Here is a 43,688-nt window from a genome sequence, read left to right as displayed (position 1 = left end):
AACCGCACCGCGCTTGAACTCGGTGCTGAACTTCCTTCGCTTCGACATGAACACTCCTCATGGCCTTGATCGGCCTTCTCGTAAGTGTCCGTGAAAACGGGGGTGAACCCCCAATCTGGGAGGTGCCCTGGAATGTGCCCGCGACGAGCATACTCCTTGCGGTGCAACGGATCCAGCCATTTTCGCCGCCCTTGGAAGTGCCAATCTCGATCCCCTCCAACCCGGCGCGATCAGGGCAGATGACCCGTTCGGCCTCACTCTCCGCCGAAAAGGAAGCAACTCGATGGACCGCTCCCTCACGTGCGTCTCAGAACAATTGGGGCCATGGGACAGGAGGCTGCAGCAAACGGTTCTGCTCGGAGCCCTTTCAGCGCCAACCTTGCCCCATAGCTCCATGGCCGGCTTACCGTCGCCCAAGACGCACTGCAAAGCACGGACTCGCACGCCCAGTCCGGCGCCAGCTCTGAATCGACACTCCAGGCCCACCGAGGTGCTCTCGGTAGGTCAGACACTGACTCCGCCTTAGCAATCACTGTTTGCATTGATCGGCGGGGGGCAGATCCGCCACGAATGGCTACCAGGCACTCGCTGCGCATCTCGACGTGGGGCATGTCCTGGAATCTCTTCCAAGCGCCACCCCACCTCAAACCCGCCTGCTGGGCCAGCTCACCGAAGCGCTGGTAGCCCTGCCGCACCTGCTCGTCCCTCAGGTCCCAAGAAGGGCGCCCGCGCTTGTAGATGACCATATCCGCCGCCCAGCCGTGGTTATGGCAGCTGCTGCCAGGCCCCACTTGGGTCACGCCCTTCTGGCTGGCGAGCAACGCAGCCTGGCGCTGTTCAGAGCGGTAACCCTCCATCAGGCGCAGGTCGTAGCCCTCGCCCTTCATTTGCAAAGCGATCCGTTCCAGCGTTGAGCGAAGCTCGGGCTGGACACCGTCCCACTGCGGGGCGTCTTTGTGGCGGTGGAACAGGCGTTTGAAAAACCCAGGCTTCTTGCCGTGAACCTCGGCGGAATCGGTGGCTGGCGCGTGGGCGTAAACCATGACGGGAGCGCTGGCCAGTGCGAGCGCAAGCACAAAGCGTTGGATCATGAGTAGGCCTCCTTACTCACATGAGCGATACATCCATGCAAGCGGAGAATCGAAAACGCGCAAGGGGGCTTGCGGAATCTTTTCCCTGACGTAGAAGAACAGGGGTGGGGAAAAGTCGGCCCCACCGCTTCCTGGCGCAACGGCCCCTCCTGCCGTTGCGCCGGGAAGTTTCGTTGGGGGGGGGGGGGGCTTGCGCATTCCAGGATCTGATCTATTCGTGAGTGCACACGCTCACTCATTTCAGACCCAGGAGGCCCCCGTGAAACGCTCCCTCATCCACTGCGCTTTGCTGGCAGGCCTTGTTGCTGGCACGGCGCAAGCCCAGGTTCAAGTGGGCAACGGTGCAGATGCGACTGAGTTAGGTGCCACGGCAGTGGGCGATCTGGCCGGTGCAAAAGGAGGCGGCAACGCCGCGTTTGGTTACTCCGCTCAGGCGGATGGGGGGACCACCCCTACTGGCCACTGCATTGGCGCGACCGCAGCGGGCGCTTACGCCTCTGCACAAGGGTGCAATACCTCTACTTTTGGGGCTTTCAGTCGTGCGACGGTGGGGGACTCCACGGCCGCGGGAGCGTATGCCGAAGCAACCGCGAGCGACGCTGCGGCTTTTGGTCAGTATGCGAAAGCAACGGCGCTCAGCACCTTGGCGGTTGGTGGACACGCCCTTGCTGCTGAAATTGGAGGCACCGCCGTAGGCCCGGGCAGTCAAGCCAACGCAGAAAATGCCGCAGCCTTTGGGCTCAGCGCGAAAGCCAACGCCAAAGGCTGCGTCGCCTTGGGCACGGGCACGACCTGCGACCAAGAGAACACGGTTGCCGTAGGTAACCGACGCTTGACGCAAGTTGCCCTGGGCCAGGCGAACAACGACGCCGTGGTCGTCAGCCAACTGCGGACCGCCGTGGAAACCTTGGGCGCTGGCGCTACCGTAGTAAACGGTGTGATCGTGGCTCCGAATTACCAGCTGATCAGCGGGAACCATTACAGCACCGTTGCCGGCGCCATCTACGATCTCGATGGGCGCGTTCACCAACTGGAGCAGAACCCTGGCAGCGGTGGTGGCGCCACCGGTCCACAGGGACCCGCCGGTCCGCAAGGCCCAGCAGGCCAGGACGGTAAGGACGGAGGAAGCAGCACCACGGTGGCCGGGGCCAACATCGAGGTCACGGACAACGGGAACGGCAAGCAAACCGTTGGACTGAAAGACACCGTTGAGCTGTCCGAGCAGGGCTCGATCCAGGTCGCCAGAACCATCCACAACAGCGACGGCTTCACTGTCCAGGGCGGTCCATCGGTCACCCGATCCGGGATCAACGCCGGCAACCAGCGGGCAACCGGGGTGGCAGCAGGAGCGATCGCTCCAGGGTCCACGGACGCGATCAACGGTGGCCAATTGTGGGATTACCAGCGGGAGCAAGACGACCGCTGGAACCTGACGGACCGCCGTTTCCGCCAGCTCGACAAGCGGGTGAGCGGTGTGTGCGCCATGGCCCAAGCAAACGCCCAAATGGCCACCTCGACGTCGGCGATCCACGGTGAGAACCGCAACCGCTTGGCCGTAGGTGTCGGTGGCTGCAGCGGTCAAGCCGCCATTTCCATCGGCTACACCCGTGACGTGACCACCCCACGCGGATCCCCATCGGCTTTCTCTATCGGGGTTTCCCGCAGCGGGCAGGACACGGCCGTGGGCGCAGCCTGGGCCATCGGTTGGTAACGAATTAAAGAATGTCAGCGGCGAAAGGAGGTGATCGTATCTCGGCAAGGGCCCTTCGGGGCCCTTGTTCGCCGCCAGGAATTCAAGTGTATTTCTATAATTTACAGCCACTTACGCTTGCAATTTGGCCCTAAGCCCTGTAGGATTCGCTTCACAACGAATTCGAGGAGCTGGGGTTCGATTCCCTTCTGAATTCGATGGTCGTAACAATGCCGATAACCGCCGTCGCCTTGGCACTTGCCAAGGGATGGTTCCTCAACAGAAACAGGAATGGTGCTCCACACAACAACAGCGAGGTAAACATGGATACAAGCAACATTACTAACAAGAACGGCAACAACAGCAGTAGCAACAACCTGACACTGAAGACCGCTATCGGCACGGTTCTGAAAGTGGCGTATGACACGACCATCGGGCTTGGCGTCGGCAAGCTCCTTGCTGCACCCCAGGTCAACGCGCGGTGAGCCATGCTCCCCATTGACCGATATGAAAAGCCCGGGTCCAGCCCGGGCTTTTTCTTTGGAACGCTGCTGCTATCCGCGGCGCCTCCGATCCGGCAGAGCCGAAACCGCCCAAACCTAGCCCCGTCTTTTCTCCGTTGCCACGAACGCACCATCGGAATGAAGGACCGCGAACGTGTTCCCCTGGACGTGCTCTGGCCAAACCTGTCCTGGCAGGCCCACGAACTCCAGCGGGAGGCTCGCCTCTTGGCCTGGTTCGAACCCAGCGAACGGGTCAAAGCTCTGCGGCTGCCAGTCCTCGAACTGAAAGTCCCTGTTCCAGACCATTGCAAAGGCCAGCGGATAGGCCTTCAGGACATAGATCGCCGAACTGCCTTTCCCGCCCAAGATGCCCAGCCCGAAGTCGCGAAGAACTGTTCTCCCGCTGTAGGGATACACCCAGTAGTGAAGCCGAACCTGGCGTAGAAGATCTGACCGGTCATCGAACAGGTGCTGGCTGTGGCGTTCGTCGTAGCGATTCAAGCCCACCGATGACATGTGGCCCAGAACTCCCCTTGCCACAAGCTGCGGCCGGATACGGATGCTCTGGTAGTAGGTGACCTTGCTTCGATCACGCAAGATCTCCGTCACCTGCCGGCTCATCGATACAAGCGCCTTGTCGTAACGAGAAAGCACCGAGCCGTTGCAGGTCCTGCAGATGCTCCTGAAGCAAACACCATTGGGCATCTTGTGGGACCGCGGCTTCTTCTCTCCACTGATTGCATCGGCGACGCTGGACACCCTCAGAGCGATGCCTTGAGCCCACGCCTTAGGCGGCACGTGATTTTCGGTCAGGTCGGTTTCCTGCCCGCATATGTTGCAACGCCCTTTGGAAGGTCCAACCGGGAACTTAAAGGTCACTCGCCAGCCCCATGCTCGCCATGAACTGCGAAGAGATTACACGCAAGTGACGTGTGGCCTCTCACGTCCTTCGCAGCAGGCTTGCCAACTCCAGATTCTGATCTATTCGTGAGTGGGTCGTTTTACTCACGGAGAGACCATGACCCATCGCCACAACCTGGGACGCAGCGAGAAGTATCACGCCCTGCCCCGCACCCTTTACGCCCTATTGTTCGACGACGGGGGATGCTACGTTGGCCAAAGCTCGAACCCGCAGCAGCGCGAGAAGCAGCACCGCTCCCCCAAAGGCGGCTGGCACCGTCCCTTCCGGTTCCATGCGCTGGAAGTGGTGACCGCCACCCGGGCGGAAGCCGAAGCGTATGAGCAGGCATGGCGGGTGAAGGCCTCCCGGGAGGGGTGGCGCATCAACGCCAAGCCGCCGGGGATTGTGGTCAACCCCCACCGTCGGGCCACGGCCCACGTGCACGGGTTGGCCCACCAACGGCGGTGGCAACTGGGAACACCGGTGAAAGCCCCCTCCGAACGCGTGGGGTGGTGGCCATGGGCAGCGGTGGTGATCAGCGTGTTGGCGCTGGCCCGATGCGTCACCGGGTAAGCCTCATCTCGCGCAATTCCGCGTTTGTGATTGGCACCCGGGGTTGCGGTTTCAATCCTGCCAGCAGCTCTTCCACGTCCTGGACCAGGTTGCGCACCGGAGCAGCCTGGGTCTCGGACAAGCCGACGCTCAGCGCCATTTCTTTGTGTCGCTCGGTGCCCAAGCGTTCGGCCATGCGCTCCATCACGTCGTCCGTCGTATACATGCGGTAGCTGCCCTTGGTGAGGCGGGTGAACGCCACCAAGGCCGACTGCTGGTCGAGCATGCCCATGTTCGTGGCCAAGTGGTAAACCTCGGATTTCCCTTGTCCTTGCGCCTTGTGGACGGTCATGGCATACCGGTGGGCCAAGGCGTTGTGCTCGCTCGTGTTGAATTGCACGATGCGCCCATTCTCCTTCGGATTCGAGCCCTGGATGCGCACCACCACGTCGTAGCCGCCGGACTTGTCCTTCCGAATGCTCTCCACCGTGCCCTCGGTGCCGTTGATGACACCCAAGTCGTTGTTGGTCGCCGTGAACATCACACGGTCGCGGCGTGAGAGCGTCAGATCCTCCCACTGCCCTTTCACGATCGAGCGGAAGGTGAATTCCTCTCTGTCCAGCACGCCTTGCTCCTGGAGCCCCTTTCGGATGCCCGTGGTGAGGGCTTTGACTTCAGAGCGCGTGTGGGCCAAGACCAGCTTCTCGTCCATCGGCGTTTCGTCTTTCAGGTAATCGTCCACCAACGCCTTGATGGCCTGTCTTTCCGTTCCGAAGTCGTCGATGCAGTTGCGCTGCTTGAGGTTGTTCAGGATTTCTGTGCCCATATCAAAGGTGCCTCGGCGGCTGCGGTGCCCGCGGCGCATGTCCTTGACCTTCCCCTGCTGGTCCCGCTCGTAGAAGCTGTTGGCAGTGATCAGGTCACCGGCGTTCTTCTGCCGGCGGATCTCGGTCAGCTTCGTGTCGCCCAGGGCCATCTTCGCCAGTTCAAAGCCGTTGCCCGCGGCGATGGGCTGAAGCTGGTCACTGTCCCCTTGCAAGATCAGCTTGGCGCCCACCCCTTGGCAGTAGGTCATCAACTTCAAGGTATCGCCGGTGGCAATCATCCCGGCTTCATCGAGCACCACCACAACGTTCTTCGTCAGAGCAACCTTGCCCTGCCGGAGCTGGGAAAAGAACTTTGCAACCGACATGCAGGGCATGCCGGACTCTTGTTCCAGCTTAGCCGCGGCTTTACCCGACACGGCCAAGCCCATCAACTGCTTTCCTTCGGCTTCGAAGCACTGCTTGTAAACCTCGGCCACGGTGGTCTTGCCGGTGCCGGCCAACCCCGACATGACCCCCACGCCGGCCGTGCCGTGGGTGAGGTGACCGATGGCGGCGTTCTGCTCCTCTGTGAGGGTGAACCCCTTTCGCTTCTCATACGCGGCGATCACCCGGTCTACTGTGGAGCGGAACAGCTTGAGATCCGTCTCGTTCTCCCGCTCCTTCGAGCGGCGGATGATCTCGGCCTCCCATTCGACCATCCAGGTGGCGCAGAAGCGATCCTCCCGGTGCTTGCGCGCCAACCGAGTGCCACGGTCGTCTTTGTGGAGGTGTTCGGCTTTCACGCGCACCAGGTCGTCCTGTTCGGTGAACTCCTTCACCATTTTGAGGATCTCCTCCGCGTTCTTTTGCCCGGCGAACTCCATCCCCAACTCCCGGACCAGGTCATGCTCGCAGAACATCGCCTCGTTCTCGTGCATGCGCTGCAAGACCTCGTCAAATGTATGCGGGTCCAGGTGCTGGCCTTTGGTCTGCTTGAGCGACTGGGTGGTGGGAACCAGGCCTGGCCTTTCTCGGGCAATGTTGGCAAAGGTTTGCTGCCAGTCCTTGACCACCTGCTCGAAGGGCGGTTCTTCCTTCTTTTTGCGGGTGGCCTTGCAGGCCTCGTCGTGGCTGGCGTTGGGGTGTTCCTTGACGTAGTCCAGGATTTCCTGGCGGCGGGTCTTCGTCTGAAGCACCAGCTCCCGGTCGATGCCGGCAATCGTCGTGAGAATCTGGCCGGTCTCGCGCCCCATCACGTCCACCTCGCGCTCCCGCTGAATCCCATAGCCCAGCGCTTTCATCGCGGCGTAGAGCTCCACTTTGTAAAGGTGATCCGCGGCGTGACGGTGGCGGTAGATCTCGATGGCATCGAACGTGCCCCACTGGCCGTCCTCGCCCTTCGAGATCCCGAAGGCCAGGTGATGGGTGTGAAGGTCGGGTTCCACGTTCCGGTTGCTGACGTGGTCGGCGGCTGCCCACACCAATCCCTGGGTGTCTATAACGTCTTTCCCCGCTCTTCCGCGCCGGGTCTCTACCTTGCTCTCGATGTAGCGCATCGCCACGGCGCAGGCCTGGCGGTGCGCTTCCAAGATGGCCAGCTTCTCGCGTTCATCCGCAAGGGCAAACGCCACGCTCACGTCCCCTGGGGCGGAAATGGTCAGATCGAACCCCACCCGATGGCCGCCCTCCCACTTCTCCATCGGCTTGCCGTCGTCGTCCAACCGCACGTTTCCCCAGCGATCCGTCTTGATGACCAATCGGGCCTCCTTGCCCGCGTTTTTGCACAACGGCCTTCCGGTGGGTGAAAAGCCCTTCCCCAGCTTTTCCATCACCTCGCGGGTAACCGGCTGCCCTTCCAGGCCGAGCTCGGCGGCGAGGCTGCCGCCCCAATTGAGCGTCTGCCTCGGATCAGGACCGCTGCCGGCGTAGTAAGCCACGGCGCTGTCGATGGACAGGCGCTCGGTGGCCAGCATGTAGTCGAACATGTTGCCGTTGCGCTTGTTGTGGCCGCGGGCATCGATGCGGGTGCAATTGATCACAGGGACCTCCTGGAACGTTGATCGAACCAAGGTCCCAGAAAACCATCAATGCGCAAGGGGGGGTTACTTCTCCAGGCGCAGCGTGACCCAACGGCGTTTTATCTCCTCCACGACGGCGGTTACTGGCTCTTCGCCGAAGACTCTCACGTGCTTGGACTTGGGCACCGAAAGCACCTTGAAACCCAAGCCGATGCTCTGCGCGTTGCTAAGGTAGTAGTTGACCGTGGTCCAGGAGTCCGTGGTCCAACCCTTGGTGCGCTGTTTCGGATGGAGGTGGCCCACCGCGTCGTGTGGGATCCAGCACTTGAAGCGATATGCCCCATCGGTGTCCTTCTTAAACTCCGGGTCAGCGGTATGGCGGACCATCTCGGGATGAATGACGAGGTGATCCGGATGCGGGTCGATGGACATGTCCAGGTCCACTTCCAAGATGTAGTCGTAAACCTTGTCCGTGGTCACCAGCCCGCCGGACAGAACCGCCTCACACGCAGACACCATGTGTTCGTAGCCGGCCTGAGCCATGCGCTGCCGATATTCTGCGGCCACCTCCCGTGGCAAATAACCAAGTATCCTGGGTGGCGCCTGTTGTGTCATGACGGCCACCGCGTTTTGGTCCGCCGTGTTGGTGTTATCGGGATACAGGACGACCAAAGTAAAAATCCGACTGGTGGAGCCCTTTCGATTGTTGGCCACCTCGTCCAGCTCCTCCCGAAAACGCGAGGTCAAGGCTGCCTTCACAGCGTATTCGGCGACTGGCTTCCAAATCGGCACGGTGATCGTTGCCATACTTGCTTCCCTACATGGTGTTTAACGGGAGAATAGCGCGTCGATTTCCTCGGGTGTCATGGTCAACACCCGCTGCACCGCATCGATGCCTTCGGCGGTGGTTGGGAAGGCGGACGCGCCAGCGCTTGCAGGGGACGCGGCCGGCGATGGCCCTTCACCCTCGACCACCACACCGGCCGGCTTGGTGGTCCACGCGGCGGCCACCTGCCCTTCGCGAACCGTTGGATGGCTCCTACCGGGCCACGTCAGCAACAGCACGTCCCCGCCCATTTGGACGATCGCCTCGATGCCCCACTTCTCGGAACCGTAGCGATTGCCTTTGCGGAAACCCAACCGGTCGGTGAGCTCACCGCTGGAAACCAACGCGCGGCTCTCTTCGTGAATCTGGGCCTTGTCCTCGTGCCCACGCCAGGCGATTTTCCGCTTGCCGAGCTGGCTGGCCAGCTTGTCCCGGGTCGCCCCCATCTGCACTTGGCACACCACGTGGGTTCCGACCAGCGACGAAAACGCTTGGGCGGTCTTGTCCCCGTAGACCAACTCAATCTGGGAGTGATCCTGGACCGCCATGATGGCCACCACGCCTTTGCTGCGTCCCAACGCCAGCAAGGGATCGATGTTCAAGCGCCCAGCGGTGGTCAGCTCATCGAACACGAAGTAGAGCCCACGCCCGCCCTCGTTGTCCGGCAAGCCTGGCCCGATGAGATCCGGCACGGCCACGTTGATCATGGCGGCGATGTAGGCCTTCGTCAGGGTCGGATCGGGTCCGGATTGAACGATGACCTGCTTGCGCCCGGTGTAGTCGTCCCGTATCCACTCGGTCATCGAGAAACGGCGTTTGCCGATCACCGGCCATGCGGTGGCCAGGTCGTCGATGAGGCGGGTGAAGCCCCCCAAGGAGGACAGAACGCTGGACGTGGTTTGGCTCTCCGGATCACGCACCAGTGCGGCGCCGCGGGGGTAATGCGGGCGCATGCCTGCGCCCATCTCCGCGGCCGGACGGCGCACCAAGGCCGCCAGATCGGGCCACCCCCACTGGCCAGGCCGGGTGTTTTGGAGCTCGCGCACGCACCCAATCAACAAGTCCTGGGCGGCCATGCTCCAGAACTTGGCGTTTCCGTCGCCCTCCGGGATGATCGAGGCAGCGAACGCCGCCGCTTGGGTGGGGGTCCGCACGTCGGCGGCGACGTCCCACACGTGGGAGCGCGCATCGAAGGGCGACACGATGATGGGCCTTTTGAAGATCGACGTGAAGTCGCCTTTGATGTCGTAAAGGAACAGCTTTGCGTCCCTCTTTCGCGTCAGTTGTTCCAGGATATGCTTGAGGATGACGCTCTTGCCCGACCCCACCGAGCCGGTGATCAGGACGTGGCGCGCCCAATGCTTCTTCGGCAACCGTAGATCGGGGTGGAGGGACAGGGCGAAGGGATCCGCCTCGGCGTCTTTAGGGGCTATCGAGCGGTGCTGGGCTTCGTCCACGGCCTCCTTTCCTTCCAATAGCCGCGGTCCGGACAGGTGCCAAGTGTTGCTCACCGGCTCGGCCGCCTTGAAGAACGTGCGTAGGCCAAGGCCCGCTGCCAGCAGAAGCGACGCCACGATCCGGGACCACGTCGCCACTGGGTGGTGGTAGGACACCAGTTCGATGAACTCCCGTGCCGGAGCACGTGCCGAGATGCCAGCGGTCAGGAAGTGAAAAGCGGTCACCAGACCACCTCTCAAGGCATCGGCGAAGCGGATGAGCGAGCCATCGGGATGCGGGATGAGCCAAGCAACGCCCATGCTCCCCACGTAGATCAAGCCAAAAACGAATGCACCGGCAAGAACGGCGCGGTGCCAGTATCGGACCGGCTGGGAAGGCGCAACGCTGCCGGGCACGTCACCCAGCGCGTCAAAAGGCTTGGGTTTGCTCATGTCGGTGCATGCGCGTTGGGGTCCGCCCTCGCCACCCTGGCTGCTCAGGATTGGCGCCGTGGGCCATCAAGTGGAGGCAGGCCCGGGCGTGCCTGTGAAGCGCGGCAAGGTGGAGCGGTGCCCACCCGTGGGCGTTGAGGGCCGCCACGTCGGAGCCCGCTTCAACCAGAGGCGTGACCAGCGAGGCGTGACCAAACCGGGCCGCGTGGTGGAGGGGCGTGTTGCCGCTGGCATCGGGCAGCCGGGCGTCCGCACCCATGCCGATGCAGGCCAGCAGTGCTGCTTCGTGGCCCGCCCGGGACGCCCCCACGAGCCAGCCCTGCCACGGTGCGTTCTCCCGCAACCGGTTTGCATCGGACTGCCGTGCCCACGCTTCCTCCACCGCCATCGCCATGCCTTGGAAGAGCGAGACGTGCTCTGCCATGGACAACCCAGCCACCCTCTCTGCCAAGGTGCTGTAAACCATCGGCTCGTCACGGTCTGCCAAGCGTCTCTCGTAAGCACGCACCAGGTTCTGGGTGGACGTCCGCTTGGGCGCGTCGAACCCCAGGCGATGCAAGCCCCAGCGCAGGTCCACTTGGGGCACATCATCGTGCTCCCGCTGGCGCACCTGCCAAACCAGATCGCCCAACCGACCCTCAACAGGGGCAACGCTCAGTGCGTGGGCGCGCGCCAACACTTGCGAATCGTGAAGGCCTTTGGATGCGCCGGCTTCGCGAGCGAGCGCGGCCGCCAAGGCCTCCGCTCGTTGGAGGCCCAGGGGACGCAAAAGGCGCAACAGGGATTCTTGAGTGTCCATCCCCATGGTTGTAGCGTTGAATCGCTGGCCGTCAAGCCAACACGCAGAAATGGTGGGTCAGGCAGGACTTGAACCTGCAGGGGAGTGAACCAGCAGTTTTACAGACTGCCCCGGCTTCGTTATCGGACTACTGACCCGAACGCTAAACGCTGTCGGGTGGGCCAAAGACGATCCAACCCAACATGTAGAAAATCAGCGCGGGGTAGAACCAGAAATCAAACCCCTCCCAGTCAAACCGGCGCCAACGCTTCCTGCATCTTGCGCGCAGCTTGAGCCAGCGCCGGCTGCTCACCGGAAGGAACTCTGGACCACCACCCCGATGGTCACAAAGCCCACCACCGCCATGGCCACCACTTTGAGCAGAACCGGAACGGCCGGAGGGTAGGCGAGGACAGCCGTTGCGAAGGTCGCGATCAGCAGGAACAAGCCGGTCAGCAGTGGGACCGCGTTTTCGAAAGCGAAGTCTTTGAGGGCATTGAACAACGTGGACATGGCGGCTCTCCTTGTGGTTTTCATGAGTAGGCCTGCCTACTCTTCATACAACCAGTAAAGCACCACAAAACTGGACGTCAAGACGCAAAAATGCCCGATTCTGCGAAGAACCGGGCAGATTTGAACATCGGTGAAGATCACTGTCGGAAGACGTTCGGCTGGGCCTGCTTCTGGTGCTTCTCCCAATCGTAATTGGCAGCGTAGTCCTTCATGAAAGCCGCCTCCTTCAACGAACTGCGGGCGTAATCAGCGTATCCCAGGCGCCCGGGTCCGTTCTCCATCCGCTGCTCACGGGTCAACATGGGAGGGCTCTCCTCACGCTGGGCCCCGCGTTGCTGCCGCCACTGCGCAACGGTCGCATGAACCACCTGCTCGTGCTTGTCGTCCGGCTTTGCATCACGAACGGCTTTGTCGGCCTCCTGGATCTTTGCCTGGAGCGCGGCGATCTGATCGGGCGAGGCCTTCTCTGCCCAATCCAGAACGCGCTGTCGGCGTTGCTCGATGGCGCCTTGGTCTTGGGCCACATTCTGCTCGAAGTCCGCCCGCGCCGCGCTGTCCTTCTGGGGCGGTGGGCGATCGCCCAGAAGCCGCTCGTTGCGCTGCGCTTGGAGTGCTCGCAGCTCGGTCATTTCTTCGATGGGTTGGGAAAGGGTGTTGCTCATGTTTGTTTCCTCCGCTGGGGTGAATAGGTTCATCGTTGATCAATCCGCAGGTTTGGCAAGGGGGCGAACCCCCTCGCCTATCCGCATCAATCCGCGTCGGGCAGCAGCTCCGCCAGGTCGAACCGCTTGATGCCGGCACGGCTCAGCGCCACGATGGCGTGACCGCGGGGCTCAAGAAGAGCGGAGTATTCTTCCTGCAGGAAGAGCGGCTGCACCTCGCGCTTGCCCCCGGTGGGCATGTCGATGTCGCGCGCGATCTCGTCTTGGCCCAGCGTGTCCTCCGATCCAATCCGCCAGCGGCGACCCGTCACGGCGTCGATGCGCGAAGCCGTCAACCGCCCCGCCCCTTCCATGCGCATCTTGTCGTAGGCGGACGCGTAGGCATGATCTGGGTCGTTGAGCACAGAGTGGCGCCAGTTGTTCATACCGCCTTGGTAGTCGATGCCCCGGGTGCGCTGTTTGAACGTGGTCAACGTTGCCTGTCCGAACCGCTTTTCCAGGTATTCGTGGGTGTTGTGCGAGCACTTCAGCGCGATCACCGATTGCATCGTGTTGGCCATCAGCTCCGCCTCGTTGACTGACCCAAAGGCGTTGACCAAGCTTTCAAACCCTTGAGTTGCAAGCACGGGCATCAACCCCAGCGAGCGCGAAACGGAGAACAGGTTGATGTCATCGGCCGTCAACAACAGGTGGGCCTCGTCCATCATCAACATCACTTCAGTTTGCCCAGGCAACGCTTCGCGCCACTTGTCGCCGAACGCACCACGCGCTTTGATTCCGTTCATGACCCGCTGTTTGAGCAGGCGCATCATCATTTCACCCGCTTCACCGAATTGGGTCGGGGGCAAGAAGAGGCCTACCATGGCTCCATAGAGCGCGTCGGACACATCCACCTCGCCCGTCTCAATCGAATGCCAAGGCATGTCCGTCTTGCTGTCACGCAGCTTTTCGCCTCGCAATAGCTTCTCCAGCAGCCCTCGTGAGTTGAGCGTGAACGATTGCCTCTGTTCCGGATGCATCGCGGGAATCTCCAGGAACGCCCATTCCAGCGAGCTCTGCAGCTGAGACATGGGACGGAAGAGATCCGGGTGGATGGTCTGCGGAGCGCTCTCTTGACGAAGGCGGTGCTGCTGCAGGTAGGCCGCGTAGGCCAGCCGCCCTTCTTCGTCATGGCTCGTGTCCGCCTCTTCCAGGCCCAAGTATTTCACCACCTCCATCAGCTTTGCATTGGCACGAGGCGCGGGGCTGGCGGGAATCACGCGTTCGACAATGGACAACAACTTGGCGTGGTGGAATGGCGTGTATTGCCATTGCCTATCATCACTCACAGGGATTCGATGGATGGCGATCTGCTCGGCGATCCGCTCGAGCAAAGCCTCAGTCTCGGCCACATCCTCGTCCAGCTTGCGCTGTTTGACCAGCTCAAGCTCCGCGTCCAACTGTGCACGCTCCAGCCCTTCCAGCTTGGCCGAACACCAAGACCTGTAAGCCATCTCGTGATCCACGAGCGCACGAAGAATGATGCCGGTGTGGTAAAGGAACGCATCGCCACCATCCGTCCAAAGCTTGGATTTCTCGTCCACGCGCCCACCCGATGCGCCGCGCAATGCCCGGACGATTTGATCGGGCGCCAACCCTTCGTATGACGCCACCCGCATCCCGGGTTTGACGACGATATCGAACAATCCTTCCAAGTCCGAGATGATCGCCCCGTCTTTGCCGTCGGCGATGAGCGCGCCACCGCCGGCAAGCTTCTGCTGCTTCAAGCGTTCCCTTGCATCTGCGTGGCCTGGCGCCACACATGCCATCGCCAACGCGGCTCTACGGAACCGACGAGCGATGGGTCTCAGCGCGGCGAAGGATTTGCCAGATCCAATGGCTCCAAATACGAGCAGGCCCTGCTGACAATCCCTCCACGAGAACATCATCACGGTGCCCAGGTCGGGCGAGTAGCCATAGCCCTTGTCGGAAAGGTGTCCCGTGGCGCGCCCAATGGTGATCAGCGGGGTCTTGTCCCGCAGTGCCGCCTCGGCTTGCTGCTCACGCGCCTTGACATGTGCGTTGATCAGCGCCCCCTGGGTGGCCAAGTTGTTGTCGTTGTTCTGCAGGTAAAGCCGGGCAGCGTTTTGGACAAAGTTTCCTTCGGCGTATTGCATCGCATACATGCACGCCAACACGAAAGGTGCCGCCTCGCCCAAGCCAAACGGCAGGACCTTGGCGACAACCAAGGTGGCAAAGATGAGCCCCACCCACTTCATCGCTTGAATGAAGCGCGCGGCCGTCCCGCCAATGACGCCCCGGTGCGGGTGCGAGGCCGCCGACACAAAGCAAACCACAAACACGATGCCGACCAAGCCGAATGCCCACCATAGGTAAGCCTTGGCCATCTGGGCATACACAGCCATGCCGCCGGCTTGCATTGCCACCTCGGTGCCGCCCTTGCTGTCGCCGACCATGAACTGAAGCGCCATCGGAACCCACTGCAAAAGCACCAGGGCCTTCAGGGCCTCCTTCATGCCCTCGCCTTGCTTGAGGGCGATGAAGTATGGAATGGTCAGCAGCAGAGCGGCCCAGCCTGCCCAGCCGATGAGGCTCACCAGGAAGGTCGCCAAAACGCCGATCACGGGGAAGGCGAGATACATCAAGGGAGTGGCCAGGCTGTCGCCGCCCTGCCCCATGTCATTGCCCTGTAGGAAGCCCTCGGCACGCCGTCCAAGCTTCGTCGTGATGATCCGCGATTGGGTGTCGCGCAGATCCTCCGGGACCTTTGGCCACCACTCCTGGAATTCGTCCTCGCTGCGTCCGTCGGGCACCTTGAACCCCTGGGCGTTCTCGTCCCAGACGGCGCCGCACTCCAGCGCGAAATCCCGGTCAGCCTCTGGCACATCGAGCTCTCGACTGCGAACGCGATCGGTCACGTCAAAGCGCCCCACCAGGTTTTCATACTCCTCGGCGGATTTGACGATGATTTCTTCCTTCACTTTCGAAGGCTCGCCGCACTTCCGGCGTAACTTGCGCCCCAGGCCGCTCGTCCAGTCAAGCACGTTGAACAAACTGATTGCTGCCATCTCTGTCTCCCTCCCCTGTCAGATCAACGAAGCCAATGCGCCAAGACGGCAAGCACCAAACAAATCGGTGCGCACGCCAGGAAGCCCGCTTTGGCCACCCAGCGCTCTGCGACCTGCTCAACCTTGCTCGCGTAGAGCCGATCCTTGGTCCATGCGTCATACGCGGCGTCGTCTCTGACCGGCGGTCTGCGATCGGCGCGCAAGTAGTAGAAAGTGCGGCGGACGCCTTCGCTCAGGTGGCCCATGCCAAACGATTCAGGGCTACCGAGGAACAAGCGCCCGTGCAGGTTCAGCCACTTTGAGCCGAAGTGAAGTTTTCCGGGTTCCCGGTATTGCGTAAAAAACCACTTGAACATGTCTCCCCCTTATTCGCGAGTAGGTCACTTCTTTCTAGATCGAATCCGCGGATGCGCAAGGGGATCAATCGATCCCCGACTTCTTCGCCCAGGCGTCCAGGTCAGCGTTGGCTTTTCGCTGCCAGTCGTTCCGCAGTTCGGCGGCTGGTGCGGGGGCCTTCTTCGGCAACGTGGCGGTCGCACGTTTCGGCGAAGGCATTGGCTGGGGCGCAATCGGCGCTGTCGTCGTTGCCGGGGGAGCGGCGACAGGTGCGGGTTTCTGGATCGTAGCTTCTGGCTTGGCCTGTTCTGAAAGCACTGCTGGAGCAGGCGCAACCACGGGGACTTCCACCACCTCGGGCAACTGCTCGGGAGCGGCTGGAGTGGCAACCGGTGCCACGGGAGCCGGTGTGCTTGGAGGCACCTGGTTGTTCTTCCCAAGCAAGAAGTAGATCGCCCCCGCGACCAATGCCACCGCCACCACACCGGCCAAGACCCAAGGCAAACGAGAGCGGGGGCTGGGTTGGATCGGAGTTACTGGCTGCTCTGGTGACGCGGCCTCCGGGGGCCGGTTGGACCCTTCAGGCACCGCGGAAACGGACAGGACTTCCACTGCGTCCTGCTGAGACAGATTGACCAAGGCTGCCGTATCTTCATTGCTCAACGCCTTGGCGTCCACCGAAGGGCCACCCAATCCATCTGCAACCTGTGCGCCGGGCTCTCCAAGTTCATCAACCAGCCCCCAAACGGTGCACATTCCCTTATCACCCGCTCCTACGAGAACCGGAGCAGCTGCATCGGACGTCAGTTGCCTAACCAACATTTCCTGCTCCACGGTAAGCGGAGCGTCTTGGGGCTTCTCTTGGGCAGCACGATGTTCCTGGACTTCCCGGGCGCGCTTCGCGTCCAGCTGTGCCTTGGCTTCCTTTCCCTTCTCTGCAGCGGCAGCAACGCCCTTCTGGGTCAACTCGGCAGTGCGCTTGCCGATCACCCCGGCCCAGTGACTGGCAGCTTTCAGGTTTTCTTTCACGCCATCGGAAACCAGCCGCTCTTCCTGCGTGGGCGAAGCGGTCGGGGTTGCGTTGGCACGCTTCAGCAATTCTTCGCGCTTGCGCTGCAGGATTCTTTGGTTCTTTTCTTCTGGGGTCATGTGGGCTCCTGGGAATGGGGGAAGGAAGCCCAGGCATCGCAAGACACCCGGGCGATTGGCGTCAGCGGACGTCAGGCACCGGGGTAACGACGATCACGGGCTCACCGCTGCCGCAGCGGTCGTCCACCGTGACCTTGGACAGCGCGCCACGCTTGGCCAGCTCAACGATGGGCACTTGGCAGGCGGTCTTGTCGGCTCCTTGGAACACCACCGTCAACCCGTTACTGGACTTGCTCAACAGACCCGCGAACTTGTCGAGGAAGGCCCGGGTGTCGGTGTCCAACCGCTTCATGTCGGCGGGGTTGTAGTTCAACCGCAACGAATCCAGGACGGCTTCCTGCTGGCCCTCCACGGTTTCGGTCTTGGTGACCACTTCGGCTTTCATGCCAGCCGCACGGGCGGCGTTGGCGGCCTGCTCGGCGTGCTCCCGCTGCTGCTTCACGTAAGACGCCGAAGCCCCCACTGCAGCACCGGCGGCGCAAGCGCCCAAGGCCTTGTCCTTCTTGCCCGTGAGCAAGGCGATAGCCCCACCGGCCACGCAACCGATGCCACCGGCTTTGAACAGACGCTTCTTGTCGGCCTTGGTCTTGCTATCGTCCTCCGCGGCATGGACCGCATCAGGGGCGGCCTGGGCGGAAACCTGAAGCGGCATGAACGCCGCCAGGCAGAGAGTGAGAGGAGCGGAATGACATTTCATGGGATGGATCTCCTGCTGTGGGGGAAAGTTAGGTGCGTGGAGCAGTCATGGGTCCGGTTGCGGGCACCTTGGCCGCACCAGAACCTTTGGGAGAGGGTTGCGAGAGGGCCGCCGTCACGACCTTGCGAAGTGCTTCTTCGTAGCGCTGAATGGCGCTGTCCTGCTCCGCCTTCGTTTCGTCTCGCAGCCGCCGCAGGTCTTCTTGGAACGCACTGCGGAACAGCGCGTTCTCTTCCCGCAGATCGTCGATGAGGCGCTCCAGCTGAGCGCTGGCGTTCTCCAACACGCTCACCACTGACGTGGCGGTGTTGTGTCGCTCCAGCGCCTCTCGCATGTAAGCGCTGAACCCACTGCCCGATTCACGAGCAAGCCGCTGAGCAAGTTTCAGTTGCCCGCGGTCGAGGTTTACGTTGTGACGAACGAACGCCATTGGTCGAGTAACTCCATTTCGGGATTACTCCACCGATACCGCGAATCTCGGAGTTGGCAAGGCCCCACCGCAGGAGCCTGAAAAACAAAGGCCAAACGAGCTAACAAGCACCGACACTGTCTCCATTCGCTGGAGACACGGTCAGGCCTTGATTGGATTGGGATTTCGGCAGATGTGACGCCGATTCTTGGGCGAAAAACGCACTCCCACTTAAGTGCGTCATGTGTATGACGACTCTGGGGAACCGTCCGGGCTCCTGCTTCTCTGCCACTGCCGACATTGCTTCCACCCACGCTGGGCTCTTGCAGTTGCTTTTCGGCGGCCCCTTGCGTGTTGCCCCAGCTGCGCTATTGGTGGTCCACGCCCCCTCGCCCCACAGGACCACCGCCCACGCCATGCCCACGCAACGCTCCCGCTCTTCCACCCCTCACGCCCACCGATGCCCCACCCCGGGAATCCGTGCGGAGCGTTTCAGCCCACCGTTTCGCATTGCCCCGGATCCGCAGGACAGGTTGCCCTCACCCACCCGCAGCACCACCCCACGACACCCAAGCCACGTTGGTTTTAGTCAAACGTGTGCAGTGCCCATGGATACACCGACACCGTGTTTTCCGAATCGCAAGTGGGTAGCCAAAGAACCCTTGGAAGGAAAGCGCGGAGCCCTCGCCGCATTTCGTTTTAGTCAAACGAGGGTGCGCCCCATGGCCTTCATTCACCGCCATTGGCCCATCAGGGATCCGTCTGCTTTCGTTTCAGGAGCGCTCCCATGACCGCCGCTGACGTGGACGCGTTCGCCCGCCGCGTGCTGGCCTTCCATGCCGCCCGTGGGCCTGCCACCCCACGCTGGGCGCTGGACGTGGCCCGCCGTTCTGAGAACCCTGCGTGCGCTTTCTGCACCGCCCCTTTGAAGGCTGATCATCGCCATTCGTGGGGGCTTTCACCCCTCGTTCCGTTGAACCAGGGCGGCCCGGCGGACACCGAAAATCTGCTCATGGCCTGCAAACGCTGCATCGCTGAACGCGGCAGCCGAGACCTGTTGGCCTGGCCCGAGTTGAGCCAACGGTTGCCCCCAGCCATGCTGGATGCCCTGCTGGCCGACCGGCTGCTTGTCCTCCAGCGCTCCGACAACCACCTGGTCGAGGTGGGGCGCTTTGCGAAGCCGGCCACCGTTCTTGCCCAGCTTCAAGAGCGCTGGATACACCCCCGGCTCCTCGTCCACGTGGAGCGGCATTCGGACAGCTGGATGTTGGGGTGGCCACTGGCCCAGCGTGCCGATCTGACGCGGAACGACTTGGCCGCGCTCTTGCGCAACGTGCACCGGGGCGAATGGCTGGAACACCCCGAGGTGGTGGCCTTCCGGTTGACCGCGGATGTTTTTCAATTGGCGGTGTGGCAACTGATCGCCCTCCACGCCCTGGTCATCCCCCTGGCCCAAGGGACAGCGCCCCCTCCCGATCGAACGTTTGAGACCCGCTGGATGGCCCGGTATCCAAGCCTGCGCCAGATCCGCCTGCGGCGACAGGGCGCGCACGAAACACCGTGGCCAAGCAAAGGCAAAGACCACGTCGCGGCTTACAGCGACAGGCCTAACGCCGTTCGCATGCGGACCCAGCGCCAAGCAACACGTGAGGGGGAAACGAAGGCCCAGTGGTTGGAAGCAAGGCGGCGTTTGGCGAAGCGAGACGCGGGCGTGGTAAGTGGGACGCTGAGGGCATGGTTGCCCGGGGAGCGGGCAGCCATGCAGGCCGATGTGGACGATCTAGCGTCGTTGTGGTTGGAGGCCCGCCAGCGGAAAGTGCAAGGCCTCTCTCAGCGGCCGTGATCCACTACCATTAGCTTCGCACCCAACTAGAACACCATCCGGCATGGAAAGCGAAAAGGAACGCATCGCCAAGTGGCGGGCGGAGAAACAACGACGACGCCACGAAGAGAAGAGCCAAGCCGCCAAGCGGACCTACAGAAGCCTGTTTGCCATCGATGACGATGAGCTGACCGATCCGCCCGAGCTTCAGGAATACTTGGTCCGCCAAAACCTAGCCAAGGGGAACCTCGCCCGCCGGATGAGCAGCGGTGAGGTCCAGTTGGCGCTGAACACCTGGGGCTTGGACGAACTGAACCAGCTTTGGAGCATGCGCCGAGAGAAGCTCTCTTACCTCGAAGACGCCGCCCTCCTGTTGGCCCACATCCGACACCGATCCGGCATTGACCCACAGCTGCGCCCGGCGGCAGGGCTGCTTGGATACGACGCCATCCAAGCACTCCAAGGTGTGCTGGAAGAGAGCGGGCGGTTGGCAGCGGAGCAGTCACTGCCCCCTGCAGTGGAAGCCGTCGTGGCCGAGGGCAAGCGGGTGGAACAAGTCCTTCGGGTGATCCGAGAGGGCCAAGCCGAGTTTCGCAAACGCCTAGTCGCCCACTACGGAGCCGTGTGCATGGTCACCGGGACCGCCTTGGCAAGCGTCATCGACGCCGCTCACATCGTCCCCTACAACGGGGCAGCCACCAATGCTTTGAGCAATGGCTTACTGCTACGGAAGGACATCCACGCGTTGTTCGATGCAGGCCTGTTAACGATCGGGCCGGACCTGGTCGTCTACGTCAGCGCGGGGGTGGACGATCCGTTCTACCGTTCGCTGGACGGAAAGGAGCTCTCGCTGGACGCTCCGCCCAAGATGTCCAAAGAGGCCCTGCGGCGGCGACTGACGGGCAATGAATCGTCCGAACTGGAGGTTGCCAGCCTTCCCCAATGAGCCGACCCAAAGCTCCGGCTGATCGGACAAATCGAACCATTGCTCATGATAGAAACGCCCTCCGCCTGGATCCGGAAGTTCAATCAACGGTTCTTCGCGCCGTAGGCGTATGCCTGCTCCCGCCAGGGGACGCTTTTTCAGCTGCTTTTGCTCTGCCCACGGGATGATCCACAGACACAAAAAAGCGGCCATAGCCGCTTTCTTCGTCCCCCTGATTGTGAGGGTCAGTAGATCTTTCCGTTCTTGCTCATCCCCAAGTTCCGCACCGCCACCCTGGCGGCCTTGCGGTCCTCCGCGTGTTCGTCCTCGGGCGAGCTCACGATCAACAGCGTTTTATCCTTGATGAGCGACGCGGCCGCATAGTCTGCCAGCGCCACCATGGCGGTGGTCAACGCGACTTCACTGCCGGCGTCCTCCGAATCGTCAAAGCCGAACAGCTTGGCGATGTTCTCGCGGAGCTTTGGCGGGATAGTCACCATGGCCCGGTGGTGGCGCAGCCCGTCCTCCCGACGGCGGTAGTCGTGCAGCGTGACCGATCGGGGCATGACCATGTGAACCCGCTTTCCTCCGACGCTGCCCGCCTTCTGGCTGTCGTCGTAGTCAAAGTACGACTTGCGCTCCGGGTAGTCGCCCGGCCCGAGCAACAGGTGCTCCGGGATGCGGGCAATCGGAACGCCTGCCGCTTTGCTGGCCCGGCCGGGCTTGGCATGGGTCACGTCCTTGACGTCATCCAAGGTGCGCTTGACGGCCTTCTTCGTGGCAGCCTTCTTGGCAGGAGCTTTGCGAGTGGCCATGGGTAGGTCTGGAAGGGAAACCAAGGGAAGCTCCATCATGCCGCAGCCCTCCTGCCTGCACCAGCAGCCAGGGCGTCGCGCACCCGGACAGCCAGGGCGTGGATCTCCTCCTGGGCCACCCGGGCCCAGCGGCCGTTGGCGTCGAACACGGTCTTTCCCTCCTCGTAGCAGTCCGCAAACAACGCACGATCCCGCACCAGGACGGCACCCGACATCTTAGGGTGCTCCAGGCGGCGTCGATGGGCTGCCCGCTTCTCGTTGGCCCGATTGGCGATGGGCAGGTAACGCTTTCCCTTCTTTTCAAGAACATCCACGGTTCGCAGAAAGATGAGAAAGCTGGGCCCATCGAGCAACGTGGGCACCAGGTAGAGATCGGCCTCGGGGATCACTTCGTTGTCCGGCAGGCGTGGTGGAGTGTCGGTGATCTCCACGTCGAAGCCCGGGGAGCGCGAGCGCCCGACACTGAACGGTGTTTCGTCCGACAGTGAGGCAAACGCACAGGCTCCGCCTTGGGGGTCCCGGTCGTTGACTAACACACGCAGGCTGGGGTCACGGGCATAGCACCCGGCTAGATTCAGGGCCAGCGTCGTGCGGCCGACGCCACCCTTGAGTGAGAAGTTGCACAGTCGCATAGGACATCCTTTCGTGAGTAGATAGGGGTTCCTATCGAATCTACCCCGACGCTGCCATTGCGCAAGTGTATGTTTTTGCAACCCTTTCGGGCCGTTCAGCCCTTGGATTCTTTTCTATCCTTCCGGCAAGGCGGCTGGACGACGGCAGTCCCACCGCAGCGTGTGGGCGGTGTTTGACGCCGAGCAATGCAGATCGAACGGCTGAGAGGCCATCCATACTTTGACAGACGGTGGCGCAGCGCCATGCAGTGCTTCGATGATCGTCCAGCGTTGTTTTGCCGGACCGAACTCCGCGAACACGTCCGCTCCGGCTTCAGCCAGCATTCCAGCCATCTTGTCGTAGCACTGCCGCTTGGCCGGGTCATCCTGGTTCACGTGCCACGCCATGCAAGCGACGTGGAAAGCGGTGATTCCGTTGGGCCCCACCGGGTGGTCCAAGGACGGGAAAGCCGTCAGGCCCCTCCACGCCTTCAGACGTGCCTCGCGGATGGCCGCAATGGTTCTCTTCAAAGCCTGTGGGTTGCGGTGCTCGATGGCATCCAGAAGCCGTTGAGCACGCCGGTCGGTGGTCATTTCCATTGCAGCTCCTTTCGCAGTTGGCGCTCAAAGTGGCGTTGCTGGCGGGCCAGGCGGACTTGCCGGCGAAGCTTGCCTTCGGGCAGGAACGCTGGAGCCGTGGGAGGGATGTGTGCGAAGGAATGGCCAGCGATGGGGCGGGCCTCGCGGATGGGGTTTTCAATCATGGCGGCGATCTCTTGGGTTGTTTGAATTTCTTTCGTGAGTAGGTCGCCCCACTCCCTTAATCCCATGCAACCAGACCACTACGCAATGTCAAGATGAAAAACCCATCTTTTTTAGACTAAAAACAGGGACTTGCGGAATCCCAGGTGCATCGCATGCTGAATGCATGACGCACACGATCCGCCCCCGTTGTTCGCCCACTCTCACCCGCCTTTCCAAGGGCGTGCGCAGCGCGCTGGGCTTCACCCTCACCGAGGCCTTACTGGCGCTCGGCGTTGTGACCGCCGCCACGGGCGCGATGTTCCTGTTCTTTGGCCAGGTCGATGCAAAGGCCAAGGTGGCCAGCGAAACGCGCAACCTGCGTGAGTTGTCCCGACGTATCGAGAGCAGTTTTGGGATGGTGGGGACGTTCCGCGGGGTGAGCACCACGGCCATAGTGGTCGATGGTTTGGCCCCTGATTCCCAGCTCGGCGCCGGGGAAAGCGTCTTGACCAACGTGTGGGGCGGCGCGGTGAACGTCCAGCCCTACACCGTTGATCGCTTCGGGGATTCGTTCTCCGTCAGCTACGCCGGCCTTCCTCGCCAAGCTTGCGTGGACCTGGTCGCGGCCAACGCGGGCGGGGTCTGGGACGCCCAGGTGTCGGACGTGTCGGTGATTCGAAACATCGGCGGCCAGCTCGACGTGGGGTTGCTGGGTAGCACGTGTGCGGACAAATCGCGCGTGGTCTTCGTCTACCACAGCGGATTGTTGGGGGGCGAATGGACCGGGGCGCCGCTGGTATTGCCGCCCGCCACGCCCTCTGTCACCCCACCCGTTTCTCCGCCCGTGGGAACCCCTGTGGGGCCCGTAGGACCAGTCGCGCCTTCCACGCCGGTGTCGCCCCCAACCGTCCCGCCGCCAAGCGTTCCTCCCACGACGCCCCCACCGGTCACGCCGCCCGCTCCCCCGGTGAGCGTGACGCCTCCGGCTCCGCCCACTTCACCGCCGGCCACACCGCCGCCGATCAGCACCACGACGCCGTGCCAAGAGTGGAGCGAGAACCGCACCATCAACTGCCCATTGGGCCAAGTGGGCCAGGTGTTCCAGAACCGCCGTCACCACTGTGGACCCGACCCGAACGTTTACGAAGCGTGGGCGGGATCCACGAACGCCGGCAGTTGGACCACGACCAGCAGCACCTGCACGCCGTGCCCTGCTCCAGAGTCGCGCAATGTGGGATGCCCTGCAGGCCAGTTTGGCGCGATCGGCCAGCAGCGCACCTTCTCGTGCACCGGCACGGGATCGTGGAACGCATGGACACAGACCAACACCACCTGCGTGGCGTGCCCAGCGCCTTTCCCACAAGCCGAAACCCAGTGGGTCACCACGGCGGCCGCTTGCCCGGCGGGCCAGAGTGGATCGCACACGTGGCAAGCCGAGCAGCGGCGGACGAGGATGGGGTCTTACAACTGCCCGGCCACCACGTGGTCGCTGCCCAGCCCGACGTTCACGTCATGGACCGCCTGGGCGGACACTGGCGGTCGCAGGGACGAGACAAACACTTGCGCTCCAGTGGGCCAAGCGTGTTTGACCGAAAGCAACAGCGGCACGCTGGACGCCAGCGATGCTTACTACAGCATCTCTTACTCCTTGGCCGGGTCCTGGGGCGGCTGTTCGGCCAGCCGCCGCGACAATGGAGTGCGGGGGTCTGGCGACTGCAGCGCGGGCGCCAACGGCGTGCTGACACAGTCCGAGTGGGCCGCCCAAGCGCAATTGGGGGACGCGTATACCGAAAGCGGCTCGCAAAGCGGTTGGGGATCGGGGATGCGGGAGTTTTGGGGATGGGACGAGCACCGATGGGAGAAGCGGGCCAGCTGCACGTCCGCTGGGTCCTTCGAGGTGCTGAGCGACAGGGGATCGGGCAACTCCCAACCCCATGGTTGCCGGGGGGAACTGCACGAGGATGCCGCGCCAGCCGAAGCGAGGGCCTTCTGCTCAGGCCAGCCCGTGGGGCGATGGACGGACATTTCCTACTGCTCCGATTCGGCCTCTCACACCTACTACGGCTCCCTCACCATCCGCTGGGTCTGACTAGAAGGCGGGAACGAGCAAGAGATCCTTGCGCCGGGATCAAGCGCCGAAGGCGACGGGCCTTTCCCGCCCAGGGGGCTTTTCAGAAGGCAGGTGGCTTGGCCACCTGCTGCGGCTTCTGGGCTCTTCGCTGTTGTGCCTCGAAGTCAAACCCCAGCCAAGGTTTTCCACATCGCCTTGCCCTGGGCTTCGTGAACCGCTGCGTATTGCTGTGGATCCCAGCTGGTCCCGGTCAGCAGCAGCCCCAGCTCTGCCACGATGGCCTGACAGCGGTCGCCAAAAGCCAGGACCTCATTGAAGGTCAACCCAAGCGTGTTGATGTCAAACGCACCAGGCTCCTCGTCCAGCTTGCGCATTTCCAGGTGGGCATGGTGCTTGTCCCGCAGTGTCTTGATTTTCGCTGCCACGGGATCAGCCGAAAGGATCGCCATTTCATTGGAGACCTTTTCCCAACCGCTGTCGAAGCGCGAGTAGTTCTCATCCCGATCGCCCTGCCTGAACTTCTCCTGGAAAACAGCCGAGCTTTCGGGCGGCAGGTCACTGATCGGTTCGTCGTGGAAGTGATCGAACATGCGCCCGTAGCACTCCCGGTAATGCTCCTTGATGGCTGGATCTGCTTGCAGCTTTCTCCACAGGTTGGTCAGGCTACCCGACCTGGGATCGTTGTCCAGAAAAAGCCGTGACTGATCGCGCACCAGGTCTTGCCCAAGAAGCGGCGCCAGGTGGTTCCAGGCATTGGCACCCGGCGTCTTGTCCAGCTTGGCCTTCAGCCCTGCTTGGATCTCGGGGTCTTGAATGAGTGGGGACAAAATGTGCCGGCGCTCGTCGAGGATGTGGCACTCCTGCGTGAGCACCCGAACGAATCCATCGATTTGGCGAATACGTTGTTCCAGTTCCTCAGGCTTCATTCTTGCTCCGCCTCCAGCGGCACCTGCTGGAAACGCACCTGCAGCCGCTTGATGAGCGCCCGGGTTTCCTTATTGGGCGCACGCGTGCAGACCAAGATCGCCTCCCCGTTGGGCACGTGGCGGATCGCCTTCTGCTCGGCCCGGAGAACGGCGCGGTATTTCACCGCTTGATAGACGCCTCGCTGGAGTTCGTCCTCCGAGCACTTGCTGGTTTTAACTTCCACCGCCAGGCGATGTCTTCCGTTATCGAAATGCGCGTCCAGTCGGTCACCCGAGCTCAACAACTTCTCGTTGCTCCCCATGGGGAAGCATCCAAAGTCCACGAACTCTTCGGGATGGCTGGCCACCCACGCCTTCAACGCTTTGTGCTCGTCGCTCTCTGGCCGCCCCCCCTCCTGGACTTTAGGAAGGGGAAGAGGCGCATCCGCTGCCACCTCTTCAGCCGCCCCGGCGGACGGGGTCAGCATGGTGGCTCCCAGAGCGCGGGCGACCCGGTCCCAATTGGGATAGGTGAAAACGTCTTCCATCGCCTCTCGCAAGTGCGCACGGCGCTCTTCCTCGGTGTCCAGCTTCTTCCCCGCGAAGTAAGCTGGCGAGATGGTGATCGCCCCCTCGCCAGGGTGTTTCGTGTTCTTGTTGACGACGATTGCGTGGAGGGGCGGGATGGGTTCCTTCCACTGCTCGCTGAGCCACTGCAGGGCCTGGGCCACTCCCCCGGCGACGGTGCCGTAGAGGTCTTTGCGGGGTTTGATCTCGTGTCCGAAGGTGTCGTGCAGCTCTTGGGCCAGGTCGCTGTACGAATGAGCTTCGCCCTCCTGCGCCCACCGGATGAGGATGGGCAGCGCGTCCGGGATAACCCTGCTCCGCCAGGGTGTGCGTGCAAACTCCACCTTCGACCAATCGAACTTTTCCATCCCCTACTCCTCCCTTGTCGTCCCGCCATGGTAGCGGCGGGACCAGCACGGGAAAACGATGAGGGCCGGTTTCCCGGCCCCCCTTTCTCAATCCTCGTCGGGCAGCATGATGGTGACCACCGGCTCCAGGGCGTCCCCGGGCCCACACAGTGCTTTCAAGGTGACAAGGCGATGGGTCGACCGCGTCAGGCCAGACCCGGCCTCCGGGTGGGCTTCGTTCGACAACCAGTCGCCGGCATCGGGCAGAGCCATGTGGAGCTGATAGTGGATCTCCGAACCCTCGCCCTGTTGCCGCTTGATGGCCACGTGGAGCATGAAAAGCACATCCCAGAGCCGGCCGTCCACCGACTGGCCGCGCAGTTCCAACCCTCTGGGCACTTCGACGTAGCGCGACCACGCTGCACGGGTGATGGCCACGGGCAACTTGAAACCGGCTTCTTTGGCCACGTCGGACACGTCCACCAAGACGCCGTCCTCGATCGCCTGGGCGCGGGTGTAGGAATGGATAAGGTCGAATTCGTCAAACATGGAGCGCACCTCGCTGGTGAGTAATGGCCCGGTCCAGGGCATCCGGTCGGGATGTCCTGGAATGGAAAACCCACCGCCCCACCGCTCGGCGCGGTCACGGGAGGAAATGGAAGGGCTGGCGCGGCCCGCAGCGAAGCGAGGACCCGGGCCCTGGAATGGCCCTTGACCGGAGAAGCCGGGCGTTGGGGCCGCGCGCAGCGCACAAAGCTTTGAGAGCGTGCCGCGTTCGGCACACCGATTCAGGGTTGAACTTGGGAATGCCGTCAGGCCTGGGTGCAGGTAACAGGGACCCGGTCCATCCACGCGCTCTGTCCTGCCGATGCTTGAGCGGTGAGCGGGCCCAAACCTCGGATGAAGCGAAGAGACGCAAGTTGGACATCGTCTTGGGGCCAGTAGGGACCATCCGGCGAAAACACGAAGTGGTCTCCTTGAAGGGCCCCGCAGGTGGTGCAATGGTGGGCCAGGTAGGTTTGCCCTGACGTTCGAGTGGTGGCGAAGCGAAGCCAAGGGGCGTGGCCGGCAACGAACGCAGCGGCCTCCTCGTTCAAGCGCTCGATGTAGCGCAACACAGCGCCCTCTCCCTGATCTGCCATACCTTCGTCGTCGTGCTCCTCGAACGAGGGCACCCAGACCGCGGCGGTGGGAGTGGGGGCATGGCAGAAATGGCACTCGGTCTGAGCGAGCAGCAGGCCGTAGGCCGGGGCTTGAAGGGTGGATGGAGCGGCAGCGTGCGTCATGAAACCATTCTGCCCTGCCTGGGCGTCAGCCGGTGAGACGAGCCTGCGTTGAATCATGGGTGTTTCGGAGCGTGCCCCGCTGTGAACCCACCCACGCCATTTGCTTGTATTCGTCTTTGCTGAGCAACTTGGACACCCCCAGCCACTGCACCAGGTGGTAGTGCGCGATCGTTCGCGGGTAGCGCTGAATTCCCTCGTGCAACAGTTTTGGCAGGTAACACACAGAACCATCGCGGCGCTCGTATGCGTAATAGCGGTGGCGGGCGGCACGCGTGGTCATGGCGTTTCCCTCAGTGCGCCCAAAGGGCACGATCGATGCAGCGTTCAAGGCGCTGGGCCAACCAAACGCTGAAAGGAAGGGCGATGGGGGCAGCGATGGCGAGAAGAGAAAGGGTCATGTCGGCGGTTCCAGTCGGTGGGTAGAGCGTTGCGTTCTTCCTGATCCCAAGGTAGACCGCCCTGGAAATTTGTCCACGGTTGTAGTGGACAGAATCTTGACTAAAAGTAAAAACTGCGGAGCTAAGGCCGCAGTTATTCCTAACATCCCTTCTCGCGCCGAAGGCGTCACCTGCTCTTTTCCACCGCTGCTTCTACAGATGCCGGCGCGCAGCGACCGGTGGCGGCGTTGGGCCGTTGGCTCTACAGCCTTGCCCGCTTTGCACTGACACTTCCCCGGGCTGCCCATGCCTGCTCCAGGTGGACAGCGCGTTGTTCGGCTTCCACCGTGGACACCACGTGCGGCATCGCCGCCTTCAGCGATGGCGTGTTCCAGAACGGACTGCCCCGGTGAGGGTTGCCGCCCAGCCGCAACAGCAGCAACGCCGTCTGCTCAAGTCGGCTGCGCTCGTCGGCGTCGTCGCTCAACTGGTAGTCCGCCGCCAGCTTTTCCAGCGGGCGCTCGCACCAGTGGTTCCTCTCTTGAGGGTGCGCACCAGATTGCAGGAGGGCTTCGACGATGCGGGGCCAGGCAAGTGCGGAATGGAGCACAGGACCTTCGTTGAGGCGCCACGCGTTAGGGTTGGCGCCCTGCCGCAGGGCCTGTAGAGCGCCGAAAAGGCTTCCCTCGACGCACGCGTGAATCAGCTCAGCGCTCGGACTTCCTGGCGGTGGTGGGCGGCGGTCAGCCATGGCGGCTGCCCCGAACCTGGTTCCGAAGCAGATGTCCTTGGACGTAGTCCCGGATGATCTGGCGCACCGCTTCTGCGGTGGAAATCCCCGCGTTCACCGCGCCCTGCTCCACCGCCTCCAAGACGCTGCGCTGCAGCGGAAGGTAGGCCAGCCGCACGTCCCGTTCCCCACCCAGCCGACGCCTGCTCAGTGGGTAAGGTTTGGCGGCATACATGGCGAGCACTTGGCGCACGGCTTCGTTTCGCGTGACCTGCACGCGCGCGGCGGCCGCCTGCAAGCGCTCCAAATCACGGGAGTAGCCCCGGGAGGACGGAAGGGTGACAAGCTTTGGGGAAGGGACAGGTTGAAGCACGTCGCGCTCCGGCTTAGGACGCCGCGTCCAACGGCTCGGCGGCCGCCTCTCGGACCACCGCGATGGCACGCCAACGGTTGATCGCAGCGCCGGCGAAATACAAAGCGTCCACCAGTTCTTGCGCGGCCCCCTTCTCAAGCAGGGCCCGGTTGCAGGAGGCGAACCCTGCAAGGATTCCGTAGCGGTCCGCGTCGTCTTTGGCTTTGTTCATGGCTTCCGCAATTTGAACGTTCATGTCGAATCTCCTGATTTTGACTGGTGGGTGATCGGCGGTTACAGGCGCGCGCGCTGACGGGGAGCTTCGAGAACAGCCGCCGGAGCTTCGCTCTGCGCCTCCTGGCGTGGGTTCCACACCTGCCCACCGATGATCATGCTCGAACCGCCGGCAGCAGGAAGGACCTGCGAAAGCCTGGCGTGCTTCGCTGCGGCGTTGAGCGCACGCATGGCGCCCTCCTCCATGCTTTTGGCTTCGTAGATCACCTGCCCCTCCAGGTGATCCCCCGCTTCATCCACAAGGGCGGCAAGGGTTCGACCGAACTTCGACTTTGGTCCTTGGTTGCGAGCATCGGCGTCCCAACGCTCGATCACTTCGAACGTCTTCTCATGACGATGGCCAGACTTGCTGAGTTCTTGGAGCACCGCTTCGGCGTCTTTCACGTTGAAGCGAATGGCGGAGAGCTTCACCGGGTGCGCGTAGCCACCGCCACTCGAAGCCGATTGCGTGATGGCGACCGCTTGGTTTCCGTCGCTGACGATGTGATGAATTTTCATGCCGTTTTCCTTGATGGTTTCGGGGAGCGACATCGCCCTTCCGATAGTTCAAGGTAGATCGGCATGTTATTTTGTCCACTACCAGCGCGGACAAATTTTTGACTAAATATTAAAAATGCGATTAAAACCACACATATAAACTAACAACATTTCCGATCAGCGCAGATTTCCAATATTTACTAACAATACTGGCGATGTAGATATACAGGTTTCACAGCAACCTTTCTCGCGCCGAAGGCGTCATCCGCCCTTCTTCCATCTCCGCTTTTCAGAAGCCGGCGCGCAGCGACCGGCGGCGGCTTAGGGGCTCCTGAACCAAGGTCCTCATTGGGAGCGATGCTTGACCGCCATATGGGCGATGCGTTGCGGCGCAACAATCGCCCCTGCTAGACGCCCCCCCACCTCATCTCCTATGTTATGGCGGCGTGATTTATTGGTCGGTGCTGATAGGTCCGGCCTTCGGCATTCTCGGAGAGTTATGGACACACGTGCTCGTAACCATGTGAACGTGACGGGGCAAGGGGCAACGACATTGTTGTTGGCCCATGGGTATGGCTGTGACCAAACCATGTGGCGCCGCATGGTGCCCTTACTGGAGAAGGACTACCGGTTGGCGCTGTTCGACTACGTCGGCTACGGCCAATCGGAATCAGCAGCGTATGATCCAGAGAAGTATTCGGCACTGGAGGGTTACGCGCAGGACCTGATCGACGTGGCGCGATCAGTGGCCGACGGCGGCCCACTGGTGATCGTGGGTCATTCGGTGAGTGCCATGATCGGGCTGTTGGCCGACAAGAAGATCCCAGGCCTGTTCAGTGCTCACGTCATGATCGGCCCTTCCCCGGCTTACATCAACGAACCCGGCTACGTGGGAGGGTTCGAACGGTCGGATATCGACGAGCTATTGGAGACCTTGGAAGGCAACTACCTGGGTTGGGCCAGTTCCATGGCTCCAGCGATCATGGGTGCCCCGGATCAACCCGAGCTGGCGCAGGAACTCACCAACAGCTTTTGCCGAACGGCACCCGACATCGCCGTGCGCTTCGCGCGAGCAACGTTCCTTAGCAACAACCTTTCGGATTTGGGAGGCCTGAAGGCGCCCACGTTGATCCTTCAAAGCACCCAGGATTTCATAGCCCCGGTGTCCGTGGGTGAACACATGTGTCAGGCGCTGCCTCAAGCCACCTTGCAACTCATCGACAACTTGGGCCATTGCCCGCACTTGAGTGCCCCGGAGGCTTGCGTGCGTTCCATTCATAGCTTCCTCGTCCGCGAGGGGCTGGCCATGAAGCCCATTGCAAATGAACATTCCTGCTGATCAGCAGTTTGCCGAGGCAGCGTGTGGCCTGCTGTGGACCAAGCAAGACGGCACCATCTTGGCCGTCAATCCCACGTTCTGCCAGTGGCTGGATTTCGAGCCCATCGACCTGGTTGGACGAACGTTTCAAGAGCTGCTGACCATCGGAGGGAGGCTGTTTCACCAAACGCACTGGTTCCCCCTATTGGAGATGCAGGGATCCGTGACGGAGGTCAAGCTGGACTTCTACAGCCAACAGCGTCAGAAGGTGGCCATGATCGTGAACGCACGAGCGGTCCACACTTCTACCGCTGAGGTGGTCTATTCGATTGCCACCTTTGCCTCCAAGGACCGGGATCGCTACGAGCGCGAGTTGCTCAGTGCACGGCGGGTTGCGTTGTCCCGCCTGGAAGAGATCTCCCTTCTACAGCAGGCCGCCACCGCCCGCAGCAAGTTTTCCGAGCGCTTGGTGGGCATCGTCAGCCACGATTTGCGCAACCCGCTCAGTGCCATTCGAATGGGCACCGATATCTTGACCATGGGCGAAACGGATTCGGGGCGACTGCGAACCTCTCAGCGAATCAATCAGTCGGTGGACCGCGCCTTGGAGCTGATCGAGAACCTCTTGGACTTCACCCTGACGGAAAGCGGTCGCCCCATTCCAATGAAGCTCAAGCCGGTGAACCTCCACGAGATGGTGTCCTCCGCCGTCGAAGAACTTCGATGGACCTTCCCCGGCGCGACGATCCAGCACAACGCGCAGGGGGCTGGCGCCGTGGTGGCCGATGCAGCGCAGCTGGCCCGCCTGCTGGGCAACTTAGTGGCCAATGCGAACCGGTATGGCGACCGCTCCCAGCCCATCGAAATCCGTTCCGAGGTCCGCGGTGATTTGGCTTCCCTCCAGGTGATCAACCAAGGGCCGACCATTCCTTCCTCACTGATCTCCAGAATGTTTCAGCCCATGGAACGGGGGGCTACTGACGAAGGAGGAGGTGTTGGGCTGGGGCTCTACATCGTTGATCAGATCGCCCGCGCGCACGGCGGGCAGGCCACCATCAGTTCCTTCCCCCTGGATGGAACCCGCGTTTCCATCACGTTCCCAGTCCGCCCCCCGGAGGCTCCGAGCAGCCTGTGACTGGCTCACAGATCCAAGGGGAGCTTGGCCTTCTGGCCAATGCGCCCATACTCAACCGGCACCTTCACGTAGGCGAGATCGATCGGTTCTTGCGCGAGCGCATCCATCAGGCGCTGACACGCCGCTTCGTCTACCGAGACCGTCACGGCCAGCGGCTGATCAGCCAACTCGAAGAAGAGCGCAGAATGGAAGCGGCCAACGTGGTCGAACCCTTCCGCGCCGCCGACCAGCGTGCCGCCTACGGCGCCATATTCCTTGGAAAATTGCAGTAGCCAGTCACCGATAGGCTTGTGCCCGTGCCGGCGGTCCTGCGCCGTGAAGAAGGTCAGTTGGAAGCCTTTCATGGGGATCTCCTTGGTCTACGGGTGACGCGTAAGGGATGTGGATGCCATACCCAGCGCCGTCATTGCGAGCGAGCCGCCCACGTGCAGTGCCAGCATGCCGGCCGACCAGCCGAGGCGGCCATCTCGCAGCAGCGTCAGCAGTTCAGCAGAGAAGGTCGAGAACGTGGATAGGCCCCCGGCCAGGCCGGTGATCACGAACAGCCGCCAAGCGGGCGACAGGCCTGGCGACATGCCGAAATACGCAATGGCGAAGCCGACGATGTAGGCCGCGATGAGGTTCGACGCCAGCGTGCCCATTGGGATCTGAGGCACGAGCGCATTCATCGCCAGGCTCAAGGCATAGCGCATCAGTGCACCGAGGACCGAGCCGATGCTGATGGCCAGCACTGCGTAGGCGCCAGTCATCGTCAGTGGCTCCGGGCCGCGTGGCTGTGGGCGGTCCGCTGGTGCCCCAGCGGCAGTTCGCACAGGAACAGCACTGCATGCACCTTGTTCAGTTCCTCGGCATGCTCCTGCATGAACGCGCGCAGGCGCTGCTCGGTGTCCAGCAGTTCTAGGCACTCCGGGTGCCGCATGTCGGTCAGCTCCGGATGCTGGTGCGACATGCGTTCACCGGGCAGGTAGCCCGAACTGACCCGGTGTAACACGGCTTGCAGGATGTTGGCCTTCTTGGCGACCGTCAGTAGATGCTGGGCCAGAGCTGGGGCGGTCAGGTGATGCCAGAAGCGCGTGACCTTGGCGCGGCTCGCGGTCGGGAAATACAACCGCAGCGCAGCGATGGTCGTGGACTTATCTGCATTCATTCAACGCTTTCCTTGGTTGCAGGGGGGCGGCTCGACTGCCGGAGGTGCGGAGGAAGCCTTTGAGGCCGTTCCGTTCTTTTTCAGGAACGAAGCGAGATCAGCAATGCGCAGATCCTCAGGGACCACGTCCCGGTGCCGACGGTGTTTGCTATGGCCCATGCGCTGCGCGTGGTAGATGCCCGTGTGACCGGAGAACAGGTAGGCCGTGACGCAGCCAATGGCCGCCAAGGGCCCGATTTCGGCGCCGAACAGCTCCATCGCCATCAAGGTCGTGGCGATCGGCGTATTGGCCGCCCCCGCGAACACCGCAACGAAGCCAATGCCGGCCATGAATGCAAAGGGCATGTGCAGGATCGGCGCCAATGCGTTGCCTAGGGTGGCTCCGATGTAGAACAGCGGTGTCACCTCGCCGCCCTTGAAGCCGGTGCCCAGCGAGGCGACCGTGAAGCCAAACTTGCCGAGGAAGTCCCACGGCTGCACCGGCTGCTGGAAGGCTCGCTCGATCTGAGGAATGCCCAAGCCGATGTATTGGTAGCCGTCGAGCGCCCAGACCATGCAGGCAATGACAATGCCGCCGGCGAACGGCCGCAGGGGGGCGTAGTGGATGAGCCGCTTGACCCGCGTCCCAAGCGCATGGGTGGCCCGGGCGAAAAGCATGCCGACGATGCCGAACACGACCCCGGCGAGCACGACGGCCACCACGCTCCAGGCGCCCACGGGCACGATCTGCCCGATCGCGTAGTGGGCGTGATGAACGCCCCAGGCCAAGCACACCTGGTCGGCCACGATGGCCGCCACCATGCAAGGAAACAAGGCGTCGTAGCGCATGCGGCCGATGGCGAGAATCTCCAGCCCGAACACGGCACCGGCCAACGGGGTGCCGAACACCGAGGAGAAGCCTGCGGCGATGCCGCACATCAGCAGGATGCGGCGGTCCTCATGTTCCAGGCGGAACGCGTGGGTGAGTTGGTCGGCCAGCGCGCCGCCCATCTGCACGGCCGTGCCCTCGCGTCCCACGGATGCGCCGAACAGGTGTGACACCACCGTGCCGCCGAGCACCAGCGGCACCATGCGCAGCGGCACCACCTTCTTCGGGTCGTGGATTTCATCAATGATGAGGTTGTTGCCCGCGTCCACCGTCTTGCCGAGGAGGTGATACACAAGGCCCACACCCAGCCCGGCCACCGGCAGCAACCAGATCACCCAGGAGTGGGATTCGCGCCACGATGTGGCTTGATCAAGGGAAACGAGAAAGAAGGCCGAGGCGCTGCCGGCCAAGACGGCGACAACGCTGGCAATGACAAGCCACTTGCCCAGGTAGGGCAGCAGCTCAAGCTGTTCTAGACGGCGATGAGGCATGGGTGGGTTCGCTCGAAATCCATCGGGCTGACCCATGCAGAAGATGTGGACGCGAACGCCTACAGCCCCGACAGAAGGTCAGGTGACTGTAGGCGTCATCGGCAGCGAATGCTGCGGTTCGGTTTCCCAGGAGGAACGCCATCTCCGATGCCTACTATACCCATTTGCGGCAGGCAGCAGGAAGCCGTTCGTCGGCTTTCTGACTTCTTAGCGGCGTCGTCGTATTCACACGCCTCGAGCCATGGAGATGGGTCAAGGGCTCTTGAGGGGGATTGCACCCTTGCAGTCCAAGCGCGCGTTGGACGGTTAGTCCTGCGGGACCGCGACAGGCAAGTGGGTAGCCTTGCGGCTCGTGAACGCGCTCCCCGCCGATGCAGCCACGATCAGCCCAATGGCCATCCACTGCAAGCCGCTCAATGCCTCGCCCAACATGGCGAGGGCCAGCAGCGCGGCCACCGCCGGCTCCATGCTGATCAGGATACCGAACGCCTGTGCCGGAAGGCGCTTGAGCGCCATCATTTCCAACGAAATGGGGATGGCGCTGGAAAGCAACGCAACGCCTAGCCCAACCGCCAGCACCGCCGGCGACCAGAGGTCGCTACCAGCGTGCGCGATGCCGACAGGCACGACCACCACGGCCGCAACCCCGAGCCCCAAGGATACGGATAGGCCCGCATGCACGTGGCCAATGCGCTTGCCGAACAGGATGTATGTGGCCCAGAACACCGCAGCCGCCAACGCGAACAGCACACCCGCAGGGTCCAGCATTCTGCCGTTGTGGCCCAGTGGTAGCAACAGCCCCAGACTCACGGCCGCCAGCGCCACCCAGAGGAAATCGAGGGCACGCCGCGAGGCCCAAAGCGCGACCGCCAGCGGCCCAGCGAACTCGATCGCCACTGCGATGCCGAAGGGAATCGTGCGCAGAGACAGATAGAAGCACAGGTTCATTGCGCCCAGCGCAGCGCCATACCCCACAATCATCCAAACATCGCCACTGCCCAGCCGCCACCGCCAGGGGCGCCACAGCATCAGGAGCAAGAGTGCGGAGAGCCCCACGCGAATGGCCGTGGTGCCCTGGGCACCGACCAGCGGGAACAGCGAATGTTTGGCCCACGACGTCCCGATGCCGAGAAAGGTGACTGAGCCCAATACCGCGAGCAGGGGAAGGAAGGGGGAGAAGCGGCGCGAGGACATGGTGGTATTTTAGTTCGCCAGCTTCTAATTTTTGCCTCAATCTTCAAAGCCGCAGCGCAACTTTCGTTCAATCCATGCCCACTAATACTCATACCTCGCTCGATGACCACGACTTGGCCATCCTGGAACTCCTGCAGCGCGACAACACACTGCCGCAGCGGGACATCGCACACGCGGTTCACCTCTCGGCCCCGGCCGTGCAGCGCCGCATCCGGCGCCTGCGCGACAGTGGCGTGATCCTCTCGGAGGTGGCCGTCTTGGACGCAACCCGCCTAGGTCGTCCGCTGACGCTGCTGGTGGAGGTCCATGTGCATGATGAGCACCCGTCACGCACAGCGGGCCTGCGAGCCCGCATCATGGCCGAGTCGGCGGTGCAGCAGTGCTATCCAATCACCGGAGAGGCCGACTACCTCCTGGTCATGACCGCCACCACCATGGCCGAATACCAAGCACTCACCGAACGTCTATTCGGTGGTGACGAGAACGTCCGGCGTTTCCGGACATCGGTGGCTTTGGGCTGCTTGAAGTTGGGCTTGCAGGTGCCGTTGAGTAGGTAGTGCCACAACGCACCGCAGAATCCAGCGATGGGCGGGACTTGCGGGTATCGTGAAACAAAAGAAGGCCCCCTCGCGGGGGCCCCAAAGGACATGGACTGATCTTACAGGCTGGTGGAGCGCCAGAGCTTGCCTGCGATGCCACCCACGATCAGCGCCACGGGCATGAGCGCCGTCAGAGCCATCGGGGGCACGGAGGTGAAGAAGTTTCGCTCGCCCTCTTCCAGGCCCGGGTAGAGCAGGCCCACGGCAACGCTGACCAGCTGCAGGGCAACGACGAAGAGCAAGCCCACCAGGGCTCCCTTTCCAAAGCCACCGTTGCGTGGCGAGACCAGCAGCCCGCTGGCCCTTGCCGCGCGCACGCGGGCCGCGCGCCAGTTCAACACGTAGAGCAGGAGCAGCAAGAGCAGCACGGCTGCCCCACCAGCGGCCGCCAGGCCGGCCTCCCAGCCGTAGCCCATGTTCTCGCCGATCTCTTGGGCGCCGGCAAGAAACAGCAGGCCTGCACCACCGAGGATGACGGTGGCCGGTGCCAGCAAGCCCCACTGCATGTGACCGCCGGGGGTGTGGTGAGCGTTGTAAGACATGGGACCTCCTTAAAGTGGTGTTCCTCAATGCATACCGCGATTCCACGCCCTGGCAAGGTCAGCCCTTCTTCTGGACTCCGGCCGGCACCCAGCCGGTGGGCTGCTTCTCAAAGACGAAGTCGTAAGCCGGCGGCACGGGTACGGGATCGGGCTTCAACTGCTGCCCGCCCTGGAACCCGACCACGTCCAGCGTTCCACCGGTCACGCACGTGGCACGCTGGGGACCAGTTGAGGTGCAATCCGCGGTGAGGTCTTTCCAACCCCGGACCTCGATTCGTTGGCCCATTTCACTGGAGAGGTTGGCATTGGCATGCGCCTCGTAAGCGTGGGCGACTTGTTCGATGGTGGGAAGATCAGCTTTGCTGCTGCAGGCAGCCAACCCTGCGGTGATCAGGCCGAGGGAAACGAGGGTTGCTTTCATGCCGGAGCTCCTTGCGTATGGGTCAAATCAACGTCGATCGTTTCGTCGCGGTATCCGAGCCGAACCTTCTCTATCGTCACGTCCATCTTCGGCACCGTGCCGTCCACCCAGACCCGGTTGACGGAGAACACCACCAGGTCGTCTCGGTAGCTGCGACCTTGTCGCGCCAACTTGGCGGCCTCTTGGGCATTCATTCGGATCAGCAGGTGGAAGCGGCCGGCGTTGGGTGGGCTGGACACTCCTCCGGCGGTGCGGTGGACCCACGGCACAAAGCCCTTGCCGGTGACGCTTTGCCCGGCCGCGGACACCTGAGGCATGGGGATGAATCCCTCCAGCACCCCACGGTCGGCTCGGTAGGCGACATCGCCCAGCGCTTGGAACGTGGGACGAATCGCAAACCGTCGGATGGCCTTGAAGCGCTGCAGGCGCGCGTCGAAGGCCGGGCCATAACGGCGCTCGATGGCAGCCGGATCATCGCCCGAGACACCGTTGGCGCCGTGGGCCTTCGTGTCCATCAGCCACCATTGCCTCAGGCACCACTGGCGCTTGTCGGCGTCGATCCGATAGGCCGAATGGGCCATTGCCAGCAGCTGCATGTCGCAGGTGTCCACGCCCCCGCCTCCGACAGCCGTCACTCCGGCCCGCAGGTGTTGAACCCCTTCCAAGCCTTCCTGATCCAGGTCCCAGTAGGTCCCAGGCGGCTCAAGGTAAGGGCTCCGCGACCTATCGCTGACCACCTTCGGCGTGCCTTGGATGGCTCGGCCGATGTGGCGAAGCAGGTCCGATCCGGCCCTCGATTGTGCCTGCGCTCCAGCCGCTGCAGTCAGGGCAAACGCCCCGATCAGCACGGTTCTTCTGACCCTCTTCATGGAACCCCCTGTTCCCACCAATAGATTTGGGATCTTGCGGCCAACTTACGTGGCACGTAGAGTCTACCCGGGGCGTAGCCTCTGGGTCATCCTGTCCGCATGCCTGCATTGCATCCGTTCAGCCCGTGACTGCCGCCCCGCCCGCTCCCCGAGCCGTGGTTGCCGCGCGTTTGCGCCAAGCCCGCGTCCTGCGGGGCTTTAGCCAACGCGAGGTCGGAGTGCGGATGGGGATGGACAAGGACGCTGCGTCGGCCCGCATCTCTCGGTATGAATCCGAGGGCATGTCGATCAGCCTGGAAGCCCTCTTCGAGCTGGCCCAGGCCTTGGAGGTGCCCCCGGCCTATCTCTTGGCGACCAGCCCAGCGATGGCCGATGCGATCTTGGCTTTGGGCGAGCAGAGCGTGGCCCAGCAGGAACGTTTTGCCGAACTGCTGGGCGCTTTGGGTGAGCTGCCACCGAAGAAGCGCAACGCACTCATCGAGCAGCTGTTGCCGCCCGTCAAGGATTAGGGCGTCGGCGAACAAGGACGAATTGACCCCATGTGGACATGGATCACCCACCTCTGCCGCCGCAATAGGACGGAGCCCACCCGGTCAGCCATTGCCATGGCCACGCTGATCGAACTAAACATGCTAGAGCTCAACGCAGCGGAGGCCCGCAGTCGCGTTGCACTGAACCCACCGGGCCATGAAGCAGTACTCCTTGAGAGATTCAAGGCATCTGCCCAGCTTGTCCTCAGCGAAAAACCTCCATCCGACGCAGCAGACTCAACCTGGGAATCCCTTGGTCAGAAGGCACGCCGCCTAAACCGAGGATTCGCAGACCTCCGATTGCAACTCTCCCCGCCAGCGATCGTTGGTGGGGATACAGAGCCGCGCGACAATGCGCGTCCGGTCCTTTAAGGCGGCCAGGCCAGCTCTTCCATGCGAGCTTTCCTCCGTTGCATGTAGTGCAACATCCCGCTGGCGCACTGCTCAACAACGGGGCTTTCCTCAAAGGCCCCAACCCCAACCGCTGTCAGTGCTGCAATGACGCACAAGTTGGTGGTGGCCACCGCGTTGACGGTGGTCTGAAAAAGAATGGCTGCCGGCACGTGCGCCCCGATCTGCCCATTGGGATCTTGATACATCACCCGAATGGCCTTCCCGCCATGGACCAGTCCGCAAAGAGGGTCCCACGAATTGGTCACCGTCCGAGCCAGCTTCTGAGGCTCATCGTCCTGCCCCATGCGTGCAATGGCCTGCTCCACGTCCGCGGCCAGGTCTTTGAGGGCAATAGCCACCCACTTTCCTTTCTCGTTCTTCTTTCGGGGGCCGCGATCTTCCTGGAGAAAGTCCGCCAGCTGTTCGTCGTCGGCAAGGAACTGGACAAACACCGCCCGCAGGAATTGCTCAATCTGGGAGCGGTGCATTGCCAAGGCCACCGCTGGAAGATCGATGGGATGGGTTTCCAACAGGAACAGCAACGCACGCCCGTAGTCCATCGAGGCCCTCAACAGTTGGAAAGCCACCCGGTGGCGCTCACTGCCGGCGGGAACAGTGATGCGGGCCATGCAGGACATGTTCGATTCCAGGCTGGCCTTGGCCTCTCTGGCTTCCTGCGCGATGTCCAACGCCGTAGGCCGGCGCTTTGCAGCACGAGCGTCCAGCGCCGATTGGATCCCGTGGCTCAACCGGTCTTCCTTCATGCCATCGCCTCTTGGGGTTTCTTTGCCTGCTGACGCGGCTTCAAGGCATCTGTCGCCACCTGCCTTGGATCCGCCAACCACAAAGGCGCCACCTCGGGGAACAGTCGGAGCATGAGGGGATCCCAGGACCGATGGGGCGCAAAGGTGGTCTCCCCCCGGGCCAAACTGGTGAGCACACCTTTCATCTTTGCCTGGAGCTTTCCGGTGCGATCTTGGGACACGACCGTCTTCAATTGGTGGTGTGCACGGAGCATGCAACGGTAGAACCACAAGCTCTTGGGCCAGATTTTGTGGGCGTGGTGGCCCAGCTCGGCCAGCGTTTCAAAGCCGATGCCCATCGGGCGCCCTTTGCCGTGCTTGATCGAATAGCCAATCACCAGCAGTCGGTCCAAATCGGGGGCTTCCTTGGCATAGGCCGGCAGCGTAATCCCCACCGGGGAGAACAAGCGGCGCAAGTCTTCCCAACGGCGATCGCGCTCCTTGTAGTCGGTGATCTCTCCCCGCAGCAGGGCCACGTAGAAGGTTTCGAAAACCTCTCGCCGATGGCTCCAGACCTGCTCCTCCTGCCAAGCCATTCGATCCTTTTCTGCTTGGGCTTTGTGCCCTTCGTAGTCGAAGGCGTAGGCCCGAGGGATGCCCCGGCTACACGTGTCGAACGTGAGATCGTCGAAGCAAACCTCCCGCCGCACCTCCACGTCGCGGATCGTGCCGCCCTCCAGGCGGGGCTCCAGCCAAACGCCTTCCAAGCAGAAGCGGCCCTCGCGCTGGGAGCGGGCCACGGTGGCGGGGGTGACGCGAAACGCGTTGCGGTTGTTGGCGAAAAACAGGTCGTCTTCGGACAGTCGGAACTGATCCAGATCCAGGTCCTTGAACAGCCACAGCATGCGCCCCCCGTTCTTTCGGTAATGCCGCATCCGTTCGGCGATGACGTGAACGAAGGTGGTGGAGAGTTGGATCTCGACGGCCCACCGCTGGCCGTCCCGCTGCGTCTGCACGTCGGGCTGGCGCCACTTCACGCCCTCGATGTCCCACCAGCGTTCTTCCAGCTTGGTCTCCTGGAAAGACGGATCAGCGTCCAGACTGTCCCTCACCCACTCCTTGAACGCCTTGTGGAGCGCGCCCTCCTTACACAGCCCAAACCGGCGCGCCAGAACGGCTTGGGGAGAATGGCCCTTGCGCCCGGTGCAGGTTTCGCGGTGGCGAGCCGTGAGGTGATCGAAGTAGAAGCGAAACTCGGTTCGGGCGCGGATGGCTTTGGACCTCACGCCCATGGCGTCCTGACAATGAGGGCACGTAAACCGCGGGATGCCGTCGAGCACCTCCAGTTCGGCCGCCAGCCGCCCATCCCGGACGACCTCTCCGTAATCCCGGCCTTCCATGAAGGCCTCCAACGACAAGCACTCTCCGCTGTCCCGATCCCAGACCAAATCGTGGGATCGCTTCGCAGCTGGCACGTAAAGGACGGTTTTCTCCATGAAGCCACTTTATCCCGACCCCGTCTCGCCAGGTGAGACGGTATGCCACCGGTGCCTTGACCTTTCTTGATCCCTTGGTTTCGCCAATACCCACCCCCATTCCATTTTGGACAGGGGCGTCCTGTCTGACAGGGGGAAAACCAAATGTTGAAGTTCTACACCAAGGATCCAGCAGGCCTTCTCCAGAAGTTCAAGGCGAAGCTCAAGGCCAAACAAGACCAGGACAGCATTCAGACGTGGGAGCAGGTGGGGGAGAACTTTGGGCACACTTCCGAGCGCTGGAAAGGCAAGCTCGCGTTCAAGGCCAACATCAACGCTGACGCCACGCAACCGAACCTTGCCTTTACAGTGGCCTCTATGGCGAAAGGCACCCAAGAAGAACGGCAGATCATCTACGCCTATTACCACGGCCACCTGCTTCAAACGTTCGTGGACCACCTGAGCGGATACTTCACTGCTGCTCAATATGCCGACACGCGCGGCAAGTAGTCCACACAGAGGCCCCTCTTACAGGGGCCTCTTTATTGCCTTTCGTTCGGGTGCTTCTCGCCTTTTCAGGCCATCGTTCAAGAGCAACCTCACCAACTCGCTGGCATGCAGCCCCTCTCGGGCTGCCGCCTGCTCCAGCCGATCTTTCAGCTCCTTTGGCACGCGAACGGCCATCTGCACGTATGGTGGGCGGCTCACGTGGACAGCCTCGCCATCGTGAGCACCCACGCCAGCGCCAAACCGGCCAGGATTTGGGCACGCAAGCGGTAACGCACACGAAGCGCCTCGCTGGCGTGCCGTGCATTGACCCAGAAGATGCCAGCTAGGCCCAGCACGGTGGTCAGGAACGCTGCAGCCAGGACGGCGGCCAGCACTGCGCCCACGGTGGTCATGCCAGCGCTCCAGCCATGGCGGCCAGGACGAACCACTGTCCAGCGATGAGGCCGTAGCCGATGACCAATCCCTCCAAGCCCGCCCAGCGCTGGCCCGGGGTGCACAGCAAGGCCGCGCTGTCGTTGAGCAAGGACCACCCGGAGAGAATGGATAGCCACTCAAGGTCAATGGTCGTAGCGGTCATAGATCGAGCCCTCCCCTCCAGCGGAATTGATGGTGGAGGGCAACATGACCTCCTCGTTTTTCACGCGTCCGAACACGCTGGCAAACACGTCCATGAGCGTGGTGCTTTGGGCCGCGTCCAGTTCGGCCTGGCGCGCATACTCGTCCAGCCCAGACGGGAACACTTGGCGTGCGCCGTTGACGGCCCCGCGCAACCCGCTGGCGTTGGGCATGCTCGCCCCAAAGGTGCGGTTCCACGTGTCGGAAAACCGGTCCAAGCCGTCCATGCCCATGAACAGCAACCGCGCCAGCACCAGGGCAACCACGACGTTGACGACCAGCCGCTTCGTCAGTCTGAATCCAATGAACATCTCTCCCCCCCTTGTGTTTCGTTGATCGGTGTCAGACGCACGCATCACGAACGTCATACGTTTGGGATACACCTGCACGAAAAACCCGCAAGGGAATCGCTTTGACTAAAGACAAGAACCGGGAGAAAAGCCCGGTTTTGAGGGAGTGAAACGAAGGCGCTCAATGCCCCTTCAGGTGAACCACCCGCGATCGACGCGGTCCAGATGGGTTCACCCCCGTTTTCACGGACACTTACGAGAAGGCCGATCAAGGCCATGAGGAGTGTTCATGTCGAAGCGAAGGAAGTTCAGCACCGAGTTCAAGCGCGGTGCGGTT

General features: G+C 62.4%; 48 protein-coding genes, 1 tRNA gene and 1 riboswitch. Of the genes, 11 read left to right on the top strand and 38 right to left on the bottom strand.

Translation table 11 applies throughout. From position 1 onward, the window contains the following. Nucleotides 1–296 precede the first annotated feature (296 nt). Nucleotides 297–1,091, bottom strand: a complete 795-nt coding sequence (locus WFQ05_RS19930) for a M15 family metallopeptidase (RefSeq protein WP_337055127.1) — start codon at nt 1,089–1,091, stop codon at nt 297–299. A 259-nt stretch (nt 1,092–1,350) separates the two neighbouring features. Between WFQ05_RS19930 and WFQ05_RS19925 the strand changes: the two genes are divergently transcribed. Both WFQ05_RS19925 and WFQ05_RS19920 read left to right on the top strand, forming a co-directional pair. Beyond that, nucleotides 1,351–2,802: an adhesin gene (locus WFQ05_RS19925; protein ID WP_337055126.1), complete on the top strand. Its 1,452-nt coding sequence runs from the start codon at nt 1,351–1,353 to the stop codon at nt 2,800–2,802. Between the two features lie 209 nt (nt 2,803–3,011). Continuing rightward, nucleotides 3,012–3,266 (top strand): hypothetical protein, encoded by a 255-nt coding sequence (locus WFQ05_RS19920; RefSeq protein ID WP_157804753.1) that lies wholly within the window; start codon nt 3,012–3,014, stop codon nt 3,264–3,266. Between the two features lie 114 nt (nt 3,267–3,380). Here the strand turns inward: WFQ05_RS19920 and WFQ05_RS19915 are convergent, their stop codons facing one another. Beyond that, complete coding sequence (locus WFQ05_RS19915; RefSeq protein ID WP_337055125.1) at nt 3,381–3,905, bottom strand: hypothetical protein; 525 nt, start codon at nt 3,903–3,905, stop codon at nt 3,381–3,383. Nucleotides 3,906–4,302: 397 nt separating this feature from the next. Here WFQ05_RS19915 and WFQ05_RS19910 point away from each other — a divergent pair, with 397 nt between their 5' ends. Then, nucleotides 4,303–4,758: a GIY-YIG nuclease family protein gene (locus WFQ05_RS19910; RefSeq protein WP_337055124.1), complete on the top strand. Its 456-nt coding sequence runs from the start codon at nt 4,303–4,305 to the stop codon at nt 4,756–4,758. Here WFQ05_RS19910 and mobF read toward each other — a convergent pair. The 12 genes from mobF to WFQ05_RS19850 form a co-directional block, all read right to left on the bottom strand. Then, nucleotides 4,748–7,582, bottom strand: coding sequence for a MobF family relaxase (gene mobF, locus WFQ05_RS19905; protein WP_337055123.1), 2,835 nt, complete (start codon nt 7,580–7,582; stop codon nt 4,748–4,750). The two genes, WFQ05_RS19910 and mobF, sit on opposite strands and share 11 nt — an antisense overlap. A 63-nt stretch (nt 7,583–7,645) precedes the next feature. Further along, nucleotides 7,646–8,368, bottom strand: coding sequence for an HIRAN domain-containing protein (locus tag WFQ05_RS19900; RefSeq protein WP_337055122.1), 723 nt, complete (start codon nt 8,366–8,368; stop codon nt 7,646–7,648). Nucleotides 8,369–8,389: 21 nt separating this feature from the next. Continuing rightward, a complete protein-coding gene (locus tag WFQ05_RS19895) occupies nt 8,390–10,276 on the bottom strand; it encodes a helicase HerA-like domain-containing protein (RefSeq protein ID WP_337055121.1) in 1,887 nt (628 codons plus the stop codon). Continuing rightward, nucleotides 10,254–11,012, bottom strand: a complete 759-nt coding sequence (locus WFQ05_RS19890; protein ID WP_337055120.1) for an ankyrin repeat domain-containing protein — start codon at nt 11,010–11,012, stop codon at nt 10,254–10,256. Before WFQ05_RS19890 ends, WFQ05_RS19895 begins: the two co-directional genes overlap by 23 nt. Nucleotides 11,013–11,125: 113 nt before the next feature. Continuing rightward, nucleotides 11,126–11,212, bottom strand: a tRNA-OTHER gene (locus WFQ05_RS19885). 151 nt (nt 11,213–11,363) lie between these two features. Further along, a complete protein-coding gene (locus WFQ05_RS19880; protein WP_337055119.1) occupies nt 11,364–11,567 on the bottom strand; it encodes a hypothetical protein in 204 nt (67 codons plus the stop codon). A gap of 137 nt (nt 11,568–11,704) precedes the next feature. Beyond that, nucleotides 11,705–12,229 (bottom strand): hypothetical protein, encoded by a 525-nt coding sequence (locus WFQ05_RS19875; RefSeq protein WP_337055118.1) that lies wholly within the window; start codon nt 12,227–12,229, stop codon nt 11,705–11,707. Nucleotides 12,230–12,315: 86 nt separating this feature from the next. Then, a complete protein-coding gene (locus WFQ05_RS19870; protein WP_337055117.1) occupies nt 12,316–15,297 on the bottom strand; it encodes a TraM recognition domain-containing protein in 2,982 nt (993 codons plus the stop codon). 23 nt (nt 15,298–15,320) lie between these two features. Further along, nucleotides 15,321–15,653, bottom strand: coding sequence for a hypothetical protein (locus WFQ05_RS19865; protein WP_337055116.1), 333 nt, complete (start codon nt 15,651–15,653; stop codon nt 15,321–15,323). Nucleotides 15,654–15,717: 64 nt separating this feature from the next. After that, nucleotides 15,718–16,782, bottom strand: coding sequence for a hypothetical protein (locus tag WFQ05_RS19860; protein ID WP_337055115.1), 1,065 nt, complete (start codon nt 16,780–16,782; stop codon nt 15,718–15,720). A 61-nt stretch (nt 16,783–16,843) separates the two neighbouring features. Beyond that, the gene (locus WFQ05_RS19855; RefSeq protein ID WP_337055114.1) at nt 16,844–17,479 is read right to left on the bottom strand and encodes a hypothetical protein; all 636 of its coding nucleotides are present in this window, start codon (nt 17,477–17,479) and stop codon (nt 16,844–16,846) included. A 28-nt stretch (nt 17,480–17,507) separates the two neighbouring features. Beyond that, nucleotides 17,508–17,909: a hypothetical protein gene (locus tag WFQ05_RS19850; protein WP_337055113.1), complete on the bottom strand. Its 402-nt coding sequence runs from the start codon at nt 17,907–17,909 to the stop codon at nt 17,508–17,510. 766 nt (nt 17,910–18,675) lie between these two features. Here WFQ05_RS19850 and WFQ05_RS19845 point away from each other — a divergent pair. Both WFQ05_RS19845 and WFQ05_RS19840 read left to right on the top strand, forming a co-directional pair. Then, on the top strand, nt 18,676–19,731 hold the full coding sequence (locus tag WFQ05_RS19845; protein ID WP_337055112.1) for an HNH endonuclease: 1,056 nt from the start codon (nt 18,676–18,678) through the stop codon (nt 19,729–19,731). 43 nt (nt 19,732–19,774) lie between these two features. After that, entirely contained in the window at nt 19,775–20,656 is an 882-nt protein-coding gene (locus tag WFQ05_RS19840) for an HNH endonuclease signature motif containing protein (RefSeq protein WP_337055111.1), read from the top strand. Nucleotides 20,657–20,880: 224 nt separating this feature from the next. Here WFQ05_RS19840 and WFQ05_RS19835 read toward each other — a convergent pair whose 3' ends face one another. The 3 genes from WFQ05_RS19835 to WFQ05_RS19825 all read right to left on the bottom strand — a co-directional run bounded on the left by WFQ05_RS19835 (nt 20,881) and on the right by WFQ05_RS19825 (nt 22,661). After that, complete coding sequence (locus tag WFQ05_RS19835; protein WP_337055110.1) at nt 20,881–21,489, bottom strand: hypothetical protein; 609 nt, start codon at nt 21,487–21,489, stop codon at nt 20,881–20,883. Further along, nucleotides 21,486–22,082, bottom strand: a complete 597-nt coding sequence (locus tag WFQ05_RS19830) for a ParA family protein (RefSeq protein WP_337055109.1) — start codon at nt 22,080–22,082, stop codon at nt 21,486–21,488. The genes WFQ05_RS19835 and WFQ05_RS19830 overlap by 4 nt, the downstream gene beginning before the upstream one ends. Before the next feature lie 114 nt (nt 22,083–22,196). After that, entirely contained in the window at nt 22,197–22,661 is a 465-nt protein-coding gene (locus WFQ05_RS19825; RefSeq protein ID WP_337055108.1) for a hypothetical protein, read from the bottom strand. 328 nt (nt 22,662–22,989) lie between these two features. Here WFQ05_RS19825 and WFQ05_RS19820 point away from each other — a divergent pair, with 328 nt between their 5' ends. Then, nucleotides 22,990–24,894: a type 4 pilus major pilin gene (locus WFQ05_RS19820; RefSeq protein ID WP_337055106.1), complete on the top strand. Its 1,905-nt coding sequence runs from the start codon at nt 22,990–22,992 to the stop codon at nt 24,892–24,894. A gap of 146 nt (nt 24,895–25,040) precedes the next feature. Here WFQ05_RS19820 and WFQ05_RS19815 read toward each other — a convergent pair whose 3' ends face one another. From WFQ05_RS19815 to WFQ05_RS19775, 9 genes are all read right to left on the bottom strand, one after another. Beyond that, nucleotides 25,041–25,802, bottom strand: coding sequence for a hypothetical protein (locus tag WFQ05_RS19815; protein ID WP_337055105.1), 762 nt, complete (start codon nt 25,800–25,802; stop codon nt 25,041–25,043). Then, a complete protein-coding gene (locus WFQ05_RS19810; RefSeq protein WP_337055103.1) occupies nt 25,799–26,716 on the bottom strand; it encodes a hypothetical protein in 918 nt (305 codons plus the stop codon). The genes WFQ05_RS19815 and WFQ05_RS19810 overlap by 4 nt, the downstream gene beginning before the upstream one ends. An 87-nt stretch (nt 26,717–26,803) precedes the next feature. Beyond that, a complete protein-coding gene (locus WFQ05_RS19805; RefSeq protein WP_337055102.1) occupies nt 26,804–27,244 on the bottom strand; it encodes a DUF6573 family protein in 441 nt (146 codons plus the stop codon). 263 nt (nt 27,245–27,507) lie between these two features. Beyond that, nucleotides 27,508–27,981: a hypothetical protein gene (locus WFQ05_RS19800; protein ID WP_337055101.1), complete on the bottom strand. Its 474-nt coding sequence runs from the start codon at nt 27,979–27,981 to the stop codon at nt 27,508–27,510. A 25-nt stretch (nt 27,982–28,006) separates the two neighbouring features. After that, on the bottom strand, nt 28,007–28,261 hold the full coding sequence (locus WFQ05_RS19795) for a hypothetical protein (RefSeq protein ID WP_046272112.1): 255 nt from the start codon (nt 28,259–28,261) through the stop codon (nt 28,007–28,009). Between the two features lie 359 nt (nt 28,262–28,620). Continuing rightward, nucleotides 28,621–28,968: a hypothetical protein gene (locus WFQ05_RS19790; protein WP_337055099.1), complete on the bottom strand. Its 348-nt coding sequence runs from the start codon at nt 28,966–28,968 to the stop codon at nt 28,621–28,623. Nucleotides 28,969–29,101: 133 nt separating this feature from the next. Further along, entirely contained in the window at nt 29,102–29,461 is a 360-nt protein-coding gene (locus WFQ05_RS19785; RefSeq protein WP_337055098.1) for a hypothetical protein, read from the bottom strand. 13 nt (nt 29,462–29,474) lie between these two features. Further along, nucleotides 29,475–29,696, bottom strand: coding sequence for a hypothetical protein (locus tag WFQ05_RS19780; protein ID WP_337055097.1), 222 nt, complete (start codon nt 29,694–29,696; stop codon nt 29,475–29,477). Between the two features lie 38 nt (nt 29,697–29,734). Continuing rightward, nucleotides 29,735–30,265, bottom strand: a complete 531-nt coding sequence (locus tag WFQ05_RS19775; RefSeq protein WP_337055096.1) for a hypothetical protein — start codon at nt 30,263–30,265, stop codon at nt 29,735–29,737. Between the two features lie 325 nt (nt 30,266–30,590). Between WFQ05_RS19775 and WFQ05_RS19770 the strand changes: the two genes are divergently transcribed. Together WFQ05_RS19770 and WFQ05_RS19765 are read left to right on the top strand one after the other, a co-directional pair. After that, the gene (locus WFQ05_RS19770) at nt 30,591–31,550 is read left to right on the top strand and encodes an alpha/beta hydrolase (protein ID WP_337055128.1); all 960 of its coding nucleotides are present in this window, start codon (nt 30,591–30,593) and stop codon (nt 31,548–31,550) included. Continuing rightward, the gene (locus tag WFQ05_RS19765; RefSeq protein ID WP_337055095.1) at nt 31,534–32,664 is read left to right on the top strand and encodes a PAS domain-containing sensor histidine kinase; all 1,131 of its coding nucleotides are present in this window, start codon (nt 31,534–31,536) and stop codon (nt 32,662–32,664) included. Before WFQ05_RS19770 ends, WFQ05_RS19765 begins: the two co-directional genes overlap by 17 nt. A gap of 5 nt (nt 32,665–32,669) precedes the next feature. Here WFQ05_RS19765 and WFQ05_RS19760 read toward each other — a convergent pair whose 3' ends face one another. From WFQ05_RS19760 to WFQ05_RS19740, 5 genes are all read right to left on the bottom strand, one after another. Then, nucleotides 32,670–33,008 (bottom strand): DUF190 domain-containing protein, encoded by a 339-nt coding sequence (locus WFQ05_RS19760; RefSeq protein ID WP_337055094.1) that lies wholly within the window; start codon nt 33,006–33,008, stop codon nt 32,670–32,672. 15 nt (nt 33,009–33,023) lie between these two features. Then, entirely contained in the window at nt 33,024–33,413 is a 390-nt protein-coding gene (gene crcB / locus WFQ05_RS19755) for a fluoride efflux transporter CrcB (protein ID WP_337055093.1), read from the bottom strand. 2 nt (nt 33,414–33,415) lie between these two features. Then, complete coding sequence (locus tag WFQ05_RS19750; RefSeq protein ID WP_337055092.1) at nt 33,416–33,811, bottom strand: hypothetical protein; 396 nt, start codon at nt 33,809–33,811, stop codon at nt 33,416–33,418. Further along, a complete protein-coding gene (locus WFQ05_RS19745) occupies nt 33,812–35,170 on the bottom strand; it encodes a voltage-gated chloride channel family protein (protein ID WP_337055091.1) in 1,359 nt (452 codons plus the stop codon). A gap of 82 nt (nt 35,171–35,252) precedes the next feature. Continuing rightward, nucleotides 35,253–35,325: riboswitch (Fluoride riboswitch) on the bottom strand. Nucleotides 35,326–35,476: 151 nt separating this feature from the next. After that, nucleotides 35,477–36,364, bottom strand: a complete 888-nt coding sequence (locus WFQ05_RS19740) for an EamA family transporter (RefSeq protein WP_337055089.1) — start codon at nt 36,362–36,364, stop codon at nt 35,477–35,479. A gap of 74 nt (nt 36,365–36,438) precedes the next feature. Between WFQ05_RS19740 and WFQ05_RS19735 the strand changes: the two genes are divergently transcribed. Continuing rightward, nucleotides 36,439–36,921: an Lrp/AsnC family transcriptional regulator gene (locus WFQ05_RS19735; RefSeq protein ID WP_337055087.1), complete on the top strand. Its 483-nt coding sequence runs from the start codon at nt 36,439–36,441 to the stop codon at nt 36,919–36,921. A gap of 101 nt (nt 36,922–37,022) precedes the next feature. Here the strand turns inward: WFQ05_RS19735 and WFQ05_RS19730 are convergent, their stop codons facing one another. Genes WFQ05_RS19730 through WFQ05_RS19720 form a run of 3 tightly spaced genes read right to left on the bottom strand, consistent with a single transcriptional unit; the run spans nt 37,023 to nt 38,537 of the window. After that, nucleotides 37,023–37,505: an ABC transporter permease gene (locus WFQ05_RS19730; RefSeq protein WP_337055085.1), complete on the bottom strand. Its 483-nt coding sequence runs from the start codon at nt 37,503–37,505 to the stop codon at nt 37,023–37,025. A 58-nt stretch (nt 37,506–37,563) separates the two neighbouring features. After that, nucleotides 37,564–37,926: a hypothetical protein gene (locus WFQ05_RS19725; RefSeq protein ID WP_337055083.1), complete on the bottom strand. Its 363-nt coding sequence runs from the start codon at nt 37,924–37,926 to the stop codon at nt 37,564–37,566. Then, complete coding sequence (locus WFQ05_RS19720; protein WP_337055081.1) at nt 37,923–38,537, bottom strand: hypothetical protein; 615 nt, start codon at nt 38,535–38,537, stop codon at nt 37,923–37,925. The genes WFQ05_RS19725 and WFQ05_RS19720 overlap by 4 nt, the downstream gene beginning before the upstream one ends. A 383-nt stretch (nt 38,538–38,920) precedes the next feature. On the opposite strand from WFQ05_RS19720, the gene WFQ05_RS19715 reads away from it, so the two are divergent. Then, nucleotides 38,921–39,304, top strand: a complete 384-nt coding sequence (locus WFQ05_RS19715; protein WP_049422521.1) for a helix-turn-helix transcriptional regulator — start codon at nt 38,921–38,923, stop codon at nt 39,302–39,304. Nucleotides 39,305–39,693: 389 nt separating this feature from the next. Here the strand turns inward: WFQ05_RS19715 and WFQ05_RS19710 are convergent, their stop codons facing one another. Together WFQ05_RS19710 and WFQ05_RS19705 are read right to left on the bottom strand one after the other, a co-directional pair. Further along, a complete protein-coding gene (locus WFQ05_RS19710; RefSeq protein ID WP_337055078.1) occupies nt 39,694–40,482 on the bottom strand; it encodes a hypothetical protein in 789 nt (262 codons plus the stop codon). Further along, nucleotides 40,479–41,957 (bottom strand): hypothetical protein, encoded by a 1,479-nt coding sequence (locus WFQ05_RS19705; protein ID WP_337055076.1) that lies wholly within the window; start codon nt 41,955–41,957, stop codon nt 40,479–40,481. Before WFQ05_RS19705 ends, WFQ05_RS19710 begins: the two co-directional genes overlap by 4 nt. 144 nt (nt 41,958–42,101) lie before the next feature. Between WFQ05_RS19705 and WFQ05_RS19700 the strand changes: the two genes are divergently transcribed. Beyond that, nucleotides 42,102–42,446 carry a hypothetical protein gene (locus WFQ05_RS19700; protein WP_337055074.1) on the top strand — a complete coding sequence of 115 codons (345 nt, stop codon included), beginning with the start codon at nt 42,102–42,104 and terminating at the stop codon, nt 42,444–42,446. Between the two features lie 194 nt (nt 42,447–42,640). Here WFQ05_RS19700 and WFQ05_RS19695 read toward each other — a convergent pair whose 3' ends face one another. After that, a complete protein-coding gene (locus WFQ05_RS19695) occupies nt 42,641–42,838 on the bottom strand; it encodes a hypothetical protein (RefSeq protein ID WP_337055072.1) in 198 nt (65 codons plus the stop codon). Between the two features lie 165 nt (nt 42,839–43,003). Continuing rightward, nucleotides 43,004–43,429, bottom strand: a complete 426-nt coding sequence (locus WFQ05_RS19690; protein WP_337055070.1) for a hypothetical protein — start codon at nt 43,427–43,429, stop codon at nt 43,004–43,006. Between the last annotated feature and the right edge of the window lie 259 nt (nt 43,430–43,688).

Source organism: Pseudoxanthomonas sp. USHLN014 (assembly GCF_037153335.1).
Taxonomy (GTDB): Bacteria; Pseudomonadota; Gammaproteobacteria; order Xanthomonadales; family Xanthomonadaceae; genus Pseudoxanthomonas_A; species Pseudoxanthomonas_A winnipegensis.
This window is presented reverse-complemented; position numbering and strand designations above follow the sequence as displayed.

What these genes read in the sequence shown, in the direction of transcription:
- WFQ05_RS19930 (WP_337055127.1), bottom strand. Translation starts at nt 1,091, where the DNA reads ATGATCCAACGCTTTGTGCTTGCGCTCGCACTGGCCAGCGCTCCCGTC.
- WFQ05_RS19920 (WP_157804753.1), top strand. Translation starts at nt 3,012, where the DNA reads ATGCCGATAACCGCCGTCGCCTTGGCACTTGCCAAGGGATGGTTCCTC.
- WFQ05_RS19915 (WP_337055125.1), bottom strand. Translation starts at nt 3,905, where the DNA reads ATGAGCCGGCAGGTGACGGAGATCTTGCGTGATCGAAGCAAGGTCACC.
- WFQ05_RS19910 (WP_337055124.1), top strand. Translation starts at nt 4,303, where the DNA reads ATGACCCATCGCCACAACCTGGGACGCAGCGAGAAGTATCACGCCCTG.
- WFQ05_RS19900 (WP_337055122.1), bottom strand. Translation starts at nt 8,368, where the DNA reads ATGGCAACGATCACCGTGCCGATTTGGAAGCCAGTCGCCGAATACGCT.
- WFQ05_RS19895 (WP_337055121.1), bottom strand. Translation starts at nt 10,276, where the DNA reads ATGAGCAAACCCAAGCCTTTTGACGCGCTGGGTGACGTGCCCGGCAGC.
- WFQ05_RS19880 (WP_337055119.1), bottom strand. Translation starts at nt 11,567, where the DNA reads ATGTCCACGTTGTTCAATGCCCTCAAAGACTTCGCTTTCGAAAACGCG.
- WFQ05_RS19875 (WP_337055118.1), bottom strand. Translation starts at nt 12,229, where the DNA reads ATGAGCAACACCCTTTCCCAACCCATCGAAGAAATGACCGAGCTGCGA.
- WFQ05_RS19870 (WP_337055117.1), bottom strand. Translation starts at nt 15,297, where the DNA reads ATGGCAGCAATCAGTTTGTTCAACGTGCTTGACTGGACGAGCGGCCTG.
- WFQ05_RS19865 (WP_337055116.1), bottom strand. Translation starts at nt 15,653, where the DNA reads ATGTTCAAGTGGTTTTTTACGCAATACCGGGAACCCGGAAAACTTCAC.
- WFQ05_RS19860 (WP_337055115.1), bottom strand. Translation starts at nt 16,782, where the DNA reads ATGACCCCAGAAGAAAAGAACCAAAGAATCCTGCAGCGCAAGCGCGAA.
- WFQ05_RS19855 (WP_337055114.1), bottom strand. Translation starts at nt 17,479, where the DNA reads ATGAAATGTCATTCCGCTCCTCTCACTCTCTGCCTGGCGGCGTTCATG.
- WFQ05_RS19850 (WP_337055113.1), bottom strand. Translation starts at nt 17,909, where the DNA reads ATGGCGTTCGTTCGTCACAACGTAAACCTCGACCGCGGGCAACTGAAA.
- WFQ05_RS19845 (WP_337055112.1), top strand. Translation starts at nt 18,676, where the DNA reads ATGACCGCCGCTGACGTGGACGCGTTCGCCCGCCGCGTGCTGGCCTTC.
- WFQ05_RS19840 (WP_337055111.1), top strand. Translation starts at nt 19,775, where the DNA reads ATGGAAAGCGAAAAGGAACGCATCGCCAAGTGGCGGGCGGAGAAACAA.
- WFQ05_RS19835 (WP_337055110.1), bottom strand. Translation starts at nt 21,489, where the DNA reads ATGATGGAGCTTCCCTTGGTTTCCCTTCCAGACCTACCCATGGCCACT.
- WFQ05_RS19830 (WP_337055109.1), bottom strand. Translation starts at nt 22,082, where the DNA reads ATGCGACTGTGCAACTTCTCACTCAAGGGTGGCGTCGGCCGCACGACG.
- WFQ05_RS19825 (WP_337055108.1), bottom strand. Translation starts at nt 22,661, where the DNA reads ATGGAAATGACCACCGACCGGCGTGCTCAACGGCTTCTGGATGCCATC.
- WFQ05_RS19820 (WP_337055106.1), top strand. Translation starts at nt 22,990, where the DNA reads ATGACGCACACGATCCGCCCCCGTTGTTCGCCCACTCTCACCCGCCTT.
- WFQ05_RS19815 (WP_337055105.1), bottom strand. Translation starts at nt 25,802, where the DNA reads ATGAAGCCTGAGGAACTGGAACAACGTATTCGCCAAATCGATGGATTC.
- WFQ05_RS19810 (WP_337055103.1), bottom strand. Translation starts at nt 26,716, where the DNA reads ATGGAAAAGTTCGATTGGTCGAAGGTGGAGTTTGCACGCACACCCTGG.
- WFQ05_RS19805 (WP_337055102.1), bottom strand. Translation starts at nt 27,244, where the DNA reads ATGTTTGACGAATTCGACCTTATCCATTCCTACACCCGCGCCCAGGCG.
- WFQ05_RS19800 (WP_337055101.1), bottom strand. Translation starts at nt 27,981, where the DNA reads ATGACGCACGCTGCCGCTCCATCCACCCTTCAAGCCCCGGCCTACGGC.
- WFQ05_RS19795 (WP_046272112.1), bottom strand. Translation starts at nt 28,261, where the DNA reads ATGACCACGCGTGCCGCCCGCCACCGCTATTACGCATACGAGCGCCGC.
- WFQ05_RS19780 (WP_337055097.1), bottom strand. Translation starts at nt 29,696, where the DNA reads ATGAACGTTCAAATTGCGGAAGCCATGAACAAAGCCAAAGACGACGCG.
- WFQ05_RS19775 (WP_337055096.1), bottom strand. Translation starts at nt 30,265, where the DNA reads ATGTCGCTCCCCGAAACCATCAAGGAAAACGGCATGAAAATTCATCAC.
- WFQ05_RS19770 (WP_337055128.1), top strand. Translation starts at nt 30,591, where the DNA reads ATGCGTTGCGGCGCAACAATCGCCCCTGCTAGACGCCCCCCCACCTCA.
- WFQ05_RS19765 (WP_337055095.1), top strand. Translation starts at nt 31,534, where the DNA reads ATGAACATTCCTGCTGATCAGCAGTTTGCCGAGGCAGCGTGTGGCCTG.
- WFQ05_RS19760 (WP_337055094.1), bottom strand. Translation starts at nt 33,008, where the DNA reads ATGAAAGGCTTCCAACTGACCTTCTTCACGGCGCAGGACCGCCGGCAC.
- crcB (WP_337055093.1), bottom strand. Translation starts at nt 33,413, where the DNA reads ATGACTGGCGCCTACGCAGTGCTGGCCATCAGCATCGGCTCGGTCCTC.
- WFQ05_RS19750 (WP_337055092.1), bottom strand. Translation starts at nt 33,811, where the DNA reads ATGAATGCAGATAAGTCCACGACCATCGCTGCGCTGCGGTTGTATTTC.
- WFQ05_RS19745 (WP_337055091.1), bottom strand. Translation starts at nt 35,170, where the DNA reads ATGCCTCATCGCCGTCTAGAACAGCTTGAGCTGCTGCCCTACCTGGGC.
- WFQ05_RS19740 (WP_337055089.1), bottom strand. Translation starts at nt 36,364, where the DNA reads ATGTCCTCGCGCCGCTTCTCCCCCTTCCTTCCCCTGCTCGCGGTATTG.
- WFQ05_RS19735 (WP_337055087.1), top strand. Translation starts at nt 36,439, where the DNA reads ATGCCCACTAATACTCATACCTCGCTCGATGACCACGACTTGGCCATC.
- WFQ05_RS19730 (WP_337055085.1), bottom strand. Translation starts at nt 37,505, where the DNA reads ATGTCTTACAACGCTCACCACACCCCCGGCGGTCACATGCAGTGGGGC.
- WFQ05_RS19725 (WP_337055083.1), bottom strand. Translation starts at nt 37,926, where the DNA reads ATGAAAGCAACCCTCGTTTCCCTCGGCCTGATCACCGCAGGGTTGGCT.
- WFQ05_RS19710 (WP_337055078.1), bottom strand. Translation starts at nt 40,482, where the DNA reads ATGAAGGAAGACCGGTTGAGCCACGGGATCCAATCGGCGCTGGACGCT.
- WFQ05_RS19705 (WP_337055076.1), bottom strand. Translation starts at nt 41,957, where the DNA reads ATGGAGAAAACCGTCCTTTACGTGCCAGCTGCGAAGCGATCCCACGAT.
- WFQ05_RS19700 (WP_337055074.1), top strand. Translation starts at nt 42,102, where the DNA reads ATGTTGAAGTTCTACACCAAGGATCCAGCAGGCCTTCTCCAGAAGTTC.
- WFQ05_RS19695 (WP_337055072.1), bottom strand. Translation starts at nt 42,838, where the DNA reads ATGACCACCGTGGGCGCAGTGCTGGCCGCCGTCCTGGCTGCAGCGTTC.
- WFQ05_RS19690 (WP_337055070.1), bottom strand. Translation starts at nt 43,429, where the DNA reads ATGACGTTCGTGATGCGTGCGTCTGACACCGATCAACGAAACACAAGG.